General features: G+C 67.7%; 51 protein-coding genes and 1 tRNA gene (1 of these 52 running past the window's edge). 12 read left to right on the top strand and 40 right to left on the bottom strand.

Translation table 11 applies throughout. The annotated features are described in order from the left end of the window. Nucleotides 1-448 precede the first annotated feature (448 nt). Nucleotides 449-1495: a MaoC family dehydratase gene (locus tag K2Y56_RS10020; RefSeq protein ID WP_292507226.1), complete on the bottom strand. Its 1047-nt coding sequence runs from the start codon at nucleotides 1493-1495 to the stop codon at nucleotides 449-451. A gap of 45 nt (nucleotides 1496-1540) precedes the next feature. After that, on the bottom strand, nucleotides 1541-1843 hold the full coding sequence (locus tag K2Y56_RS10015; RefSeq protein ID WP_292507225.1) for a YggT family protein: 303 nt from the start codon (nucleotides 1841-1843) through the stop codon (nucleotides 1541-1543). Between the two features lie 120 nt (nucleotides 1844-1963). Between K2Y56_RS10015 and K2Y56_RS10010 the strand changes: the two genes are divergently transcribed. Continuing rightward, nucleotides 1964-2039 (top strand) — tRNA-Ala (locus K2Y56_RS10010). Between the two features lie 101 nt (nucleotides 2040-2140). Here the strand turns inward: K2Y56_RS10010 and K2Y56_RS10005 are convergent. From K2Y56_RS10005 to K2Y56_RS09995, 3 genes are read right to left on the bottom strand one after another with little or no spacing between them, the layout of a single operon-like run. Next, nucleotides 2141-3667, bottom strand: coding sequence for a tripartite tricarboxylate transporter permease (locus K2Y56_RS10005; protein WP_292507224.1), 1527 nt, complete (start codon nucleotides 3665-3667; stop codon nucleotides 2141-2143). A 30-nt stretch (nucleotides 3668-3697) separates the two neighbouring features. Beyond that, the gene (locus K2Y56_RS10000; RefSeq protein WP_292507223.1) at nucleotides 3698-4195 is read right to left on the bottom strand and encodes a tripartite tricarboxylate transporter TctB family protein; all 498 of its coding nucleotides are present in this window, start codon (nucleotides 4193-4195) and stop codon (nucleotides 3698-3700) included. 58 nt (nucleotides 4196-4253) lie between these two features. After that, nucleotides 4254-5240 carry a tripartite tricarboxylate transporter substrate binding protein gene (locus K2Y56_RS09995; RefSeq protein WP_292507222.1) on the bottom strand — a complete coding sequence of 329 codons (987 nt, stop codon included), beginning with the start codon at nucleotides 5238-5240 and terminating at the stop codon, nucleotides 4254-4256. Between the two features lie 261 nt (nucleotides 5241-5501). On the opposite strand from K2Y56_RS09995, the gene K2Y56_RS09990 reads away from it, so the two are divergent. Beyond that, a complete protein-coding gene (locus K2Y56_RS09990) occupies nucleotides 5502-6728 on the top strand; it encodes a CoA transferase (RefSeq protein ID WP_292507221.1) in 1227 nt (408 codons plus the stop codon). Here the strand turns inward: K2Y56_RS09990 and K2Y56_RS09985 are convergent. Beyond that, nucleotides 6725-9670, bottom strand: a complete 2946-nt coding sequence (locus K2Y56_RS09985; protein WP_292507220.1) for an FAD-binding and (Fe-S)-binding domain-containing protein — start codon at nucleotides 9668-9670, stop codon at nucleotides 6725-6727. The genes K2Y56_RS09990 and K2Y56_RS09985 overlap by 4 nt on opposite strands. A 225-nt stretch (nucleotides 9671-9895) precedes the next feature. Here K2Y56_RS09985 and K2Y56_RS09980 point away from each other — a divergent pair, with 225 nt between their 5' ends. After that, on the top strand, nucleotides 9896-10939 hold the full coding sequence (locus tag K2Y56_RS09980; protein ID WP_292507219.1) for a threonine aldolase family protein: 1044 nt from the start codon (nucleotides 9896-9898) through the stop codon (nucleotides 10937-10939). A 37-nt stretch (nucleotides 10940-10976) separates the two neighbouring features. Here the strand turns inward: K2Y56_RS09980 and K2Y56_RS09975 are convergent, their stop codons facing one another. The 8 genes from K2Y56_RS09975 to recQ all read right to left on the bottom strand — a co-directional run bounded on the left by K2Y56_RS09975 (nucleotide 10977) and on the right by recQ (nucleotide 20701). Continuing rightward, the gene (locus K2Y56_RS09975) at nucleotides 10977-12134 is read right to left on the bottom strand and encodes an iron-containing alcohol dehydrogenase (RefSeq protein WP_292507218.1); all 1158 of its coding nucleotides are present in this window, start codon (nucleotides 12132-12134) and stop codon (nucleotides 10977-10979) included. A gap of 121 nt (nucleotides 12135-12255) precedes the next feature. Then, complete coding sequence (locus tag K2Y56_RS09970) at nucleotides 12256-13770, bottom strand: DUF882 domain-containing protein (protein WP_292507217.1); 1515 nt, start codon at nucleotides 13768-13770, stop codon at nucleotides 12256-12258. A gap of 237 nt (nucleotides 13771-14007) precedes the next feature. Continuing rightward, nucleotides 14008-14346 (bottom strand): Grx4 family monothiol glutaredoxin, encoded by a 339-nt coding sequence (gene grxD / locus K2Y56_RS09965; protein WP_292507216.1) that lies wholly within the window; start codon nucleotides 14344-14346, stop codon nucleotides 14008-14010. Nucleotides 14347-14387: 41 nt separating this feature from the next. After that, nucleotides 14388-14882, bottom strand: a complete 495-nt coding sequence (locus K2Y56_RS09960) for a DUF29 domain-containing protein (protein ID WP_292507215.1) — start codon at nucleotides 14880-14882, stop codon at nucleotides 14388-14390. Between the two features lie 22 nt (nucleotides 14883-14904). Continuing rightward, nucleotides 14905-15141: a BolA family protein gene (locus K2Y56_RS09955; protein ID WP_292507214.1), complete on the bottom strand. Its 237-nt coding sequence runs from the start codon at nucleotides 15139-15141 to the stop codon at nucleotides 14905-14907. A gap of 18 nt (nucleotides 15142-15159) precedes the next feature. Further along, nucleotides 15160-17379 (bottom strand): phosphoribosylformylglycinamidine synthase subunit PurL, encoded by a 2220-nt coding sequence (gene purL / locus K2Y56_RS09950; protein WP_292507213.1) that lies wholly within the window; start codon nucleotides 17377-17379, stop codon nucleotides 15160-15162. 126 nt (nucleotides 17380-17505) lie between these two features. Beyond that, nucleotides 17506-18669: a hydrolase gene (locus K2Y56_RS09945; protein ID WP_292507212.1), complete on the bottom strand. Its 1164-nt coding sequence runs from the start codon at nucleotides 18667-18669 to the stop codon at nucleotides 17506-17508. 178 nt (nucleotides 18670-18847) lie between these two features. Beyond that, nucleotides 18848-20701, bottom strand: a complete 1854-nt coding sequence (gene recQ / locus K2Y56_RS09940) for a DNA helicase RecQ (RefSeq protein WP_292507211.1) — start codon at nucleotides 20699-20701, stop codon at nucleotides 18848-18850. 101 nt (nucleotides 20702-20802) lie between these two features. Here recQ and K2Y56_RS09935 point away from each other — a divergent pair, with 101 nt between their 5' ends. Both K2Y56_RS09935 and K2Y56_RS09930 read left to right on the top strand, forming a co-directional pair. Then, on the top strand, nucleotides 20803-21042 hold the full coding sequence (locus tag K2Y56_RS09935) for a type II toxin-antitoxin system VapB family antitoxin (protein WP_292507210.1): 240 nt from the start codon (nucleotides 20803-20805) through the stop codon (nucleotides 21040-21042). Further along, nucleotides 21042-21446 carry a type II toxin-antitoxin system VapC family toxin gene (locus tag K2Y56_RS09930; protein WP_292507209.1) on the top strand — a complete coding sequence of 135 codons (405 nt, stop codon included), beginning with the start codon at nucleotides 21042-21044 and terminating at the stop codon, nucleotides 21444-21446. Before K2Y56_RS09935 ends, K2Y56_RS09930 begins: the two co-directional genes overlap by 1 nt. A gap of 13 nt (nucleotides 21447-21459) precedes the next feature. Here K2Y56_RS09930 and recF read toward each other — a convergent pair whose 3' ends face one another. Then, entirely contained in the window at nucleotides 21460-22629 is a 1170-nt protein-coding gene (gene recF, locus K2Y56_RS09925) for a DNA replication/repair protein RecF (protein WP_292507277.1), read from the bottom strand. A 17-nt stretch (nucleotides 22630-22646) separates the two neighbouring features. Then, the gene (gene dnaN, locus K2Y56_RS09920; protein WP_292507208.1) at nucleotides 22647-23768 is read right to left on the bottom strand and encodes a DNA polymerase III subunit beta; all 1122 of its coding nucleotides are present in this window, start codon (nucleotides 23766-23768) and stop codon (nucleotides 22647-22649) included. A gap of 346 nt (nucleotides 23769-24114) precedes the next feature. Between dnaN and K2Y56_RS09915 the strand changes: the two genes are divergently transcribed. Beyond that, nucleotides 24115-24543, top strand: coding sequence for a phage holin family protein (locus K2Y56_RS09915; protein WP_292507207.1), 429 nt, complete (start codon nucleotides 24115-24117; stop codon nucleotides 24541-24543). Here K2Y56_RS09915 and K2Y56_RS09910 read toward each other — a convergent pair. The 16 genes from K2Y56_RS09910 to K2Y56_RS09835 all read right to left on the bottom strand — a co-directional run bounded on the left by K2Y56_RS09910 (nucleotide 24540) and on the right by K2Y56_RS09835 (nucleotide 39484). Beyond that, complete coding sequence (locus K2Y56_RS09910; RefSeq protein ID WP_292507206.1) at nucleotides 24540-24806, bottom strand: DUF2312 domain-containing protein; 267 nt, start codon at nucleotides 24804-24806, stop codon at nucleotides 24540-24542. The two genes, K2Y56_RS09915 and K2Y56_RS09910, sit on opposite strands and share 4 nt — an antisense overlap. A 36-nt stretch (nucleotides 24807-24842) precedes the next feature. Beyond that, the gene (locus K2Y56_RS09905; protein WP_292507205.1) at nucleotides 24843-25895 is read right to left on the bottom strand and encodes a low specificity L-threonine aldolase; all 1053 of its coding nucleotides are present in this window, start codon (nucleotides 25893-25895) and stop codon (nucleotides 24843-24845) included. 46 nt (nucleotides 25896-25941) lie between these two features. Continuing rightward, nucleotides 25942-26673, bottom strand: coding sequence for an MIP/aquaporin family protein (locus K2Y56_RS09900; RefSeq protein ID WP_292507204.1), 732 nt, complete (start codon nucleotides 26671-26673; stop codon nucleotides 25942-25944). Nucleotides 26674-26900: 227 nt separating this feature from the next. Then, a complete protein-coding gene (gene glpK / locus K2Y56_RS09895; protein WP_292507203.1) occupies nucleotides 26901-28406 on the bottom strand; it encodes a glycerol kinase GlpK in 1506 nt (501 codons plus the stop codon). 78 nt (nucleotides 28407-28484) lie between these two features. Then, a complete protein-coding gene (gene glpD, locus K2Y56_RS09890; RefSeq protein WP_292507202.1) occupies nucleotides 28485-29996 on the bottom strand; it encodes a glycerol-3-phosphate dehydrogenase in 1512 nt (503 codons plus the stop codon). Between the two features lie 102 nt (nucleotides 29997-30098). Then, entirely contained in the window at nucleotides 30099-30896 is a 798-nt protein-coding gene (locus tag K2Y56_RS09885; protein ID WP_292507201.1) for a DeoR family transcriptional regulator, read from the bottom strand. Nucleotides 30897-31165: 269 nt separating this feature from the next. Continuing rightward, the gene (locus K2Y56_RS09880) at nucleotides 31166-31831 is read right to left on the bottom strand and encodes an HAD family hydrolase (RefSeq protein WP_292507200.1); all 666 of its coding nucleotides are present in this window, start codon (nucleotides 31829-31831) and stop codon (nucleotides 31166-31168) included. Nucleotides 31832-31919: 88 nt separating this feature from the next. Next, on the bottom strand, nucleotides 31920-33425 hold the full coding sequence (gene dnaA, locus K2Y56_RS09875; RefSeq protein ID WP_292507276.1) for a chromosomal replication initiator protein DnaA: 1506 nt from the start codon (nucleotides 33423-33425) through the stop codon (nucleotides 31920-31922). Nucleotides 33426-33892: 467 nt separating this feature from the next. Further along, entirely contained in the window at nucleotides 33893-34159 is a 267-nt protein-coding gene (gene rpsT / locus K2Y56_RS09870; protein ID WP_292507199.1) for a 30S ribosomal protein S20, read from the bottom strand. A 194-nt stretch (nucleotides 34160-34353) separates the two neighbouring features. Then, complete coding sequence (locus tag K2Y56_RS09865; RefSeq protein ID WP_292507198.1) at nucleotides 34354-34563, bottom strand: hypothetical protein; 210 nt, start codon at nucleotides 34561-34563, stop codon at nucleotides 34354-34356. Nucleotides 34564-34808: 245 nt separating this feature from the next. After that, nucleotides 34809-36077: a bifunctional phosphopantothenoylcysteine decarboxylase/phosphopantothenate--cysteine ligase CoaBC gene (gene coaBC, locus K2Y56_RS09860; RefSeq protein WP_292507197.1), complete on the bottom strand. Its 1269-nt coding sequence runs from the start codon at nucleotides 36075-36077 to the stop codon at nucleotides 34809-34811. 30 nt (nucleotides 36078-36107) lie between these two features. Further along, entirely contained in the window at nucleotides 36108-36437 is a 330-nt protein-coding gene (locus K2Y56_RS09855; protein ID WP_292507196.1) for a type II toxin-antitoxin system RelE/ParE family toxin, read from the bottom strand. Beyond that, the gene (locus K2Y56_RS09850) at nucleotides 36434-36670 is read right to left on the bottom strand and encodes an acetyltransferase (protein ID WP_292507195.1); all 237 of its coding nucleotides are present in this window, start codon (nucleotides 36668-36670) and stop codon (nucleotides 36434-36436) included. The genes K2Y56_RS09855 and K2Y56_RS09850 overlap by 4 nt, the downstream gene beginning before the upstream one ends. 63 nt (nucleotides 36671-36733) lie before the next feature. After that, complete coding sequence (gene ubiB, locus K2Y56_RS09845) at nucleotides 36734-38290, bottom strand: 2-polyprenylphenol 6-hydroxylase (protein ID WP_292507194.1); 1557 nt, start codon at nucleotides 38288-38290, stop codon at nucleotides 36734-36736. A 37-nt stretch (nucleotides 38291-38327) separates the two neighbouring features. Then, nucleotides 38328-39101: a bifunctional demethylmenaquinone methyltransferase/2-methoxy-6-polyprenyl-1,4-benzoquinol methylase UbiE gene (gene ubiE, locus K2Y56_RS09840; protein ID WP_292507193.1), complete on the bottom strand. Its 774-nt coding sequence runs from the start codon at nucleotides 39099-39101 to the stop codon at nucleotides 38328-38330. 137 nt (nucleotides 39102-39238) lie between these two features. Beyond that, nucleotides 39239-39484 carry a hypothetical protein gene (locus tag K2Y56_RS09835; protein ID WP_292507192.1) on the bottom strand — a complete coding sequence of 82 codons (246 nt, stop codon included), beginning with the start codon at nucleotides 39482-39484 and terminating at the stop codon, nucleotides 39239-39241. A gap of 183 nt (nucleotides 39485-39667) precedes the next feature. On the opposite strand from K2Y56_RS09835, the gene mutM reads away from it, so the two are divergent. Both mutM and K2Y56_RS09825 read left to right on the top strand, forming a co-directional pair. Further along, a complete protein-coding gene (gene mutM, locus K2Y56_RS09830) occupies nucleotides 39668-40591 on the top strand; it encodes a bifunctional DNA-formamidopyrimidine glycosylase/DNA-(apurinic or apyrimidinic site) lyase (RefSeq protein WP_292507191.1) in 924 nt (307 codons plus the stop codon). A gap of 105 nt (nucleotides 40592-40696) precedes the next feature. Continuing rightward, nucleotides 40697-42124: a diguanylate cyclase gene (locus K2Y56_RS09825; protein ID WP_292507190.1), complete on the top strand. Its 1428-nt coding sequence runs from the start codon at nucleotides 40697-40699 to the stop codon at nucleotides 42122-42124. Between the two features lie 79 nt (nucleotides 42125-42203). On the opposite strand, the gene K2Y56_RS09820 is transcribed toward K2Y56_RS09825, so the two are convergent. The 8 genes from K2Y56_RS09820 to K2Y56_RS09785 all read right to left on the bottom strand — a co-directional run bounded on the left by K2Y56_RS09820 (nucleotide 42204) and on the right by K2Y56_RS09785 (nucleotide 50581). Further along, complete coding sequence (locus tag K2Y56_RS09820) at nucleotides 42204-43766, bottom strand: c-type cytochrome (protein ID WP_292507275.1); 1563 nt, start codon at nucleotides 43764-43766, stop codon at nucleotides 42204-42206. Nucleotides 43767-43817: 51 nt separating this feature from the next. After that, nucleotides 43818-44180 carry a hypothetical protein gene (locus tag K2Y56_RS09815; RefSeq protein WP_292507189.1) on the bottom strand — a complete coding sequence of 121 codons (363 nt, stop codon included), beginning with the start codon at nucleotides 44178-44180 and terminating at the stop codon, nucleotides 43818-43820. Nucleotides 44181-44190: 10 nt separating this feature from the next. Next, nucleotides 44191-44673 (bottom strand): TspO/MBR family protein, encoded by a 483-nt coding sequence (locus tag K2Y56_RS09810; RefSeq protein WP_292507188.1) that lies wholly within the window; start codon nucleotides 44671-44673, stop codon nucleotides 44191-44193. Beyond that, nucleotides 44670-45887, bottom strand: a complete 1218-nt coding sequence (locus K2Y56_RS09805) for a geranylgeranyl diphosphate reductase (protein ID WP_292507187.1) — start codon at nucleotides 45885-45887, stop codon at nucleotides 44670-44672. Before K2Y56_RS09805 ends, K2Y56_RS09810 begins: the two co-directional genes overlap by 4 nt. A gap of 5 nt (nucleotides 45888-45892) precedes the next feature. After that, nucleotides 45893-47248, bottom strand: a complete 1356-nt coding sequence (locus K2Y56_RS09800) for a BCD family MFS transporter (protein WP_292507186.1) — start codon at nucleotides 47246-47248, stop codon at nucleotides 45893-45895. Further along, a complete protein-coding gene (gene chlG, locus K2Y56_RS09795; RefSeq protein WP_292507185.1) occupies nucleotides 47245-48129 on the bottom strand; it encodes a chlorophyll synthase ChlG in 885 nt (294 codons plus the stop codon). Before chlG ends, K2Y56_RS09800 begins: the two co-directional genes overlap by 4 nt. Before the next feature lie 68 nt (nucleotides 48130-48197). Further along, nucleotides 48198-49655: a transcriptional regulator PpsR gene (gene ppsR, locus K2Y56_RS09790; protein ID WP_292507184.1), complete on the bottom strand. Its 1458-nt coding sequence runs from the start codon at nucleotides 49653-49655 to the stop codon at nucleotides 48198-48200. Nucleotides 49656-49690: 35 nt separating this feature from the next. Continuing rightward, nucleotides 49691-50581 carry a B12-binding domain-containing protein gene (locus K2Y56_RS09785; protein WP_292507183.1) on the bottom strand — a complete coding sequence of 297 codons (891 nt, stop codon included), beginning with the start codon at nucleotides 50579-50581 and terminating at the stop codon, nucleotides 49691-49693. Nucleotides 50582-50909: 328 nt separating this feature from the next. Between K2Y56_RS09785 and bchF the strand changes: the two genes are divergently transcribed. The 4 genes in view from bchF to K2Y56_RS09765 are tightly spaced (at most 4 nt apart) and all read left to right on the top strand, a layout consistent with a single transcriptional unit that may run on beyond the window. Further along, nucleotides 50910-51413: a 2-vinyl bacteriochlorophyllide hydratase gene (bchF, locus tag K2Y56_RS09780; RefSeq protein WP_292507182.1), complete on the top strand. Its 504-nt coding sequence runs from the start codon at nucleotides 50910-50912 to the stop codon at nucleotides 51411-51413. Beyond that, nucleotides 51410-52708 (top strand): ferredoxin:protochlorophyllide reductase (ATP-dependent) subunit N, encoded by a 1299-nt coding sequence (locus K2Y56_RS09775; protein WP_292507181.1) that lies wholly within the window; start codon nucleotides 51410-51412, stop codon nucleotides 52706-52708. The genes bchF and K2Y56_RS09775 overlap by 4 nt, the downstream gene beginning before the upstream one ends. A 4-nt stretch (nucleotides 52709-52712) precedes the next feature. Continuing rightward, nucleotides 52713-54350, top strand: coding sequence for a ferredoxin:protochlorophyllide reductase (ATP-dependent) subunit B (gene bchB / locus K2Y56_RS09770; protein ID WP_292507180.1), 1638 nt, complete (start codon nucleotides 52713-52715; stop codon nucleotides 54348-54350). Then, a protein-coding gene (locus K2Y56_RS09765; protein WP_292507179.1) for a magnesium chelatase subunit H crosses the window boundary here: on the top strand, nucleotides 54325-56034 show its beginning. The gene runs 2001 nt beyond the window's last position; the window shows 1710 of its 3711 coding nt (coding positions 1-1710); its start codon is at nucleotides 54325-54327; its stop codon lies beyond the right edge, outside the window. The genes bchB and K2Y56_RS09765 overlap by 26 nt, the downstream gene beginning before the upstream one ends.

Here is a 56034-nt window from a genome sequence, read left to right as displayed (position 1 = left end):
GATGCAGCCGATGAGTTTGATTCACAACGAGCGGACGAAAACGCTTCGGTGGCGGCGACGTCGAACGGCGTCGTCATCGCTTCGGTGGCAGCTGGCTTCATAACGCCGATTGCAGCTGTCGCGTTCGGCATTCCAGGGGCTGCCGGGCGAGGGGCCCTGGCGGCGGCGAGTGCGGCGTTGTCATTCCTCGTAGTCGGGATCGGCCTACACAACCTTGCGGTGCGTATTCTCGGGAGGCCGGTAGAATGAGCCGTGGAGAGATTTTCCTGCTCGCCCTGGACCCGACCATCGCCCTTGCGGCTGGGCTGATGATCTGCGGGCTGACCGCTCACGATCCACGACAAACGGCCCGAGCGGTCGAGGTCTCAAATCGCGCAAACGGGCCCGGTTATTAGGGCTGAGGCTCGGATCGTGCGTCGAGCGATCTCGGGCAGGATGGAGCATCTCGCTAGCGCGGGATGAACGCCCAATAGTCGAGATCGAGGATGACGGCCGGGTCGTAGCCATCGCCCTGCTTGTCGGGATGGTTGCCGCAGGGCTGGTTCTTGGTCGCCACCGTGCGCAGGCGCAGAGCCCCGATGTCGCTGCGACCGGGCAGTTCGGCGGTCTCCAGCACCTCGCTCCAGGCATAGACCGTATCGCCGGCAAAGAGCGGCGCGACGTGGCGGCCGGCATTGATGCCGGCGAGGGCGAAGGCGTTGGCGAGGCCGTTGAAGCTCAGGGCGCGGGCGAGCGAAATGACGTGGCCGCCATAAATCAGGCGGCGGCCGAAGCGCGTATCCTTCACCGCATGGGCGTCGAAATGGACCTTGGCGGTGTTCTGGTAGAGGCGCGTCGCGATCTGGTGCTCGGCCTCCTCGACGGTCATGCCGTCGACGTGGTCGATCTTCTCGCCGGCCACGTAGTCGGAGAAGCGATGCGGGCTCCCTGCGAGATCGAGATCGTAGGCCGAGATGTCGAGCGCGGGAAGCGCGCCTGCAAGGTCCGCCGGATCGACGACCTTGGCGAAGGTCGGCACGTATTCCTGCGCGATCTTCGCCTCGGGGTCGCGTTTGCGCACCAGGACCCAGCGGCAATAGCTCAGGACCGTCTCGCCGTCGGCGTCGGAGCCGGTCGAGCGCACATAGACCACGCCGGTCTGGCGGTTCGAGCTCTCCTTCAGCCCGATCACCTCGGAGACGGTGGAGAGCGTCTCGCCGGGATAGACCGGCCGGCGGAAGCCGCCCTCGGCATAGCCGAGATTGGCCAATGCGTTCAGCGAGATGTCCGGTACGGTCTTGCCGAACACGATGTGGAAGGTGAGGAGATCGTCAAGTGGGCTCTGCGGGTAGCCGATCGCCTTCGCGAAGGCGTCCGACGACTGAACGACGAATCGGGACCCGTAGAGCGCCGTGTAGAGCGCGACGTCGCCGCTCGTCGCCGTCCGCGGCGTGGCATGGCGGATGGTCTCGCCGAGGCGGTAATCCTCGAAGAAGCGGCCGGGATTGGTTTTCATTGGGTCGTCCTCGAGAAGATTCGGTCCGTGCAGGTGTGCCGACGATCAGCGTGTGTAGACCGTCGTTTGCACCGGCAGGAACTCGTGGAGCAGCCTGCTCGCGAACAGGAGCAGCAGCACGAGGACGATCGGCGAGAGGTCGACACCGCCGAGATTGGGCAAGATGTTGCGGATCGGCCGGAGCACCGGTTCCGTCAGCCGATAGAGCACCTCGCCGATCTGCGACACGATCGGGTTGCGCACGTTCACGACGTTGAAGGCCACCAGCCAGCTCAAGACCGCGCTGGCGATCAAGACGTAGATATAGAGCTGGATCACGGTGTCGAAGAGCCAGATGAAGGCGTTCATGCGCGAATCTGATGTCCCCGGTCCGTCCGTCCTCGGCGCGCCGACGGCGCGGTGACGGAGGAAATTTTACGGAATTGACAGGCCAAGGCGCCAAAGCATAGAACGCTCCGACCTCGGAACGGGGCTGTAGCTCAGATGGGAGAGCGCCGCAATCGCACTGCGGAGGTCAGCGGTTCGATCCCGCTCAGCTCCACCAGGCAGCCCCCGAAAACGTGCGGTTCAGCGGTGTCCGGCCGTACGGCGGCTCATCCCTCGCGGTTCTCGTCTTCAGCGGTTTTCACGGCCGGTCAGCCCGCCTCAGGATGAGGCCGGCGCCGAACGTGTCGGTGTCACCTTGCGCATGACGAGGCGGCGGCCAGCGCTGAGCGGTCCCCAGAACAGCAGCAGCAGCCCCATCACCATCAGGGTCGAGACGAGTCCGTTCGAGAAGAAGACCGAGAGGTTGCCGCCCGAGCCGAGGAGCGCCTGCCGGAAAGCGTCCTCCGCGCGGTCGCCGAGCACGATGGCAAGGACGAGTGGCGCGAGCGGATAATCGAGCTTCTTGAAGACGTAGCCGATGACACCGAAGATCAGCATCAGCCAGATGTCGAAGCGCGAGGATTCCACCGTGTAGGCGCCGATGGCGCAGACGATCAGGATGATCGGCGCCACCAGCGCGAACGGAATGCGCATGATCGCGGCGAAGACCGGCACGGTGGCGAGCACGATCAGCAGCCCTGCGATGTTGCCGAGATACATCGAGGCGATCAGGCCCCAGACGAACTCCTTGTTCTCGATGAACAGGAGCGGGCCGGGCTGGAGGCCCCAGATCATCAGGCCGCCGAGCAGCACCGCCGCGGTAGCCGAGCCCGGGATGCCGAGCGCCAGCATCGGCAGCAGCGCCGAGGTGCCGGCGGCATGGGCGGCGGTCTCGGGTGCGAGCACGCCCTCCATCTCGCCACGCCCGAAATTCTCGGGGTTCCGCGAGAAGCGCTTGGCGAGGCCGTAGCCCATGAAGGAGGCCGCGATGGCGCCGCCCGGGGTCACGCCCATCCACATCCCCACGATCGAGGAGCGGATCAGGGTCGCCCAGTAGCGCGGCAGCGAGGCCCAGGTGCGCAACACCACCTTGAGATCGATCGCCGCTTTCTTTCCTTTGAAGTGCAGTCCCTCCTCGATGGTGAGCAGAATCTCGGAGACGCCGAACAGGCCGATCACGACCACGAGGAAGTCGAAGCCCTTGATGAGCTCGCTCGATCCGAAAGTCAGGCGCAGATCGCCCGAGATGGTGTCGAGGCCGACCGCGGCGAGGAGGAACCCGATTGCCAGGGATGCGACGATCTTGGCCTTGTTCTCCTTGCCCATGCCGATGAAGGAGCAGAACGTCAGGAAGAACACGCCGAAGAACTCGGCCGGCCCGAAGCGCAGGGCGAGTTTCGCCACCAGCGGCGCCACGAAGGTGATGAGGACCACGCCCGAGAGCGCGCCGATGAAGGAGGCGGTGAAGGCCGCCGTGAGCGCCTCGCCCGCTCGTCCCTGCTGCGCCATCGGGTAGCCGTCGAAGGTGGTGGCGACGGACCACGCCTCCCCGGGGATGTTGAACAGGATCGACGTGATGGCGCCGCCGAACAGTGCCCCCCAGTAGATCGACGACAGCAGGATGATCGCCGAGGTGGGATCCATGCCGAAGGTGAGCGGCAGCAGGATCGCGACGCCGTTGGGGCCGCCGAGCCCTGGCAATACGCCGACGACGATGCCGAGCAGCACGCCGACGACCATGAACATGACGTTGGTCCAGGACAAAGCGACCTGGAAGCCCAACAGGAGCTGGTTGAGATCGTCCATGGCGGTTTCCTGAACTTATTTCTGACTGATCTAGAAGCCGAGCATCGCCTCGACCGGCCCCTTGGGCAGGGACAACCGGAACTGGATCTCGAACACCCAGAAGCAGACGACCGGCACGGCGATTACCGCGAGCAGCGTCTGCCACCACCGGAACTCGCCGAGCATCACCATGAACACGGCCATGAACAGGGCCGAGGCGGCGTAGATGCCGAGGAACTCGATGGCGAGGACATAGAGGAACAGCGGCGCGAAGACGGAGCCGACCAGGCGAAGCTGGCCGTAGGTGACGAAGACGCTGTCCTCGCGCCGGATGGCGCTCACGAAGGCGGCGATTGCGGCGATGAGCAGGATCCAACCGACCCGGGCCGGGAAGAACCCGTTCTGCGGGCCGCCGTCCCAGCCCGCCCCGCGCTCGTAGGAATCCCACAGCACCATCGCCGAGAGCGCCATCAGGATCAGGGCGACGATGATCTCCACGATCCGGCGCGACAGGCCGGCCTCGGGAGCCGTGTCAGAGGCATCCGCCATCATCAACTCGTTTGGGGAGAGAGGAGGCGGACCCGGCGGGCCGGGTCCGCGACAGGACTCAGTTGGTGCCGATGAAACCGGCCTTGCCCATCAGGTCCTTGTGCTTCTGCTCGTCGGTCGTGAGGAACTCGACGAAGGCCTGGCCCGAGCGGAAGTCGGGCACGAGGGCGTTGCGCTCGACATAGGCCTTCCAATCGGGCGTCTCGGACACCTTCCGGAAGAGCTCGACATAGAAGGCCTGCTGCTCGGGCGTGACCTTGCCCGGCATGAACATGCCGCGCAGCATCTGGTAGTTCACATCGAGCCCCTGCGACACGCAGGTCGGGACGTCGGACCATGCCATGTCGGCAGTGATCTTCTGCGTGTAGGTCAGGGGCTTGTCCGAGAACACACAGAGGGGCTTGACGGCGCCGGATCGCCAATTGGCGATCTCCTCGGCCGGGTTGTTCATGTTGGCGTCGATATGCCCGCCCGCGAGCTGGACAGAGGACGGCCCGCCGCCCTGGTAGGGGATGTAGGTGATCTTGATGCCGGCCGCCTGCTCCATCGTGACGGAGATCAGGTGGTCCTCGCGCTTCGAGCCGTTGCCGCCGGTCTTCAGAGGCGGGTTCGCAGTCTTGGCCGCTTCAACGAAGTCCTTGGCCGTCTTGTAGGGCTGGCTCGCATTCACCCAGAGCAGGAAGGCGTCCTGGGCCATCATCGCCACAGGCGTGAAGTTCTTCCAGCTCACCGGGAGCTTGGTCGCGAGCGGGGTCATGTAGATGCCGCTCGACGTGGTGATCAGCTTGTGAGGGTCGCCGGCCGATTTCTGGATGTCGAGCATCGCTTCGCCGCCGGCCGCGGCCGGCTTGTTCACGATGATGATCGGCTGCGAGACGAGATTGTTCTTCTGGATCGCGCCCTGGATCGTCCGCGCCATCTGGTCGGACGAGCCGCCGGGCGGGAACGGTACGATGATCTCGATGGGTTTCGTCGGTTCCCAGGCCTGGGCCGACGCCACCGGCAGCGCCGCGGCCAGCACGGCCGCCTTCACGAAGCGTCTCATGGGCGTCTTCCTCTGAAAGGTGCTCTTTTCGGCACCATCGTCATGCGACAGGTACGAGGCTTTGGAAGTCGTTGGCAACCGGCCGGGACGTTCGCCTCGCCGTCAACGCAAGCTTGTATGATAAATTCCACAGGTTCAAGGGACCGGACAAGCTCGACAATCGTTTTGAACCGTCAAGGGCTTAAGGCGGCGACTCTGGGACCGGGATGCGCGAGGATAAACGCGCCTCTCGCGGCAGGCCAAGAACGGACGAGGGCCAGCATGGCGCGGAGCGCATCGGAAAAACAGGGGCCTCTGCGCGGCCTCAGGGTCATCGAGCTCGCCCACATCATGGCGGGGCCGGTCTGCGGCCTGATGCTCGGCGACATGGGCGCCGAGGTGATCAAGGTCGAGAAGATCGAGGGCGGCGACGACACCCGCCGCTCGGTACCGCCCGCGATCGAGGGCGAGAGCGCCGCCTACATGATGATGAACCGGGGCAAGAGCGGCATCGCGCTGGACCTCAAGAACCCCGAAGGCGTCGTGATCCTGCGCCGGCTGCTGGCGGATGCCGACGTGCTGATCGAGAATTACCGGGCCGGCACGATGGAGCGGCTCGGGCTCGGCTACGGCACCCTCAAGCGCGAATTCCCGCAGCTCATCTATTGCGCGCTCTCGGGCTTCGGACGCAGCGGCCCCTACGCGGAGCGGCCGGGCTTCGACCTCGTGGCGCAGGGCATGAGCGGGTTGATGAGCGTGACAGGCGCTGGTCCGGGCGAGGCGCCGATGAAGTGCGGCGCGCCGGTCACCGACATCACCGCCGGGATCCTCGCGGCCATGGGCGTGCTCGCGGCCTACACCCATCGGCTGAAGACGGGGGAGGGGCAGTCGGTGGATACCTCGCTGTTCGAGGCCGGCATCACCCTGACCTATTGGCAATCGGCCATCGCCATGGCGACGGGCATGGCGCCCGGCCCGATGGGCTCGGCCCATCCGCTCAACGCCCCCTACGAGGCCTTCCGGACTGCCGATGGCTGGATCACGGTGGGCGCGGCCAACCAGACCAACTGGCTGCGCCTGCTTACGGTGCTTGGCGCCGAGGTGTTGGTCGACGATCCGCGGTTCGCCCGCAATGCCGACCGGATGGAGAACCGGGCCGCCCTCGCGGCGGCGCTCGCCCCGCATTTTCGACAGGACTCCTCCGAGGCTTTGCTCACGCGGCTGGAGGAAGGCGGCGTGCCCGCCGGTCCCGTCCTCGACGTGCTCGCGATGCACCGCGATCCGCAGGCCTTGGCCCGCGAGATGGTCGTCGAGGTCGAGCACACCCGCATCGGCGCGGTGCAGACGCTGGGCTTTCCCGTGAAGTTCTCGCACACGCCGGGCCGCGTGCACGGCCCGTCCCCGCTCCTCGGCGAGCACAGCCGCGCGATCCTGCGGGACGCAGGCTACGCTGATGCGGCGATCGACGGCTTCTTCGCGCGCGGCATCATTCGCGAGACCCTGGCCTAGGCCGCGACCAGCGCCTCATCCAAGACCCGCGCGACATGCTGCGCCTGCAAGCCCAGCCCATCGTGGATCTGATGCCGGCAGCTCGTGCCGTCGGCGACGACGAGGTCGTCCGGGCCGGCTTTCCGCAAGGCCGGGAACAGCGACAGCTCGGCCATGGCGAAGGACACGTCGATCGTGTCGCGGCCGTAGCCGAAGGCGCCGGCCATGCCGCAGCAGCTCGATTCGATGACCCGGACGTCGAGGCCGGGCACCCCCCGCAGGACGGACTCCACCGCGCCCATCGCGCCGAAGGATTTCTGGTGGCAATGGCCGTGGAGGTGGGCGACGCGCCCGCCCTGATCGGCGAGGGGCAGCGTGATCAGGCCGGCCGCAAGGTCGGCGGCCAGCAACTCCTCGAAGAGCAGGCTGCTACCAGCGAGCCGGGCGCTGTCCTCGCCGGGCAGGAGCGCTGCGAACTCGTCCCGGAAGGTGAGGAGGCACGAAGGCTCCAGCCCGACGACCCGTGCCCCGGCCCGGACGAAGGGGAGCAGGGCATCCATGGTCCGGCGCGCCTCCGCGCGCGCGCGGTCGGTCTGGCCCGAGGCGAGATAGGTCCGCCCGCAGCAGAGCGGACGGTTGCCCCGGTGCGGAAAGACCCGGTGCAGCCGGTAGCCAGCCGCGACCAGCACCCGCTCGGCTGCCTCCAAATTCTCGCGCTCGAAGGCGCGGTTGAAGGTGTCGCCGAACAGGATGATGTCGCGGAAATCGCCGGTGACGTCGGAGGGATGCGCCGCCTCCCCCTGCTCCCGCCAGGGGCGGCGCCAGGGCGGCAGGGTCCGCCGCGCCGAGAGCCCGGCCACCCGCTCCGACAGCCGCGCCAGGGCGGGAACGCGGTCGCGCAGGTTGAGGAGCGGGGCGAGCTTGGCCGCCAAGCCGGCATAGCGCGGCAGCTCGCCGACCAGGCGCTCCTTGAGGGGCAGCCCGTGGCGGGCATGGTAGTGGTGGAGGAACTCGACCTTCATCTTGGCCATGTCGACGCCCGTGGGACATTCCCGCCGGCAGGCCTTGCAGGAGACGCAGAGATCGAGGGTCCGCTTCATCTCGTGGCTGGTGAAGGCCTCGGGCCCGAGCTGGCCGGAGATCGCGAGCCGCAGCGAATTCGCGCGGCCGCGGGTGAGGTGCTGCTCCTCGCCCGTCGCCCGGTAGGATGGGCACATCGCTCCGCCCACCCGCTTCCGGCAGGTGCCGTTGTTGTTGCACATCTCCACGGCGCCGCCGAAGCCGCCCCAATCGGACCAGTCGAGGGCTGGTTTCACCGGCTCGGTGACGGCGTAGCCCGGCGCGAAGCGCATCAGCGAGCGGTCGTCCATCTTGAGCGGACGCACGATCTTGCCCGGGTTCAGGCGGTTGTCGGGGTCGAAGCCGTCCTTCACCGCCTCGAAGGCGCGGGTCAGGCGCGCGCCGAAGAGGGGCTCGACATATTCGGAGCGCGAGATGCCGTCGCCGTGCTCGCCCGAATAGGAACCCTTGAACCGGCGCACCAGGGCGGAGGCTTCCTCGGCGATGGAGCGCATCTTGGCGACGTCGCCGCCCTGCTTCATGTCGAGGATCGGGCGGACGTGCAGGCAGCCGACCGAGGCGTGGGCGTACCAGGTGCCCCGCGTGCCGTGCCGGGTGAACACGTCCGTGACCGCATCGGTGTAGTCGGCGAGGTGCTCCAGCGGCACCGCGCAATCCTCGATGAAGGAGACGGGCTTGGCGTCGCCCTTCGTCGACATCATGATGTTGAGGCATGCCTCCCTCACTTCCCAGACCGAGCGCTGCCGCGCGGGCTCGGGCACCTCGACGACGGCATTCGCAAAGCCGTGGTCGCTCATGCAGGCGTCGAGGCGCTTCAGGTCGCCCATCAGCGCGTCGCGATCCTCGCCGGCGAACTCGGTGAGCAGGAGGCAGTTCGGCTTGCCCCGGGTGATGTCGGCGAGCGTCGTGCGGAAGAGCGGGATGTCGGCACCAAGTACCAGCACGTTGTTGTCGACGAGCTCGACCGCGACCGGGTTCAGGTCGACGATCGCCTTCGTGGTCTCCATCGCGGCACGGAAGGACGGAAAGTGGCACACGCCCATGACCCGGTGTATCGGCAGGCGCGAGAGCTTGAGCGTCACGCTCGTCGTCGCGGCCAGCGTCCCTTCCGAGCCGACGAGGAGATGGGCGAGGTTCGGACGCGGCTCGATCAAGGCGTCGAGATTGTAGCCGCCGACCCGGCGCTGCACCCGCGGGTACATCGCCAGGATTTCCTCCCGCTCGGATTCCGCGAGATCCAGCATGCGGCGCGCAAGGTCCTCGGCCCGCGCCGAGCCCCGCACGCCCGAGGCGTCGTCGCCGATCAGGGCGAAACCGAACGCCTCGCCGTCATGGAACAGGGCTTCGAGGGCCAGCACGTTGTCGCTCATCTTGCCGAAGCGCAGCGAGCGGGCGCCGCAGGAATTGTTGCCGGCCATGCCGCCGATGGTGCAGCGGCTGGAGGTGGAGGGCTCCACCGGGAAGAACCAGCCGTCGGCCTTCACCCGCGCATTGAGGTGCTCGAGCACCATGCCGGGCTCCACCGTGATGGTGCCTGCTTGCGGGTCGTAGGCGAGAATGCCGTTGAAGTGGCGTGAGCAATCGACCACGAGGCCCCGCCCGATCGGTTGGCCGTTCTGTGAGGTGCCGCCGCCGCGCAGGATCACCGGCACGTCGTGTTCGGCGGCGACTTTCAGGGTCGCGACGATGTCCGCCTTGCTCTTGGGGAAGACCACGCCCGCCGGCATGATCTGGTAGATCGAGGCGTCTGTGGCGTAGCGCCCGCGCGTGAAGGCGTCGAAGCGGACCTCGCCCATCAGTGTTTCGGCGAGCCGCCTCGCGAGGCCCGCATCCTTCCGCCCCGCCGCGCGCGGGCTCGTCGCAGGCTCAGCCGTCACTGCCATCGGTCGCCGTCCTCGAAGCCTGATGCACGCGAATTGTCTTGTCGGTCGCCGTCTACGTAATACGGTATTCCAGAAGCGGGAACACGGAAGCGGCGATCGGTCCCGCCCCTCTTCGTCGTCGGTCGTCGGCAGAGTCGGGATCACCGGATGCATGGTCCAGTCGATCCGAGACGGCTAAACCGCCCCGAACCACGCCCAGTCCGGTGAGCCGAGGGACACCCCAGGATGATCGACCTCTACAGCGATACGCAGACGCGGCCGACACAAGGAATGCGCGAGGCGATGGCCCGGGCGGTCGTGGGCGACGAGCAGTCGAACGATGACCCGACGACGCGCGAGCTCTGCGCCCGCGTCGCAGCGCTGCTCGGCCAGGCCGACGGCGTGTTCATGCCATCGGGGACCATGTGCAACCTCGTCTCGATCCTGGTCCAGACGCGAGCGGGCGACGAGATCATCGTCGACGACCAGTCCCACATCTACAACACCGAGGCCGCGGGCGCCGCCGCCATCGGCGGTGTTTCAGTCGCGCCCCTGCGAACGCCCGCCGGCATCTACACGCCGGAGGCCTTCGAGGCGGCAATCCGCATGCCCGGGCGGACGGCGCCGCGTTCAGCGCTGGTCTCGGTGGAGCAGACGACGAGCTTCAGCGGCGGCTCGGTCTGGCGTCTGGAGGACATGCGCCGCATCCGCGACATCGCCCATGACCAGGGATTGATAGCGCATATCGACGGCGCCCGCCTTCTCAACGCCGTCGCCGCCACGGGCATACCGGCAGCCGAATACGCGGAAGGCTTCGACAGCGTCTGGCTCGACCTCAGCAAGGGTCTCGGCTGCCCGGTCGGCGCCGTTCTGTGCGGCTCGGAAAAGTTCATCGTCGAGGCCTGGCGCTGGAAGTACCGGCTCGGCGGCGCCATGCGCCAGTCAGGCGTACTCGCGGCGGCAGGACTCTACGCCCTCGACCATCACGTCGAACAGCTCAGCATCGACAATGCCCATATCCGCCTGCTCCACGACCGGATCGCCGACCTCCCAGGCCTCGCCTTCGATCCGACGGCGGGCCAGTCGAACATCCTGTGCTTCTCGGTCGAAGGCCTCGGGGTCACCGCGGCCGAGTTCGCCCGCGCCTGCCTCACCGAGGACATCCGCGTGCGTGCGATCGGCGGCTACCAGATCCGCGCAACGACCCATCTCGACGTCGACCGCGCCGGCGTCGAGCGGGCGGCCGACGTCATCCGCGCCAAGGCCGCGGAGGCTCGAGATACGGTATAGCGGCAAGGACGCGCTATCACTTGTGTACGACGTTGGATCACAGGGCAGCGGTATAGATCGCGAGGGCGTCGGGTTCGGTCAGAACACGCGGGTTGTTCACGAGGAGGCGCGTCTGATTCATCGCGTCGCTTGCCAGCTTCGGCAGGGCTTCAGGCCCGATGCCGACCTCACGCAGGGTGTGGGGCAGGCCGAGTCCCCGGCTGAGCTGCTCCACTCCGTCGATGAACCCCTTCGTGCGCTCTGAGGGAATTCGTCCCGCGAGTTCGGGGAACAGGTCGGCGGCGATCTCCGCATAGGCCTCTCCGACGGCCTCGCGGTTGAAGCGTAGGACATGCGGGAGGACGAGGGCGTTCGACAACCCGTGAGGGACGTGAAAGTGGCCGCCGATGGGATAGGCCAGCGCGTGCACCGCGGCGACCGGCGAGTTGGCGAAGGCCTGGCCCGCCAGAAGCGATCCGAGAAGCATCCCGCCCCGCGCCTCGCGGTCGCCGCCTGTCAGGGTTGCGGTCCTGATATTGGCTCCGAGGAGCCGAAGGGCTTGTCGGGCCAGGGCGCGCGAGATCGGATTGTTGTTCGGTGAAGCCGAGGTGTAGGCCTCGATGGCGTGGACCATCGCGTCGATGCCGGTGGCGGCGGTCACGTGGGACGGAAGGCCGAGGGTGAGGTCGGCGTCCAGCACGGCGACGTCCGGCAACAGCCAGGGCGAGACCACTCCCTTCTTCTCGGCCTCCCCGGTGGTGACGATCGCAATCGGCGTGACCTCGGACCCGGTCCCGGCCGTGGTCGGCACGAGCACGAGGGGGAGCCGCGGCCCCTTGGCCAAGCCGACGCCGTAGATGTCCCGTAGCCTCTCCCCGCTGCCCGCGGTGAGGGCCACGAGCTTGGCGACGTCCATCGGGGAGCCCCCGCCGATCGCGAGGATTCCGGTGGCTTCGTGCGTCTTCGCGAGCTCAACGGCCTCGACGACGTTGATCTCCGGCGGATCGGAATCGACGCCGTCGTAGATCGCCACATCGATGCCGGCGGCGCGCAAGCTCGCGAGGGCCGGCTCAAGGAGGCCGAGACCGCGCAAAGCCGCGTCGGTGAGGAGGAGGATGCGATTCCCGAGGGTCGTCCCGAGGATCTCGGCAATCCGGGCGCTCGCGCCCGCTTCGAAGACGATCGAGCGCGTGGTGGTGAAACTGAAACGCGACACGGCGGACCTCCGTCTTACGGAGTTGGTTCTGGCATCCCCGGCGATGTCGAGTTCATGCCGCTCGCCTTCGGGACGCCGACAGATCGCAACCTGCTACCCGGAGCAGGTCCGATCTTCGCTATCAGCGAGGCACGATCGCCTGTGTCGCCGACCCTGAGAAGCGCGCCGTTCCCGGCGTTTGGGCGCCCTGCGTCGAGAATCGCGTGGCGATTGCGTCGGCGGGCCGGCCGACGAGGCCTGCCGGCGCTCCATCGGCGCGCGGATGGGCGACGGCGAGATGAACAACGGGTGCCGACCGGTCGATCGACTGGGCCACGGCCACGGCGAAGAGCCAGCGCAATTGCGCGCGCGGGTCGGCATCGGCAGGCAGGCGGGCGGAGACGGGAAGCGGGTCGGGCTCCGGAGCGGGTGGTGGCGCCGAAGAACGCAGCGGCACGACATTAGCCATGCCGGACGTTCCAGGAGCTGTCGCACCAAGAGCTGCCGTACCAAGCGAGGCGACCTGCACCGCGGGACGCGGCGGTGGCAACGGCATCGCCAGGGCGGCAGCGACGGCGGCGAACTCGGCAGGCCGGCGCGGCGGTGCCGGCATGATGGCCTGGAGGGTATCCTTGGGTGAGGTCGGGGCAGCCGTCTCGGCGGTGAGCAGGCTTCGCGTATCGCGTCCGTCGCGGCGGAGGGAATCAGCCTTTCCGGTATCGGGGCTCGCCGCATAGGCGAGGGCGGCGCGCGTGCCGACGGCGTCCTCCGGATCCGCGCTGGCGACCATGACCGAAGCCCTGCTCCGCGCCTTCGCGGGGGACGGCGCCGCGGCTTGCGAGTCGTTCGAGCGACCGCTGCTTCCGAACAGGCCTGCGAAGAAGCCCTTCAGGCTCGGACCCTCGTCCTCGTCCGATGCGCCCGCGTACTGGGTCTGGCCGAGGACGGTGCCGCCGCGCGCCAGGATCTCGGCGCGGGCCTCCTCGTAGCGGGGAAGAGGACGGTTGTCGGTCGGCAGATGGACGGTGCGGCCGTCCGGAAACAGCCGGGCGAGCTGGTCGTGGCTCATGCGCGGCCAAGACCGGACCGAACCGACATCGAGATGGACGAAAGGCGAGCCCGCATGCGGATACCAGCCGACGCCGCCGCGCTGCATCTGCATGCCGACCGCGCGGATGCGGTCGACCGAGACGTCGGGGAGGTAGAAGTCCATCGCCTTGCCGAGCGTGTGCTGGCTGAACTCGGCGACCCCGCGCGAGCGTCGGCGCAGCATCGAGTTCGTGCCGGGCGAGCGATAGGCCGAGACCACGGTGATCGGTTCCGACGAACCGACCGAGCGGTAGGCTTCCCACACGGTATCGAACAGGCGGGGGTCCATCTTAGTCGGCTCGTCGACGCGCCAATCGCGCAGCAACCAATTCAGCTGCTCAAGAGCGGCCTTATCGTAGCGCCCGTCGCGTTTGAACGTGACGGTCGCGCTCTCCTTGGTGTGGGAATGGAAGATCGAGAGGGTACGAGTGTCGCCGTTGGCGACCGCATCCTGCGTTCCGCTCGCGCCCCCGATGAGAAGAGCGGCGATGCCGGACATCAATGCGACGGAGCGGCTGACCAGACGGCGGCGACGGACGGCGGTTGGCGCTCGGTCTCGCGTCTTCATGTGCCCGATGGTCCCCAACCTTTGCCGCACCGCGCATGGCGCCGGACATCATAGTGACCGCAAGGTTACCGGTAACCGTAAACGGACGGTTAACCGGATCCTTCGCTGAGCACCGCGGGGGAAACGGCTAAGGCTCAACAATGGCGAAATCGTGCCGGGCCGCGAGGCAGGAGAGGACAGGTCAAGAGCGCTGCCGCACGCTCCATGACGGAGACGGGCGGCAGCGATGGAGGCGCCTCACGCAGCAGTGGCCTTCACCGGCACGCCCTTCTCGGAGAGGAACTGCTGCAGCTCGCCGGACTGGAACATCTCGCGGGTGATGTCGCAGCCGCCGACGAACTCGCCCTTCACGTAGATCTGCGGGATCGTCGGCCAGTTCGAAAAGGCCTTGATACCGTCGCGGACCGCCATGTCGTCGAGGACGTTCACGCCCTTGAACGGCACTTCGAGGTAGTTGAGGATCTGGACGACCTGCCCGGAGAAGCCGCACATCGGGAATTGCGGCGTGCCCTTCATGAACACGACCACGTCCTGGGAGTCGATCTCGTTCCTGATTGTGGTGTTGACGTCGGTCATTGCTCAATCCTTGTCTGTCGTCATGGTATGTGCGGTCTCGATCAGCGTCGTGCAACCGAGGCGGCAAGCGTATGCAGAGCGCGATCGATATCGAAGCGCTCCGCGAGAAGGTCCTCAGGGTCGATCGGGCAAGCCTTGGGTAGGCCGGGAAGAAGTTGATTTCCAAAAGCGCCCAGGCCGGCTTCCGCTGCGGTGAGCGCGGTCTTCCAGATCCTGTACCAGTTCAGTCTCTGACGCATCGACGGCTCATAGGCGTTCCATGCAGTTGCCTGAAACGTCGCGATTTCCTCTCGCCAGTGCATGCTTGCCGGTGCAAGCGGAGCCGAGATGCGCTTCAGGAGGTGAGCGAGAGTCTGGATCAGCAGCCCTTCGACCGCACGGATATGAGACCGCCCCACGCTCTCGATCTCCTCGGCGACGTTTTCCCAATCGAGCATGTTGGAGAGATCGGGACGGCGCGCGAGTTCCCGCACCGCCGCCGCCTGCTGCTCGGCCCAGGTCACGATGTCGTCGTCGTAGAGGCTCGGCTGGTCCATCGGGACGCCCTGCTGATACCCGTCAATCCTGCGGGACGCCCGTGGTCAGCGCAAGGGCGTGGAGCACGCCCCCCATCCGCCCCTGGAGCGCACCGTAGACGAGCTGGTGCTGCGCCACCCGCGTCTTGCCCCTGAAGGCCGAGGAGATGACAGTGGCGGCGTAATGGTCGCCGTCGCCGGCAAGATCCTTGATCTCGATCGTCGCATCGGGCAGCGCCTCGCGGATCATCGCCTCGATCTCGCGCGCATCCATCGGCATGGGATCTCTCCTTCGGGATCAGGCGGCGGCCGGCCGGCTCGCCATGTAGTTCGGAAGCCAGCCCTCATGGGCCTCGCGCAGCTCCGCCAGCGATATGGTCTCGCCGCCCGGCAGGGTCAAACCATAGCCGCCGACGCTGCCGACGATCGCGGCCGCGATGCCGAGCTCGCCGGCACGGGCGAGAAGGTCCTGGGCCGTCGTCATGCTGGTGCTCAGGAGGTACCGCCCCTGGTCCTCGCCGAAGAGCCAGGCATGGGCCGGCAGATCCGTAGGTCCATCGCTCAGCGCGGCGCCGAGCCCCCCGGCCAAAGCCATCTCGGCGAGTGCAACGGCAAGGCCGCCATCGGAGAGGTCATGGACGCTGTCGACGCGCCCGGAGGTGATGAGCCCGCGCACGAAGTCGCCGTTGCGGCGCTCTTGCGCGAGATCGACCCGGGGAGGAGCTCCCTCCTCGCGGCCGGCGATGACCGCGAGGTAGACCGACTGCCCGAGCCAGCCTTCCGTCTCCCCGACGAGCACCAGCACGTCGCCCTCTTGCTTGAGCGCGATCGTGGCGTGGCGGGTCACATCGTCGAGAACGCCGACGCCGCCGATGGTCGGGGTCGGCAGGATGCCGATGCCGTTGGTCTCGTTGTAGAGCGAGACGTTGCCCGACACGACGGGGAAGTCGAGCGCCAGGCAGGCCTCGCCGATGCCCTTGAGACAGCCCACGAGCTGGCCCATCACCTCGGGCTTTTCAGGGTTGCCGAAATTGAGGTTGTCGGTGATGGCGAGCGGCCGACCGCCCACGGCCGTGATGTTGCGCCAAGCCTCGGCCACCGCCTGCCTGCCGCCCTCGACCGGGTCGGCCTCGCAATAGCGTGGGGTGACGTCGCAGGTCAGGGCGAGGCCCTTGGGACCGTCCTCGACCCGCACGATTGCCGCGTCGCCGCCGGGCTTCTGCACGGTATTGCCGAGAATGAAGTGGTCGTATTGTTCGTAGACCCAGCGCTTGGACGAGAGGTCCGGCGATCCGACGAGTCGCTTCAGCGCCTCGGCATGGCCCACGGTCGCCGGCACGTCGGCGGCAGGGATCACCGCCTGGTGAGTGTTGGCGATGTGCGGCCGGTCGTAGAGCGGCGCCTCGTCGCCGAGCTCCTTGATCGGCAGGTCGGCCATGACCTCGCCGTCGTGCTTGATCACGAAACGCAGGGTATCGGTCGTATGCCCGATGATCGCGAAATCGAGGCCCCACTTCACGAAGATGGCCTCGGCCTCCGCCTCCATGCCGGGCTTGAGCACCATCAGCATCCGCTCCTGGCTCTCGGAGAGCATCATTTCGTAGGCGCTCATGTTGGCTTCGCGGGCCGGCACCTTCTCGATGTGAAGCTCGACCCCGAGGTCGCCCTTTGCGCCCATCTCGACCGCCGAGCAGGTGAGGCCGGCCGCGCCCATGTCCTGGATCGCGATGACGGCACCGGACGCCATCAGCTCGAGACAGGCTTCGAGCAGTAGCTTCTCCGCGAAGGGATCGCCGACCTGGACCGTCGGGCGCTTCGATTCGGATGAGTCGTCGAACTCGGCCGAGGCCATGCTGGCGCCGTGGATGCCGTCGCGGCCGGTCTTAGAGCCGAGATAGACGATGGGATTCCCGATGCCGGTGGCCGCCGCGTAGAAGATTCCGTCGGTCCTCGCGAGGCCGACCGCCATGGCGTTGACCAGGATGTTGCCGTCATAGCGGGAATGGAACCCGACGGCCCCGCCGACCGTCGGCACGCCGAAGGAATTGCCATAGCCGCCGATGCCAGCGACCACGCCCGAGACGAGGTGGCGGGTGCGCGGATGGTCAGGCGAACCGAAGCGGAGGGCGTTCAAAGCCGCGATCGGCCGAGCCCCCATCGTGAACACGTCGCGAAGAATGCCGCCGACGCCGGTCGCCGCGCCCTGATAGGGCTCGATGAAGCTTGGGTGGTTGTGGCTCTCCATCTTGAACACGCAGGCCAGGCCGTCGCCGATATCGATGACGCCGGCATTCTCGCCGGGCCCCTGGATCACGTGCGGACCGGTGGTCGGCAACCCGCGCAGGTGCTTTCGCGAGGACTTATAGGAGCAGTGCTCGTTCCACATCGCCGAGACGATGCCGAGCTCGGTCAGCGTCGGGTCGCGGCCGATCAGGCCGTGGAAGCGCTCGTACTCCTCCGGGGTCAAGCCATGCTGCTTGATGAGCTCGGAAGTGATCGGGACAACGTTGCGGAACATGCGGCTCCCCTCGATCGGCGGCGCGCCGTGGCCTTTGGACCGATGGCAGCCTCTAGTCGCTCAACGCGGGCGCTGGCAACAATCGATCGCCGGACAAGGGGAAGACCCCTGCGGAAATCCGCCCCTTCACCAGGCGTCGACCTCCTTCTCGCGCCCCATCGGCTGCGCCTTGATGCTGCGCCAGCTCTGGATCAGCTCATGGATCGGCTCGGGACCGGTGACGAAGCTGATGTAATCGAAGGTGTGCGGGCTGTGGCTCGACATCAGCAGTTGGAAGTGCATCTGGAACAGGTTGAAGCGGCGCCGGAACAGCGTTCTCGCCTCGACGAAATCCGGCATCCGCACGTAGAGCTCGATCGGTCGGTGCGCCCTGGGCGAAGGAAGACCGGAGCCGCTCAAGGGATCGCGCTTGTAGATCGAGAGCCAGTCCCATTTCGTCCGGATGTCGAGCCAGCCGATCGCCGAAGCGGCGGCGACCCTGGCCAGGGCGGCGCGTGTCGAGGCCGCGTTGGCATCGAGGGTGATCCAGGGGATCACGCTGCCGATGGTGACGAAAGAGACCGGCGTCCCGCGTTGCCCGAAATCCGGATCGTCCATCAGCACCCTGTCGAGGGCCTCGAAGCCGAAGAAGCTCGACGAGGAATGCCCGATGACGACGATTTCGCTGAATTTGCCCTCGGCCGCCCGGATCTCACGCGCGAAGGCATCGAGGCGCGCCTCCATCTCGGGAGTCTTCCCCTTGGCATGGGCATGGGTGAAAGCGGTGTCGTCGACGAGATGGGCGACGAAGAAGGGCTTCCCGCGGGTGAGCTGCATCAGCCCGGACAGGATGACGTAGGCGGCCGCCGGAATTGCAGCGACGACGAGGGGCCTCGGGACGAGGTCGGCCGGCACGAGGAGGAGGAGGCTAGCCAGTGCGAGGCTGAGAAGGATGAGGAAGGCGTAGATGAGGTGGATGCCGGTGATGACGCGATGGAAGCGCCGAGCCTCGCGCTTGAAGGCGCGCAGGTAGCCGCTCCGCGACAACCGCCGCCACAGGGAAGCTGTCTCGATCATGCGGCGCCAGTTCGACCGTGGGAACCGGGCGCGGACGATGTCGTCCCAGCGCAGCAGCGTGTAGCGGGTCTCGACACCGGCCGATTCGAGCCGCCATTCGAGCCGCAGCCCATCTGCCGAGCGAACCGGATCGCCGACCGTGATCGGGGTGCCGCGGCGCTTGGTGGTGAGCCGCGCCTCGCGCCGGAACAAACCCCAATAGGTCTCCGGCTGGCGCGGATCGAAGCCCGGCATGTAGAAGACCTGCCGGGGCAGGGTCTTCTGGAGCGTGGGATCGGTCGGCAGATCGGTCAGCGCGGTATCCTGAGAGATGGTCGATCCGTCCGGTGGCCAAGCCCGTCGAGGTCGCAGGCTCGGACGCGGACCACGTCCCTACACGATCCCTCCACCGCCCGGCGAGTGCGAAACGGCATCACGCGGATGCAGCCGGCGCCTGAGACAGATGGTCGGCGATCGCTTCGACGAACCTTTCGCCATAGGCGTCCCGCTTGCGCTCGCCGACCCCGTGGACGGTGCGCAGGGCATAGAGATCCACCGGCTTCGTCCTCGCCATCTCGATCAGGGTCCGGTCGGGGAAGACCATGAAGGCGGCAATTCCCTCCGTGCGGGCGATGGTGGCGCGAAGGCCCCGCAGGTGCTGGAACAGCTCCTCGGTCGCGGGGTCGAGGTCGAGGGCGGCATCCTCGCGGGCAGGTCCGCGGCGGCGCTCGCGGGCTTGCGCCGGGCTTGGCTCGGGATCGGGCCGGAACTGGACGCTCTCCCGGCCGAACAGGATCGCCTCGCCCTTCTGCGTCACCGAGAGGCCGCCGAAACCGTCGCCGTTCTCGGCCACCGCCCCGGCCGCAAAGAGCTGGCGCAGCATCGTGCGCCAGGCCGGGACCGGCTTGTCGGCACCGACGCCGAACGTCTTGAGGGCGGTGTGGCCGTTGCGGCGGATCGGCTCGGATTCCTTGCCATGGACGACGTCGCAGACATAGGCCGCGCCGAAGCGCTGGCCGGTGCGAACGATCGCCGAGAGCAGCTTCTGCGCGTTGACGGTGCCGTCGACGAGGGAGACGCCGCCGCGGCAGAGGTCGCAGCGCCCGCACGGCTCGCTCGCCTCGTCGAAATAGGCGAGCAGCGATTGCCGGCGGCAGAGGGCGCCCTCGCAGAGCGCGATCATGGCCTCGAGCTTGCGCCGCTCGACCCGGCGGCGCTCGTCGGGCACGTCCTTCTCGTCGATCTGGCGGCGCTTGAGCGACATGTCGTCGAGGCCGTAGAGCGTGAGCGTATCGGCGGGCAGCCCGTCGCGGCCGGCGCGCCCGATCTCCTGGTAATAGCCTTCGACATTGCCCGGCATGTCGGCATGGCAGACGAACCGCACATCGGGCTTGTTGATGCCCATGCCGAAGGCGACGGTGGCGGTCATCACGACGCCGTCTTCCTGCAGGAAGATGTCCTGGTTCTTCATGCGTGTGCCCTGGTCGAGGCCGGCATGGTAGGGCAGGGCGTTGAAGCCGTCCTTGGCCAGGACCTCGGCGAGCTGCTCGGTGCGCTTGCGCGAGGAGCAGTAGATGATCCCGCTCTCCGAGCGGCGGTGCTTCAGGAAGCGCTCGATCTGCCGGGTCGGCTGGTCCTTCGGCGCGAAGGTGAGCCGGATATTGGGCCGATCGAAGGAATGCACGAAGGCCTTGAGCGGGCGGCCGGCGGGAAACAGCCGTTCGGTGATGTCGGCCCGTGTCGCGGTGTCGGCGGTGGCGGTGAGAGCCACGGTCTGGACGTCGCCGAGGGCGGTGCGGGCGCGGGCGAGGTCGCGGTATTCGGGCCGGAAGTCGTGGCCCCATTGCGAGACGCAATGGGCCTCGTCGACAGCGAGCCGCCGCACGCCGGCCCCGCGCAGGGCCTCGACCAGACCCTCCATCATCAGCCGCTCGGGCGAGACGAAGAGCAGGCGCAGGTCCCCGGCCCGGATCATCCGCCAGGCTTCGCGGGCCTCGGCATCTGCCACCGTGGAATTGAGCGTCGCGGCCGAGACGCCGAAGCCGCGCATCTGCTGGACTTGGTCGTGCATCAGCGCGATCAGGGGCGAGACCACAACGGTGAGCGAGGATTCCACCAGCGCGGGTAACTGGTATGTCATCGACTTGCCTGAGCCCGTCGGCATGACGGCGAATACGTCCGCGCCGTCGAGGACGGCCCCGATCACCTCGTCCTGGCCGGGGCGGAAATCATCGTAGCCGAAGGTCGTCTTGAGGGCGCGCCGGGCTTCGTCGAGGCGAGAGGTCATGCGGTGTCTTTGACCGGTGCTAATAAGGTTTTCAATCGCCGAGGAGTTGTATTGTCGCCGTGTAGACGTTATGCTGCGACTGCCTACACACGGTGAATTCCATGCCTCTGAATATCCGAAGTGAGGAAGTCAACCGCTTGGCGGAAGAGTTGGCATCGCGCGTCCGCGTCAGCAAGACGGAAGCGGTCCGACTGGCGCTCACGAACGAACTGAAGCGGCGCGAGGAGTCACTCGCCGATTTTCTCGCACGCATCAAACCGATCCAGGATCGAATCGCCAGCTATCCGGATACCGGGCTGAAAGCGGACAAGGCGTTCTACGACAGCCTCTACGAAGATTGATGTTCGTTGACGCCTCGGCCCTTGTCGCCATCCTCTTCGCCGAGCCCGGGTACCTGCCGGTCGCCGACCGCCTTCGGTTGGCGAAGGAGCCGATCACGTCGGCTTTCGCGGTCTTCGAGACCGTGATGGCTCTTTGTCGAAAGCGTGGATACACGGTGGACGACGGCGAGGCGGAAACCCGCGGATTTCTGGCAGCAGCAAACGTCGCCTGCGTCCCCATCGCTGATGACGAGGCTCGCATCGCGCTCGTCGCCCACGCTCGCTACGGAAAGGGCCGGGGCCACCCTGCGCAACTCAACATCGGCGACTGCTTCGCCTATGCCTGCGCCCGGACGCACAATGTCCCGCTTCTTTTCGTCGGCAACGACTTTTCGCGGACCGACATCGCGTCGGCCCTGGCCTGAAAGAGCCGCGAACTCAGCCGCCGACGATCTGTCCCTCGGCGACCCTGATCACATCCGCTCGCCCTTCGAGCTCGGCGAACAGGGCCGGGTCGGCACCCGTCATCCAGACCTGCCCCGGGAGGGCCTCCAGCGCCTCGAACAAACCGGCCCGCCGCCGCGGGTCGAGATGGGCGGCGACCTCGTCGAGGAGGATCACGGGGGCGATCCCGCACATCGCCCGGACGAGGCGGGCATGGGCGAGGACGAGGCCGATCAGCAGCGCCTTCTGCTCGCCGGTGGAGGCGGTGGCGGCAGGCACGTCCTTCGGCCCATGACGCACCACGAGGTCGGTGGTCTGCGGGCCGTTGAGGGTGCGGCCGGCGGCACGGTCGCGGGCGCGGCCCTGTCGCAGGGCCTGCCGGTAGCGGTCCTCCGCCTCGATCGCCGGCCAGACGGCGACGAGGTCGTCGAGATCGCCCTCCAGTCGCACACCGGCCCAGGGGAAGGGCTGGGCATCGTCGCGGCCCTCCGCGATGAGCCTGTCGAGGCGCTCGGCGGTCTCTCGGCGGGCAAGCGCCACGGCGACGCCGAGCTCGGCGAGTTCCCGTTCGATCGCGTCGAGCCAGCGTCCATCGTCCGGTCTCTCGTCGAGGAGGCGGTTGCGCGAGCGCAGGGCCCGTTCGAGAGCACCAACCCGGGCACCGTGCGCGGCATCGACGGCGAGGACCAGCCGATCGAGGAAGCGGCGGCGCTCGCCGGCCGGACCGCGAAAGAGGCCGTCCAGATCGGGCGTCAGCCAGACCACCCGCATGAATTCCGAGAAGGCGATCGGGGAGGGTACGCTGGCGCCGTCGATCCGGCACAGCCGCGCAGCACGCGCGATGAAGCCGGCGGGCTCGTAGCCGGTGCCGATCCGATGCTCGTCTCCATCGCTCGCCAGGGTCATCGAGACGGCGAAGCTGCCGGGGCCGCCGCTGCGGGCCATGCCGGCGAAATCGGCCCGGCGCAGGCCGCGCCCTGGCGAGAACAGCGAGACGGCCTCGAGCAGGTTGGTCTTGCCCGCACCGTTCTCGCCGACCAGCGCCACGAAGCGACGGGTCAACGACAGGTCGAGGTCGGCGTGGTTGCGGAAGTCGCGGCAGATCAGGCGGGTGAGACGCAGCTGCCCGCTCGGTTCGTTGCCCTGTAGCGTAGCCGGACTGATGAGAGGATCGCTCCGCGTCACACTCGCATCGGCATCAGCACGTAGAGCGCGGCGGCGCCCTCGCGGTCCTGGATCAACGTCGGCGAGCCGGCATCGGCGAGCTTGAACAGGGCGGTGTCGCCGTCGAGCTGGCTCGTGATGTCGAGGAGGTAGCGGGCGTTGAAGCCGATATCGAGGGCGCCGGCCTCGTAATCGACGTCAAGCTCCTCCGTCGCGCTGCCGGAATCGGGGTTGTTCACCGAGAGGGCGAGGCGGCCCTCCTGCACGGCGAGCTTCACGGCCCGGCCACGCTCGGACGAGATCGTCGAGACGCGGTCGACCGCCTTGGCGAACTGCTCGCGCTCGACGGTGAGGTGCTTGTCGTTGCCGGTGGGGATCACCCGCTGGTAATCGGGGAAGGTCCCGTCGATGAGCTTCGAGATCAGCACGACGCCGCCAGCGAAGCGGAAGCGGATCTTGGCCGGCGACAGGTCGATCTCGACGCTCTCGCCGCCATCCTCCACGAGCTTGATGATCTCGGCCACGGCTTTGCGCGGGACGATAATGCCCGGCATGCCGCGGCTGCCTTCCGGCGCGTCCATCTCGACGCGGGCGAGGCGGTGGCCGTCGGTGGCGACGGCACGCATCTTCAGGCTTCCATCGACGTCGAGGGTGTGGAGATAGATGCCGTTGAGGTAGTAGCGCGTCTCTTCGGTTGAGATCGCGAACTGCGTCTTCTCGATGAGGCGCTTCAGGTCGGCGGCCGAGAGCGCGAAGCTGGTACCGAGTTCGCCCGCGGCGAGATCGGGGAAGTCGCCCTCAGGCAGAGCGCCGAGGGAGAAGCGCGAGCGGCCCGAGCGGATCGTCATCTGCCCGGTCTCGCCGCTGGTCTCGAGCGAGACCTGCGCGCCGTCGGGAAGCTTGCGCACGATGTCATAGATCACGTGGGCCGGTACCGTGGTGGCGCCGGCATCGACGACGTCGGCAGGAATCGTCTCCGTCACCTCGATATCGAGATCGGTGGCCTTGAGCTGCAGGCCCTCGGCACCGCCGCGCAGGAGCACATTCGAGAGGATCGGGATCGTGTTGCGGCGTTCCACCACGCGGTGGACATGGCCGAGCGACCGAAGCAGGGCCGCACGCTCGACAGTGACTCTCATCTCGAAAACTCGTGGTCGTTGGAAAACGTCTCAAGGGAATGCCGTCGCCGACATCCGCCCGACCTAGCGCAGGCGCCATGGCGGGGTTTCAACTTGGCGAAGCGGTCGGCGGAAGGCAAGGGCGCGGGCCGCCCCTCGGGGGAGCCGTCCCGCCCGATGAGCGCTGGGGCGAAACGGGCCGAGGCGCAGAAGGTTTGGCCAGCGATGCGAGTGAGGCAAACCCTTCCTCTCAGGGCGCAACCTTAGCCCGCAGCTCAGCCCTTGCCTACCGACGCTCGGAAGAGGGTCCGGAACACCCAAGCTGCCCCTTCCGTTGTGCTTCCGGCAAAGGAGCACCGAGACGACGATGACAGCGCGGCCGCCGGATACGACCCTCGCGCTCATCGGCGAGGCTTTGCGCCTCGGCAGCCTGCATCTGCGCCAGACCCTGACGCTGGCGCGCCTCGAGACGAACGGCAATATCGGGGCGATCCTGGGCCTCGTCGCGCTCCTCGGCGCGGCGGTCCTCGCGCTGATCGTCGCCTTCTTCCTGCTGCTTGCGGCCGCCGTGAAGGCCCTGGCCGCCATCATCGGCTCCGAGGCCCTCGCGGCGGTGATCGTCGCCGCGCCCTTCGCCCTGGCTTCCCTCGTCCTGCTGGTCCTCGGCCTGCGACGGATGGCGCTGGAGAACCTGGAGCCGAAGCGCACGGAGCGGCAGATGGCGAAGGATGCGGCGGCTCTTCGGGGGCTGGGCCACGCCGGTAGCGGCGCGACCCTTCCTCCTCGTTCGAGTTAAGCCGCCTCGGCCATCGGGGAGGGCGCGTCCATGGCGCGCAGATACACGTCGAGCAGGGTTTCGTGCTCGTCGCGCTCGTCCTTGTCGAGCTTGCGCAGCTTCAGGATCTCCTTGAGGATCTTGACGTCGAGGCCCTCGCCCTTGGCCTCGGCGAAGATCTCCTTCTTGCCCTCCATCAGCCCCTTGATCTCCTCGTCGAGCTGCTCGACGCGCTCGATGATCGAGCGGATCCGATCGCCCGCGATCCCTACCGTGTCCGACATGGTGACTCCCTGCTGATTGAGAAGCGGCAAACTCGATCAATCGGGTAAGCGGGAGGTTAAGAGGCAGCCGCGCAGGTCCGCGACGAGCGCGTCGATCCGGGCCGGATCGGCATCCCAGGAGAACATGAACCGGGCGCCGCCGCCGATGAAGGTGTAGAAGCGCCAGCCTCGCGCCCGCAGGGCTTCGGCGACAGCATCCGGCAGGGCGAGGAAGACCGCGTTGGCCTCGACCGGGAACACCGGCGAGACGCCGGAAACCTCGGCCACGGCCTTGCTGAAGCGGCGGGCGCAGGCATTGGCGTGGGCGGCGTTGCGGCGCCAGGCCCCGCTCTCCAGGATGCCGGCCCAGGGTGCGGAGAGGTATCGCATCTTCGAGGCGAGCTGTCCGGCCTGCTTGCAGCGATAGCCGAAATCCTCGGCGAGCTTCGGATCGAAGAACAGGATCGCCTCGCCGGCATGCATGCCGTTCTTGGTGCCGCCGAAACAGAGGACATCGACGCCCGCCCGCCAGGTGATGTCGGCCGGCTCGCAGTTCAGGCCGATGCAGGCATTGGCAAAGCGCGCCCCGTCCATGTGAAGGCTGAGGCCGAGTTCCCGGCAGACGCCGGAAATCGCCCGGATCTCCTCCGGCGTGTAGACCTGCCCGGTCTCGGTCGGCTGGGTGATCGTCACCACCCTGGGCTTCGGAAAGTGGATGTCCCGGCGCCGGGTGGCGAGGTCGCGGATGGCATCCGGCGTCAGCTTGCCGTCCACGGTCCTGGCGGTCAGCAGTTTCGAGCCGTTGGAGAAGAATTCCGGCGCGCCGCATTCGTCGGTCTCGACATGGGCGGATTCGGCACAGATCACGCTGTGATAGGATTGGCAGAGCGAGGCCAGGGCCAGCGAGTTCGCCGCCGTGCCGTTGAAGGCGAGGAACATCTCGCATTCGGTCTCGAACAGTTTTCGGAAGGCGGCCGAGGCGCGTTCCGTCCAGGCATCCTCGCCATAGGCGGGGGCGTAGCCGGCATTGGCCTCTTCCATCGCGACCCATGCCTCGGGGCAGATGCCGGAATAGTTGTCGCTGGCAAATTGCTGGGGTTGTTTGGTCATGGGCCGGAGCATCGTGGCTTCTTCGCTGCGATGCAACGTGAGGTTCTCACATCCCGACCGCCAGCACCGCCAGGGCCGCCAGGGCCGCGCCGATCATCGGTCCGACCACCGGGATCGCGGCGTAGCCCCAATCCGACGAGCCCTTGCCGGCGATGGGAAGCACCGCATGGGCGAAGCGGGGACCTAGGTCGCGCGCCGGGTTGATCGCATAGCCGGTGGTGCCGCCGAGGGAGAGCCCTACCCCCCAGACCAGCATGCCGATGAGGTAGGGCGCGACGCCTGCAGGTATCGCGTTCGGGCTGCCGACCGCCTTCGACACGATGGCGTTGATGACGAAGATCAGCACGAAGGTGGCGATGATCTCGGATGTCCAGTTGGCCGGCGCGTTGCGGATCGCCGGCCCGGTGCAGAAGCAGGCGAGCTTGAGGTCCTTGCTCTCCGTCACCGCCCAATGCGGCAGGTAGTGCAGCCACACGATCGTCGCTCCGACGAAGGCCCCGAGCATCTGCGCGGGGATGTAGATCCAGACCTTGTGCCAATCCCCGGTGCCGACGGCGCCGGCCAGCGTCACGGCGGGATTGAGATGCGCGTCGGGGCTGCCTGTCGCGGTGGCGGTGAAGATCCCGGCGATGACCGCGAAGGCCCAGCCGGCGGTGATGGCGATCCAGCCGGCATTCTCGCCCTTGGACCTGCTGAGGAGAGCCCCCGCAACGACGCCGTCGCCGAGGATGATCAGCACCATCGTTCCGAGGAGTTCGCCGAGGAAGGGGGAGATCATGAGGCAGTTCCTGAAGGCCTGAACGGTGTCATTCCGGGGCGCCGCAGGCGAGCCCGGAATCCAGAGCCGCTGCTGGCGTCGATGGACAACGACCTGAGTTTCTGGATTCCGGGCTCCGCTTCGCGGCCCCGGAATGACGGTGTTTGAGACTTCGACTGACCATCAGGCTCAACCCGAGAAGGGTCAGGGGACCAGAGCCGAACGGTTCTTCCATCGGCAGGCGCGCCTCACTCCCGCGGCGTGGTCCAGTCGAAGGATCGCTCCACTGCCTTGGTCCAGGCGGTGAAAAGGGTGTTGCGCTGCTCGGCCGCCATGTTCGGGTGCCAGCGGTGGTCGACGCCCCAGTTCGAGATCAGGTCGTCGGGACTGTTCCAGTAGCCGGTGGCGAGGCCCGCCGCGTAGGCGGCCCCGAGCGCCGTGGTCTCGGTCACCTTGGGGCGCACCACGGGCACGTCGAGGATGTCGGCCTGGAATTGCATGAGGAGGTCGTTCCTCACCATGCCGCCATCGGTGCGCAGCTCCTTGATGTCGATCCCGGAATCCTTGGCCATGGCCTCCAGAACCTCGCGGGTTTGGTAGGCGGTGGCCTCGAGGGCCGCGCGGGCGATGTGCCCCTTGTTGGCGTAGCGCGTCAGCCCGGCGATGATGCCTCGGGCGCTCTCCCGCCAATGCGGGGCGTAAAGGCCCGAGAAGGCGGGCACGAAATAGACGTCGCCGTTGTCCGAGACGGTGCGGGCGAGGCCCTCGATGTCGCCGCTGTCGCGGATGATCCCGAGATTGTCGCGCAACCACTGCACCAGGGCGCCGGTGATGGCGATGGAGCCTTCGAGCGCATAGACCGGCGGCTTGCCGTCGAGCTTGTACCCGACCGTGGTGACGAGACCGCTTGTCGAGGGCACCGGGTCTGCGCCGGTGTTCATCAGCACGAAGCAGCCGGTGCCGTAGGTGTTCTTGGCCTCTCCCGGCTTGAAGCATGTCTGGCCGAACAGGGCTGCCTGCTGGTCGCCGAGGATGCCGGCGATGGGAACGCCGACGAAGGGCGTGCGGCTCTCCCCGTAGACCTCGCTCGACGAGACGATCTTCGGCAGCATCGTGCGCGGGATGCCGAAGGCAGAGAGCATGCCCTCGTCCCAATCGAGGGTTTTCAACGCCATCAGCTGGGTGCGGCTGGCATTGGTGACGTCGGTGACGTGGAGGCCGCCTTGCGCCCCGCCGGTGAGGTTCCAGACGAGCCAGGCATCGATATTGCCGAACAGGACGTCACCCGCTTGCGCCTTCTCACGCGCGCCCGGCACGGCATCGAGGAGCCAGGCGAGCTTGAGGCCGGAGAAGTAGCTCGCCAGCGGCAGGCCGGTGACGGCACGGAAGCGGTCCTTGCCGCCATCGCGGGCAAAGCGCGCGACGAGGCCGTCGACGCGGGTATCCTGCCAGACGAGGGCATTGTGCAGCGGCTGGCCGGTGCGGGGGTCCCAGATCAGCGTGGTCTCGCGCTGGTTGGTGATGCCGATCGAGACGAGGTCGGAGGGCTGGATCTCGGCCGATTCCATGGCCTCGCGCATGACGATCTGGGTGTTGCGCCAGATCTCTGCCGGGTCGTGCTCGACATGGCCGGGGCGCGGATAGATCTGCTCGTGCTCGCGCTGGGCGGTGGCGACGATGTTGCCGCGGCGGTCGAAGATGATGAAGCGCGAACTGGTGGTGCCTTGATCGATGGCGCCGACGTAATCGGCCATGGCTGGCTCTCCTGTCGTTGGACGTTTCCCTGAAGCCTCCCAGTCTTGATGCCGGGGCGGCCTTCCTTCGATACCGGGTCAGGCGGCGGCGGAGCGGCGCGCGAAATAAGCGGCGAGGCGGGCCTGGCCGTCTGGCGGAATCCGAAGCCCGAGCTTCGAGCGGCGCCAGAGGATGTCGTGGGCCTCCCGCACCCATTCATGCGCGATGAGGTAGTCGACCTCCGACGCGGTGAGTTCGTCGCCGAACCGTTCACCGAGATCGGCGAGGCTCCTGGCCTGTCCGAGGATGTGGTCGACGCGGGTGCCGTAGGCGCGGGCGAGGCGCCTCGCCATTGCGGGCGGCAGGAAGGGCTTGGCTGCCTGCAGATCGGCGAGGAACCGGTCGAAATCGGCGTCCCGCATGTCGCCGCCGGGCAGCGCCGCCTTGGCGGTCCAGGCCGGCTTGAGCCCCGGCCGGTACGGCGCCAGTTTCTCGATGGCATGCTCGGCGAGGCGCCGATAGGTCGTGATCTTGCCCCCGAAGACCGACAGCACCGGCAGCTTTCCGTCGCTGTCCGAGACATCGAGAACGTAGTCGCGGGTGACGGCGGAGGCGTTCTCGGCGGCGTCGTCGAAGAGGGGGCGCACGCCCGAGAAGCTCCAGACAACGTCCTGGGGGCCGATGCTTTTCGAGAACGACCTGTTGATGCAGTCGCAGAGGTAGCGGGTCTCGTCTTCCGAGATCGCTACCGGGCCGGGCTCGTTCTCGTAGGGGACGTCGGTGGTGCCGATCAGGGTGAAATCGCGCTCGTAGGGGATCGCGAAGACGATGCGCTTGTCGGGCTGCTGCAGGATATAGGCCTGGTCGCCCTCGTAGAGCTTGCGCACGACGATATGGCTGCCCTTGATCAGGCGCACCGCGGCCCGGCTGTTGATGCCGAGGGTCTGCCCGAGTGTCTCGCTGACCCAGGGGCCGGCGGCATTGACGACCATCTTGGCGCTCACGGTCTCGGTCCGGCCGCCCTGGACATCACGAATCGCAGCGACCCATGAATCGCCTTCGCGGCGGGCCGAATCCACCGCCGTGCGGGTGCGGATGACCGCGCCGCGCTCGCGCGCGTCCATGGCGTTGACGACGACGAGGCGGGAATCCTCGACCCAGCAATCCGAATAGGTGAAGCCCTTGGTCAACCGCTCCTGAAGCGGAGAACCGAGCGGTGATGTTCGCAAGCGAACGGATGTCGAGCCCGGCAGGGTGCGCAGTCGCGCCAGGTGATCGTAGAGAAAGAGGCCGAGGCGCAGCATCCAGGCCGGGCGCAGGCCCTCGTCATGGGGCAGGACGAAGCTCAGTGGCCAGATGATGTGCGGCGCCTGGGCGAGCAGGCGCTCGCGCTCGGCCAAAGCCTCGCGCACCAGCCGGAACTCGTAATATTCGAGGTAGCGCAATCCACCATGGATCAGCTTCGTAGAGGAGGACGAAGTGAATTCGGCCAGATCCCCCTTCTCGCAGAGCAGAACCTTGAGACCGCGGCCGGCCGCATCGCGCGCGATCCCGGTTCCGTTGATCCCGCCGCCGATGACGAGCATGTCGTAGGTCGTGACGTCCGCCATTGCGCTCCCACCCTCGGCTGCGCCGATGAGCAGGATATTGCGCAGAGGGCTAGTTTTCGCAAGCGAAAATCATGTGCTTTCGTTTTCGCACTGCAACCGCATTCAACCTGTCAGGGCCACTTTGCACGCCACGTTGTGTTCCTGCATGAGAGCGGCGATGCCTTCGGGAGGCGCCCGGTCGGTGAACAGAGTGTGGATCTGCGACAGGTGCCCGAGGCGGACCATCGGGCGACGACCGAACTTCGAATGATCGGCCACCAGGAAGACGTGGGCGGCGTGAGCGAGCACGGTCTGAGTGGCGCGGACTTCCTCGTAGTCGAAGTCGAGCAACGTGCCCTCGGCATCGATGCCGCTGATTCCGATAATGGCGTAGTCGACCCGGAACTGGCCGAGCGTATCGCAGGAGAGCTGGCCGAGGACCGCCCCGTCGCGGTTGCGCACGGTGCCGCCGGCGACCACAACCCGGAAGGCGGTCTGCTGCGACAGGGTCAGGGCGACGTTGAGGTTGTTGGTGATGACGCTGAGATCGTCGTGGCGCAGGAGTTCGCGCGCCACCGCCTCGGTGGTGGTGCCGATGTTGATGAAGACCGAGCAATGCGAGGGAATGGCCGTCGCCGCGAGCCGGGCGATCGCCGCCTTCTCGGCGGCATGGGTGACCTGCCGGTCGGCGTAATCGATGTTCTCGACGCTCGAAGGTAATCCGCCGCCGCCGCGGTAGCGTTCGAGCCGCCCTTCGGCGCTGAGTTCGTTGAGATCGCGCCGGATGGTCTGGACGGTGACCCCGAAGGTCGCCGCGAGAGCTTCCGCGGTAGCGTAGCCGCGCTGGCGTACGGCGGCGACGATGGCGCTGCGCCGACCCTCGACGGTCTGGATCTCTTGCTTCGGTATCGGACGGCTCACGCAAACGCTCCTTCTGATCCCGTCTCCGCTGATAAGGCCATCACGCATTCCCAACCTCATCCCGAGGTGCCGCGAACCGGCCTCGGAGGAGGGCTCCAGGAATCCACAGAGCGTATTGAAGGCCTCCTTCGAGGCCTCCGCTTCGCCGAGGCACGTCAGGATGAGGTCCAGAGTGGGAAAGGCGGGGGATCAAGAAAGAAACGATATCGAGCCGGACCATAGCCGGACCGCAAGCACAGGTCTCGGCTCTCGAAACGTCGTGAACACTGTCAGCCGGCGAGTGGCGAGCCGTCGTAGCGGCGCAGGAGATCTGCGGGATCCTGGTAGACCGCGATGCAGCCGGCCTCGCGAAGGGCATCCTCCGACCATCCGCCGCAGAGCAGCCCGATCGTCCGCAATCCCGCCTTGGCGGCGGCCTGCGCATCGTAGGGGGTATCGCCCACCACCACGGCATCCCCGGGCGACGGATTGCCGAGTCGCTCAAGGGCTGCCTCGAAGATGTCTGGATGTGGCTTGCTCTGGTCCGCGTCGTCCGACGAGGTCTCGGTGCCGACGAGATCCTCGATGCCGGCGATCCGCTTGTAGACCTGCAGCTCGTCGCCCTTGGCCGAGGAGGCGAGGGCGATCGCACGCCCATCGTCGAGCAGGCGCCGCATGAGCGCGGGGACGTCGGGAAACCCCTTGATCGCCGGCAGGTAGCGCTCCTTGAGGATCCCGGCGCGGTGCGCCTCCAAATCCTCACCCCGCGCTTCGATCTCGTCCCTCGACAGGAAGACAGGCATCAACTGGTCGCCACCCTTGCCGATCTGCGCCCGTATCGTCGCCGCGTCGAAGACATGTCCGAAATCGCGGAATGCATCCTGCCAGGCGCTGGCATGCTGGTCGTTCGAGTCGATCAGGGTGCCGTCGACGTCGAAGATCACGGCTTTCGGCATCGATAGGTCATTCCGTGCGAAAGGCCGCCCCGGGATGGGCGGCCCAGTCACGACAGAAGCGATGGAAGGAGGGCGGTGTTCCCGTGCCTCAATCCTGCAGCATGCGCTTGAGGAGTTCGACCTCCTCGGACAACACCGAATCCTCACCGATCAGCTTGTCGATCTTGCGCACGGCGTGGAGCACCGTGGTGTGGTCGCGCCCGCCGAAACGCCGACCGATCTCGGGGAGCGAGCGCAGGGTCAGCACCTTCGAAAGGTACATGGCGATCTGGCGCGGCTTGACCACGGCGGCGGTGCGCCGCTCGGACAGGATGTCGGACCGGGAGACGTTATAGCGGGAGGCCACCAGCTTCTGGATGTCCTCGATCTTGATGCGCTTCGGCTCGCGGTTCTTGACGAGGTCGCGGATCGCGGTCTCGGCCGTTTCCAGGGTCACGGCCGTGCCCGTGAGGGTGGCATGGGCGAGGAGCCGGTTGACCGCGCCTTCGAGGTCGCGGCCGTTGGCGGTGATCGATCGGGCGACGTAGGCGGCGACCGTCGGCGACACCTCGAAGCCGGGATGCGTGAGCCGCACCGCGGCGAGTCGCGCGGAGAGGATCGAGGCCCGCAGGGTCTCGTCGAGGCTGCCGATCTCCACGACGAGGCCGCCGCCGAGGCGCGAGCGCACGCGCTCGTCGAGGGCTTCGAGTTCGGTGGGAGGCCGGTCGGACGCCACCACGATCTGGCGGCCGGCATCGATCAGGGCATTGATCGTGTGGCCGAACTCAGCCTGAATCGACTTGCCCTGGATGAACTGGACGTCATCGAGGATGAGGAGGTCGATGGCGCGCAGGCGCTCCTTGAAGGCAAGGGCGTTCTGCGTCTTGAGGGCGTTCACGAAGCCGTACATGAAGCGGTCGGCGGTGAGGTAGATCACACGCTTGCCGGACTCGCGGGTGACGTGGCCGATCGCGTGGAGGAGGTGGGTCTTGCCGAGGCCCACACCGGCATGGAGGTAGAGTGGGTTGTAGAGGGCCGGCCCTCCGTCATGGCGCGCGACGCGCTCGGCGGCGGCATGCGCCAGGGCGTTGGAGCGACCGACGACGAAGCTCGAGAAAGTAAGGCGGTTGTCGAGGGGGGCGCCGCTGAGATCGCCGGCATCGGCACGGGCGGCACCCTCGGCCTCACTCGCCCCCTGCGATTCGCCGGGATGGGATGCGGGGAGCGCGGGCGAGGCCTGCAAACGGGCCAAAGGGCTCGCAGGGGCGGTCGGCTTCTGCACCGCCGGGGCGACGCGCACCGGAGCGGCGGCACCACGGACACCGACCTCGATCCGCGTCACGCTCTCGACTTCGCTGCGGAAGGTGTTGAGCACACGGTCGAGGTAATGCGATTCGATCCAGCTCTTGAGGAATCGGGTCGGCACGGTCAGCCGCGCCGTTCCGGCGGTGACCGCGTCGAGTTCGAGGCGAGCGAACCAGCTCGCGAAAACGTCCTCGCCGAGCTCGGCCCTCAGGCGGCGTTTGACCCGCACCCAAGCGGCTGCACATTCCGCCGTACTGGCACCGTTCCTGCCGATCTCGCCGTCATCCGCCGCGCTACCCTCGACCTGCATCATCACTCTCCTCGCGCAGAGGGCGGGGCACCGCCGTCGTCGCGTACGCACACTGGACGTTCGTCAAGCCCCACGAGGATATCGCGAGACCCAGATCATCGCGGGGGAGTCAAGCCCATCACCGCGCGCTTTTGCCGATCCAAGATGGCTATCAACAATAAGCTACGGTTCTCCTAACAAATCCCACTCTCGCGGGAGCAATGCGAGTCTTCGAGCGGGCTCCGACACGACGGCGAGAGTCGAGCTGCCTGGGATATCTTCGGTCGATTCGGGCAGAGCTAAATAAAGTGTGAACTTTATCGCTTTTAGCGAGACATCATTAATCTACACAGCACATCTAGACTCCGCAACGGCCTAGATTCGACTCTAGGGTTAACGCGAACCGGCTCACGAACTGGTCGTCCGAAAACGAAAAAAGCCCGGCCATCAGGCCGGGCTTCCATCGAAGCAGTCCCTGTCGGGAGGTGTCAGGCGGCGAGCGCCTTGACCCGCGCGGCGAGGCGCGAAACCTTCCGGGAGGCGTTGTTCTTATGGACGATGCCGTGCTGAGCGGCCCGCATGATCTCGGGCTCGGCCTGCCGCAGGGCAGTCAGGGCGTTTGACTGGTCGCCGGCGGCGATGGCCTCCTCGACCTTGCGGACGAAAGTGCGCATGCGGCTGCGGCGCGAGCGATTGATCGCGGTGCGCTTCGCGATCTTGCGGGTCATCTTCTTGGCCGACACGGTGTTGGCCATGGGGCATCCTCATTCAAGTGAGGCGATGCCGACAAGCCCGCAGGCTTTCAGATGTCGGTCGTCGCGCGAAGGTTGTTCGGGCAATGGCGAAGCCGACGGGCTGCGTTGGCGCGGCCTGTCGGCGAAGCGGCGTCTATAGACACGCGCTCACCATCCGTCAACGCGATCCGCTGCTTCCGCTCATCCGCGCCTGATCAGCCGCGAGTAGAGGGCCGCTCGCTCGAATGCGAGACCACGGTCGGCTGGAAATCGGCGGGAGCGAAGGCGGCGACGAGGTGCACGCCGATAATCGGCCCGAAGACCAGCGACATCATCACGAACATGATCAGAGCGACGCTGGCGTCGGGGCGTGGTCCGGCACGGCACACGCGGCCACGGCGGAATATCACGTGAGAAAGGGTCATGGGCTCACCTCGTTCGACCGGCCGCCAGGGGCCGGCGCGGGCGAGCCCGATCACATGATCAGGCGCGAAGCACGCTCTCGGCCGAAGGCGGCGCGGTCCATCGACTACTGTCGCTGGGCATGGGGTTCAGTCGTTCCTGTGGAGCCGCCGCACCGGACAAAAGTCCGGGCCGACGATGGCACCGCAATGATGCGGTGCGAGAAGTTAGTCAAGCCTTAACGCCGTGCGGGGCCGATGGTTCGTTCTCACCCGCAAATGAGGTCGCGGAAGCGGGCGACGAGCCGGCGTCCGACCTCGTCCTTGTCGAGGGTCGGCCAGGTCTCGACCGCGCCGTCGCGGGTGATGAGATGGATCGTATTGGACAGGCCGCCCATGACTCCGCCCTCGGCCGAGACGTCGTTGGCGACGAGAAGGTCGCAGCCCTTGCGGACGAGCTTGGCGCGGGCATTGTCGAGGACCGAATCGGTCTCGGCGGCGAAGCCGACGACCAGGGTTGGGCGTCTTTCGCCACGCCCTGCGATCGTAGCGAGGATATCGGGATTCTCGACGAGACCGAGGGGCGGCACCGCCGTGCCGTCCTTCTTGATCTTGGTTCCGAGCGTCGCCTCGGGACGCCAATCTCCCACCGCGGCGGCGAAAACCGCGATGTCGGCGGGTAGCGCCGCCTCGACCGCCGCCAGCATCTCTCGGGCGGTCTCGACGCGGACCACCGTCACGCCGGCCGGATCGGGGAGCGCGACGGGCCCCGAGATCAACGTCACCGTGGCACCGGCCACGGCGGCGGCGGCGGCGATGGCGTGGCCCTGCCGCCCTGACGAGCGGTTGGCGATGTAGCGGACCGGATCGATCGGCTCGTGGGTCGGCCCGGAGGTGACAAGGACGTGCTTGCCGGCAAGGGGCCTCTCGCGCAGCTTCCCGGATGCCCGGTCGGCGAGAAAGCCGAAGCCGCCAGCCTGTTGCGCTGCTCCCAGCATCGCCTCGACGGCGTCGGCGATCTCGACGGGTTCTGCAAGCCGGCCCGGGCCGAACTCCGCCTCGGCCATGGCGCCCTCGTTAGGGCCGACGACATGCACCCCGTCGGCCTGCAAGGTGGTGAGGTTTCGCTGCGTCGCCGGGTGCTGCCACATCCGCACGTTCATGGCCGGCGCGATGAGGATCGGCAGGGTGGTGGCGAGGAGCACCGTCGAGGCAAGGTCGGAGGCATCGCCCTGCGCCATCCTGGCCATCAGGTTGGCGGTGGCAGGCGCGACCACGACCGCGTCGGCATCGCGCGCGAGCTTGATATGTCCGATATCGGCCTCCTCGGCCCGATCGAACAAGTCGGTATGGGCGCGCTCCCCGGCCAGCGCCGCGGCGGCGAGCGGCGTCACGAATTCCTGAGCCCCGGCGGTGAGGAGCGGGCGCACCTGCGCCCCGCGCTCACGCAGGCGCCGGATCAGGTCGAGCGCCTTGTAGGCCGCGATACCGCCGCCGATGACGAGAAGGATGCGGCGTCCGCCGAGAGACTGGGACATGGCTCTACCACAGGCATTTGGTGAGGCGCGTCAAGGGTGGGGATCCGTCCCCCGTGGAAGCATCAGCCAACGAATGCCGGCCGGGTCTAGACGACGGGCGGTATGGCGGATGGTGGCGACGGCGACGGCTTCGGCGGCTTCATCCACACGATAGACGATCAGGTAGGGGAGGCGCGGCACGGAGAGGCGGCGCAGTCCTCGACCGACATGGCGCCCCGCCTGCGGGTGATCGAGAAGCAACCGCAAAGCCGCAGCAAGCTGATCCTGAACGTGCTGCAAGGCCTGCGGGTCGCGGGCTGCAAGGTAGGCGGCGATGCTGTCGAGGTCGGCCTCGGCCCGCGGGGAAAGGCGTAGCTTCAAGGCCGATGGCGGCGAAACGCGGCGGCGACCAGTTCGGCAGGGTCGCCCTCGGTGAACTCGCCGCGCTCGATTTGCGCCAGCCCTTCGAGGACGGAGGACAGGTGCTCCGGCTCGATGTCGAGCGGCCCGTCGTCCTGACGGGCAAGAGTGAGAATGGCCTGCGCCATGCTGTCCCGCTCGGCGGGCGGCATCTGACGGACGGCCTCGAAGGCCAGCTCCACAACGTCGGTCATGATCTCACCTCGTTCGGCATCATAGCACACCGAACGCCGTCGCCGTATTGCCGCTCGGAATTCTCACCGGAACGCCATCACCAGAGCCCCAACGGCGATCGCCCACAACGCCGCCGTCGACCAGTGGGCGCGGCGGCCCTCCTTGCGGGCGAGCCTCTGCAGCAGCAGCGCGTCCTCGCCTGCGCTCTCGTCGAGCCGCACCAGGACGCGGCGCAGGCGCTGCGCCATGTCGGGGATGTCGGCGACCACCTCGGCGAGGGTCAGCACTGCGCGTCCGGCCTGCTCGGCCTTGCCGATCGGTCCGAGGTTGCGGGCGACCCAGGCGCGCACCACCGGCTCGGCGCCGGTCCACATGTCGAGCTTCGGGTCCAAGGAGCGGGCGACGCCCTCCACTACCACCATGGTCTTCTGCAGCATCACGAGCTCGGTGCGGGTCCGCATGTCGAAGAGCGCGGTGATGTCGAAGAGAAGCGTCAGCACCTTGGCCATCGAGATCTCGTCGGCCTTGCGCTGGTGGATCGGCTCGCCGATGGCCCGGATCGCCTGCGCGAAGTCGTCGACGGAGTGGTGCGCCGGCACGTAGCCCGCCTCGAAATGCACCTGCGCCACGCGGCGGTAGTCGCGCAGGATGAAGCCGAGGAGGATCTCGGCGAGGAAGCGGCGCTCGCGCGGCCCGAGCCGGCCCATGATCCCGAAATCCACCGCCACGAGGACGCCGTCGGGATCCACGAACAGGTTTCCCGGATGCATGTCGGCGTGGAAGAAGCCGTCGCGGATCGCATGGCGCAGGAAGCTCTGGATCACCGTGCGCCCCAAAGCCGCCGGGTCGTGGCCGGCGGTGAGGATCGCGGCGCGGTCGTTGAGGCGGATGCCCTCGATCCATTCGCTGGTGAGCACGTCGCGGCCGGTGAGCTCCCATTCGGGGCGGGGCACCCGGAAATCAATGTCGTCGCGGGTGTTGTCGGCGAGCTCCGACATCGCGGCGGCTTCGAGCCGGAAATCCATCTCCATCATCACCGATCGGGCGAGGATCTCGACGACCTCGCGCGGGCGCAGGCGCTCGGCCTTGGGCGAGAGCGTGTGGACGACGCGGGCGATGAAACGCATCACCTCGAGGTCGCGCTGAAAGCCCTCGCGCACGCCCGGCCGCATGATCTTCACGGCCACCGCCCGCTGCGTCCCATCGGCATCGAGGAGATGCGCCTTGTGGACCTGGGCGATGGAGGCGGCCGCCACCGGCGCGCTGAAAGAAACGAACATCTCCCGGATCGGCTTGCCGAAGGCCGCCACGACGACCTTCTCGGCGATATCCTGCGGGAAGGGCGGCACCCGGTCCTGGAGCTGCTCAAGGTCGAGGGCCGCATCCATGCCGACGATGTCGGGCCGCGTCGCCAGGAACTGTCCGAACTTGACGTAGGACGGCCCGAGCCGTGTCAGAGCCCGCTGCAGCGGTCCAGCGCCACCGCCGAGGCCGGGCCGCTCCAGCATCCGCCCGAGACGAAGGGCGAGGCGCAGATGCGGCGGCAGCGCCTCGGCGTCGACGAAGGCGAGCCCGCCCTCGCGCGCCAGCACGAAGCCGACCCGCGCCCCGCGCGCCAGGTTGACGAGGGCGCCTAGCACCCGAGGGACGCCCGCGACCCAGCCGCTCGCAGGGCCCTCACGCGATCTTCCAGCCGGAATGGATCGCGACGATGCCCCCGGTGAGCGGGCGATGGCTGACGCGGGAGAACCCGGCGGCCTCGATCATCCCGGCGAAGCGCCCCGGCGTCGGGAACTTGCGGATCGACTCGACGAGGTAGCGGTAGGATTCCGAGTCCCCCGCCACCCGCGCCCCGAGACGCGGGATCACGTGAAAGGAATAGGCGTCGTAGATCCGGTCGAGGACCGGGAGGTCCACCTTGGAGAATTCGAGGCAGAGGAAGCGCCCGCCGGGCTTGAGCACCCGGTAGGCCTCCGCCAGGGCGACCTCGATCCGCGGCACGTTCCGGATGCCGAAGGCGATGGTGTAGGCGTCGAAGGTACCGCGCGGCAGCGGCAGCGCCTCGGCATTGGCGGTGACGAAGTCGATCCGGCCGGTGAACCGGTCGCCCGCCCGCTCGGCTCCGACGCCGAGCATCGCCTCGTTGATGTCGAGCACGGTCACGTGGGTCTCGCGCCCGCCGGCTTCGAGCACCCGAAAGGCGACGTCGGCGGTGCCGCCGGCCACGTCGAGATGGCGGAACGGCCGGTTTCGCGGCGGCCTCAGCATCGCCACGAGGTTCGACTTCCAGGCCCGGTGCAAGCCCCCGGACATCAGGTCGTTCATGACGTCGTAGCGCTTGGCCACGGAGCGGAAGACATCGTCCACCCGCGCCTGCTTCTCGGAGAGCGCGACGCGCTCGAACCCGAAATGCGTGCTCGCCTCACCGGCAGGCTTCTCGGCAGAACCCATGACGCTCCCAACCCTTCCGCGGGAGCGTCATAGCGAAAGCTCGGGCGGACCGCCATGCGCCGGATGGAGGCGGGACACGGCATGGCTTGCGTATCGCCTCTCTCCGCAAGTGCGGAGAGGATGGCGAGGCTCAGCCCTCACCGCCCACCACCACCCCGCATGCTCCTGAACCGGCACGTCCGGCCATTATCCTCATAACCTGCAGGGCAGCGGCGGACGCAGGCGCCTGCGGCGAATTTGAGGGGTGGCGGGCAGGCCCCACCGAGCTGGCGCTCCTGGAAAAGGTAGGATTTCGACGGGCTCTGCGCCGCCGCGGGCAGTGCCGTGCCGAGGGGGAGGGCGGCGGCACAGAGGAGGAGGGCTACGGTGGCGAGGCGGGTCATGAATCGTCCCTCGGACAAGGTCTAGGATGGTCAACCCGGCCGTTCGATGCAGGTTCAAGGCCGATGATCAGGGGAAGGCGTGACGCCGCACGGCCCATGCGGCCCTTCCGATCCCGGCCGCGATCCGCCATTTGAGGCTCAGCGCCCTCATCCCGTGCCGGAGACCCATCCCCCAGGAGAGCCATGCCCGAGTTGCCCGAAGTCGAGACCGTCCGCCTGGGGCTGAGCCCGGCCATGGTCGGCGCCCGCGTCTCGCGCGTCATCCTGCGGCGGCCGAATCTGCGGTTCCCGTTCCCTGAGCGTTTCGCCGAGCGCCTCGAAGGCGCGACGGTCACGGACCTCGAGCGGCGCGCCAAGTATCTCACCGCCGCCCTCGATTCCGGGGAGACCCTGATCCTGCATCTTGGTATGAGCGGGCGCTTCGACGTGAAGCTGCCCGACGGGCGCAACCTCTCGCCGGGGGATTTCTACCTCGAAGGGGCTCTCGGCACGCCAAAGCACGACCACGTCGTCCTGACGATGTCGAACGGCGCCACGGTGACCTACAACGACGCCCGCCGCTTCGGCTTCATGGACCTCGTCCCGACCCAGGACCTCGCCGCCTGCCGGCATTTCGCCGGTATGGGGATCGAGCCCCTCGGGGAGGGGCTCACCGGGGAGGCCGTGGCGCGGCTGTTCCGCCACAAGATTACGCCACTCAAGAGCGCGCTCCTCGACCAGAGGCTGATCGCGGGCCTCGGCAACATCTATGTCTGCGAGGCCCTGCACCGGGCCGGCCTGCACCCGGAACTGCCCGCGGGCAGTCTCGCCAAGCCAGACGGGGCGCCGACGCCGAAAGCCCGGCTCCTCGCGAGGACGATCCGCGACGTACTCACCGAGGCGGTGGCGGCTGGGGGGTCGACCTTGCGCGATTATGCACTGACCGACGGAAGTATCGGCGCCTTTCAGCACCGTTTCAGGGTTTACGACCGAGTAGGCCAGCCATGTACCGCCAAGAGTTGCAAAGGGATCGTGGAGCGAATCGTCCAATCCGGACGCTCGACGTTCTTCTGCGCGTCATGTCAAAGCTTTCAACCAGCATCCGGCATTCCCAGGAAATTGACGTGAATCGCGACCGGAAATGCATCAAACGTTAAAATTTGCGAGTCTAGCTTCACGCACGACCAAGACCGGCCGTCCTAACTGGCCGTCGAAACTAGGCTCGGTGCACGAATGTATCCCGTTGGTGAGAACGAATCCGCCAGGCTCGACGCGATCTGCGAGCTAGACCTGCTGGCGCTCCATCCCGATCCACGCTTCGACGTGATCTGCCGGACGGCCAAGGCTCTGTTCGACGTTCCGATCGCACTGATCTCCATCGTGGAGTCGGATCGGCAATGGTTCAAGGCAAAATGCGGGATCTCGGTGGACGGGACCTCGCGCGGCGTTTCGTTCTGCACCTACGCGATCATGGACGACACCCCGTTCATCGTCGAGGACGCCACCCGCGACCTTCGCTTCTGCGACAACCCGCTGGTCACCGGCCCGCCCGGCATCCGGTTCTATGCCGGCGCGCCGCTGATCATCGGACCCGGGCTTCGGGTCGGGACCCTCTGCATCATCGACAGCGTGCCGCGCAGCTTCGACGAGGAGCAGCGCCACCACCTCCAGGATCTCGCCCTCATGGTGGTGGCGCAGCTGCGCCAGGCCAAGATCGAGGCGGATCTGCGGGACAGCGAGGCGCGATTTCGCATCCTTGCCGACAATGCGAGCGACATGGTTATCCGCTCGGCCCTCGATACGACCCGGCGCTACGTCTCCCCGGCAGCTTTGGCCATCACCGGCTACACGCCAGAGGAACTCGTCGGGACGCGTCCGCTCGACTTCGTCCATCCGGACGATTCCGAGGCCTACGGGCGCGTGCTCGACGAGGTCTGCAAGGGCACGGTGCGACAGGCGGTGAGTCGCCAGCGCTACCGCCGCAAGGACGGTTCCTGGACCTGGGTCGAGGCGACCTTCAGCTTGACGCATGACCCGAAGACCGGCGTCGCGGACGGCTACGTTGCCGCCGTGCGCGACGTGAACGAGCGCATGGTGGCCGAGCGCCGCATCGCCCACATGGCCCGGCACGATGCGCTGACGGATCTCGCCAACCGCACCCTGTTCCAGGAGCGCCTGAGCCAGGAGATCGCGCGCGCCCGGCGCTACGGCGGGCAGTTCGCCGTGCTGTGCATGGACCTCGATCGCTTCAAGGCGGTGAACGACACCCTCGGTCACCAGGCCGGCGACAGCGTGCTCAAGACGATCGCCGAGCGCATGCGCCATCTCATCCGGACGGAGGACATCCTGGCCCGGTTCGGCGGGGACGAGTTCATGATCCTGCTGACGGGCGGGAACCAGCCCGACAGCGCCGGGACGCTGTCGCAACGTTTGATCAAGGCCGTGCGCGAGCCGATCGATATCGACGGCGTCATGGTAACCGTCGGCCTCAGCATCGGAATCTCGTTCGGACCCCAGTCCGGCCTCGATGCCGACGGCCTCTATCGTCAGGCCGACCTCGCGCTCTATCGGTCGAAGGCCGAGGGCCGGAACACCTACCGCTTCCACGACAGCTGCGAGCCGGCCGAAGACGCCGCTCCGGTTTTAGCCGAGAGCGCCTGAAGGGCAGATCTCGGCCGCCTGACGCGAAAAAGCCGTTGGCTTGGCTTGGCTTGGCGACGGTGATCGAGATTCCGCTGCTTCAGTTCGGCGTCGGGCGGATCGGAGCCGCGGCGTCGGCCCTCTTCTCGGGGTTCTTGAGCTGGCTGTAGACGATGCTGCCGAAGCTGCCGATCGCCGCGTGCCAGCCGCCCTTCTCGTAGAGCGGGCTGTTACGGCCAGCCTTGCAGAAGGCGGTGACGAGGCCGTTGACGATGTCGTCGTCCTTGGCGCCGGCCGCCGAGGCCTTCACCTTCGGCAGCAGTTCGCCGACCCGCGGGATGAACTGCTCGGGGTGCAGATCCTTCAGGGCCTCGGCGGCCCCGGCTACCTCGATCGCCTTCGCGATCTCGGGCTGGGCGATCTCCGCGCAGGGCGCGGTGCCGGAAAGCATCGTCTCGGTCTGCTTGCGCGCCGTGGCGACGATGCCGCGCTCTGTGATGACCGGCGCGCGGTTGCCCCAGGAATTGCGGATGTAGTCGGCCACGTCGGCGATCTGGGTGTCGGTCATCCCCGTGCCCACCGCCGGCATCGGCGCGTAGCCGTTCTGGGCGCTCAAGCCGCCGAGGATCACGCGCAGCACGGTCTCCGGTCCCTCGGACTGGACGGAGGTGTTCCCGGCCAAGGCCGGAATGGCACCGGGTACGCCCTGGCCGTCGGGCTTGTGGCAGGACGAACAGTAGCTGAGATAGGTCCCAGCACCCGGCGCGCCGACCTGGTCGAAAGCCTGGACGTCCTTGACCTTGTAGGCCTCCTTGGCCTTCTGCGTGCGCAGGTAGGCGACCATCGCCTTGAGGTCGGCATCGGTCATCCTGGAGAGGGATTCCTCGATGGTCTGGCGCATCGGGCCGGCGGCGACGCCGGGCTGGTTGCCGGGCGCGGAGCCGGTCTTCAGGTAGGTCACGACCTGGTCGTCGCTCCAGCCGCCGATGCCCTGGTGTCCATCGGGGGTGATGTTCGGCGCGTACCATCCGTCGATGACGCCGCCGCCGAGCTTGCCCGCGAGGCCGCTGTTACCGACGATCTTGTTTTCGTTGTGACACATGCCGCAATGGCCCAGCCCCTCGACGAGGTAGCCGCCGCGGTTGACCTCGGCGCTGGCATTCGGGTCCGGCTTGAACTCGCCCGGCGTGAAGAACGCGGTCCGCCACGTCACGAGCGCCGTGCGGATGTTGAAGGGGAACGGGATCTCGGAGGGCTTGCGCACCTCGTTCACCGGCTCGAGGGAGCGCAGATAGGCGAAGATCGCCTTGACGTCGTCGCGCGTCACCTTGGTGTACCAGGCGAAGGGGAAAGCCGGGTAGAGATAGGACCCGTCCTTGGTGATCCCCTCGTGCATGGCGCGAGCGAACTCGTCTTCGGTCCAGTTGCCGAGGCCGGTCTCCTTGTCGGGGGTCAGGTTGGGGGTGCGGATCTTGCCGATCGGCGTGTTCAGCACATAGTTGCCGGCGAACGGTTTCCCGCCGGGAGCCGTGTGGCAGGCGACGCAATCGCCGGCTGTGACGAGGTATTCGCCGCGCTTGACGAGGTCGGCGTCCCCCCCCTGAGCCACCGCCGCGGGAACGCCGCCGAAGAGGAGAAGCACACCAAAAGCCGCCGCATCCATGCGAACCATGTCGGTGTTCTCCTGCGATGCGCCGCCGGCGGCGGATCGACCTCAGCCTTGTCGGCGCAGCGGGAACGCGACGATTTTGGCAGGGGTTCCGACATCACGAAGTTGTGGTTCAGGCTGCGGCTGCGTCTCCCTGCGAGAAGTCCGGCGCAACCTAATCGCGAGCTCGCCGACATGGGCCAGAAGCGATCCGAACAGGCAGACAGCGACGATCGGCCAGCCGGAATCGGTCAGCGAAGCGCGGACGGCCAGCATCAGCGCCGCCCCGGATGCGAGGTTGCAGAGGAGCGGGAGGGGAGCCGGCCCACGCCCGGTCCGGCGGTTCCACCACAGCAGGGCTGCCGCCTCCAACACCACGAGGACGAGGATGGCGTCGATGATGAGGCCGCTTGAGAACCACTCGGCCATATCGGTCCCCTCAATGGGCGCCGAAGGGCGCGTTCATGCGAACGATCGTCAGGTTGAGGTAGGACGCGACGCTGACCCAGGCGAGATAGGGCAGGAGCAGCAGGGCCGCGATGATCGAGATCGGCACGGTGACGAGCATCAGCGCCACGATCGACAGCCATAGGAACGCGACCTCGACCAGCGCCCAATCCGGCCGGCGCATCCGGAAGAAGATCCCGCTCCAAGCGATGTTGAGCACGCCGTTGACGGCGTAGGCAACCAGAAGGGCAGAGCGCGCCTCGGCATTCGGTGCGCCGTTCCAGGCCATGAGCCCGGAGATGACCGTGAGGGTGAAGATCGTCGTCCAGACCGGCCCGAAGGCCCAATCCGGCGGTTTCCAGGATGGCAGGCGCAGCCCGCGGTACCACGGGCCCGTGGTCGTCAGCACGCCGCCGGCGACCGCCACTACGATGGCCGCGCCGACGGCGACGAGGACCGGCGTCCAGCCGCTCACGGCGACACCCAGCGGAAGAGGTGGGCGAGATCCTTGAAGAAGATCCGCGCATGGGCGGCGGGCTTCGCCCGCACCAGCTCCTTGTTCATGTAGGAATCCCAGGTGAGCTGCTGAACGTCCTTGTCCTTGCAGATGGAGACGAAGCGCTCACGAAGGCCGTCGTTGCGGTACCAGACCCACTGCATGATCCCAAGGATCAGGAAGACGCGGCCGTGAAGCTTCATGAAGCGGCGGCGTGCCTGCGCCAGGGCGCTCGCCTTGCCGGTGACGAGGAAGGCCTCCGCGGCCTCAGCCGCCAAGCGTCCCCCGAGCATGGCGTAATAGATCCCTTCACCGGAGGCGGGGGCCACGATGCCGGCGGCATCTCCGGTGAGGAGGACGTCGCGGCCGTTGTCCCATTTCTTGAGGGGTTTGAGCGGGATCGGCGCGCCCTCGCGCCGGACCGTCTCGCCGGCATCGAGACCGCTCGATTCCCTGAGAGCCCGGATCGCGCCGCGCAGCGAAAAACCCTTACGGGCGGAGCCGGTGCCGATGCTGATCGTGTCGCCGTGCGGGAAGATCCAAGCGTAGAAGTCGGGCGAGAGCTTGCCCTGATAATAGACGTCGCAGCGCGTGGCCTCGACGTCGCCGCTGCCGTCCGCCGGGCGCCGGACGATCTCGTGATAGGCGAAGACCTGCTTCATGCCGGCATGGCCGGGGATCTCGGTGCGGCCGACGGCGGAGGTGGCCCCGTCGGCGCCGATGACGAGGCGGGTGCGGACCTGGGCCGGCTGTCCGCCGACAGGCGAATAGTGAACGGTGACGAGGCCATCCGGGTCGTGGGTGATCCGCTCGAAACGGCCGGGTCGGTAATCCGCACCGGCAAGGGCGGCGCGGTTGCGCAGCCAGGGATCGAAATGCTCGCGGTCGACCATTCCGACGAACCCGTCGCCGATCGGCATGTCGACCCGCTTGTCCTTGGGCGAGATCATCCTGGCCGAGCGGATCCGGGCAACGATGAGTTCGTCGGGAATGGCGAAGTCACGGATCAGCCGCGGAGGGATCGCTCCGCCGCAGGGCTTGATCTTGCCCGGCTTGTCGAGGAGCAGGACGCGGCGCCCGGCGCGGGCGAGATCGGTGGCCGCCGTAGCGCCCGAAGGACCGCCGCCGACCACCACCACGTCGAAGGTCTCGATCGTTGACACCGGGATCTCGGATATCGCGATCTTGGACATCGGTTCTACCTCGCGGAGAGACGGGCCTCGGATGGGAAGGGTTCGCTGCGCGAGAGAGCCGCCAGGCGGGTCGGTTTCGCGTAAACGATGCGCAGCGCCAGGGCGGCGCCTACGACGAAGAGGGCGGCCTCGGCGGTGAAGACCGCGGCGTAGGCGTTGACCGCATGGGGCGTCACGAGGCGGGCGAGGTCGACCGCGACGGTGCCGAGAAAGCCCCCGGCCCCGAAGGCGACCCCCTGCGCCGCGCCCCAGACACCCATGCGGGTGCCACGCTCGGCTTCGCCGCCGGCCCCGGCAAGGCCCATCATCGAGCCGATGGCGGCCACCGCGAAGATGCCGTTGAAGAAGCCCAGGGCGAAGACGGCGGGGCGTAGGGGGAAGTCCTGGCCGACGAGGCCACCGGCCGCGATGGCCAGGAGGGCGAGGGCCGAGCCGAGGCATCCGCCCACGGTCCAGGCCTTGAGCGAGCCGAGCACCGGCCCGCCGATCCCCATCGTGACGCCGGCCACGAGCAGCATCCCGGCGAGGACCCCGCCATGCTGCAGGCCGGAGAGCTTGGTGGTCGTCCCGGGCGTCATCGCGAAGACGAGCCCGGCGAAGGGCTCGAGGATCAGCTCCTGGGCGCTGTAGGCGAGCATCGCCACGAACAGGAACACCGTGAAGCGGCGGGAGGCCGGCTCGGCCCAGACTTTGGCGAGCACCTGCAGGAACGGCTTGCGCCCGGAACGAGCCTCGGGAGAGGGGACGGGCCGCGCCTGTTCGATGCCCCGCACCGCGAGCGCCGCGACCGCGAAGGCGACCAGCGAGACCGTGCCGGATACGGCGACAAGCCGGGCGCCAGAGAACGGATCGAGGAAATGTCCGGCGAGCGGAGCTGTGACGGCGAAGCCCGCGATCATCATGATCCAGACCAGGGTCGCAGCGGCGCCGCGCCGGCGCTCGTCGACCCCGCTAGCCAGCAGAACCAGCAGGTTGGTCCCGGCGGCGCCCGCGCCCATGCCGACGCCGAGGAAGGCGAGCACGGCGAGGGCGAGACCCGCTTCCATCTGCGTCTCCATCACGAGCGTCGCCACCGCCGCGAGGAATCCACCGACCGTCAGGGCCGCCATGCCGCCGATGATCCAGGGCGTCCGGCGCCCGCCCACATCCGAGCCGTAGCCCCAGCGCGGGCGCAGGACCTGGACTGCGTAGTGAAGGGCGACGAGGGCTCCCGGCACCATGGCCGGCAGGGCGAGCTCCACCACCATGACCCGGTTCAGGGTGGAGGTGATCAGCACCACCACCGCCCCGAGGGCGGTCTGTACGAGTCCGAGCCGCGCGATGGCGGGCCAGGAGAACGAGGCAGGCGCCAATACCGTCATGCGCTTCCTCCCACGAGGGGCCGAAGGGCGAAGGCGGCCACCAGCATGCCGAGCACGTAGAGCGTGGTGCCTGTGCCGTTGTACCAGGCCGCCTTCTCGCGCGGCTGCGCCAGGAGCGTCGCCATCAGGGCGAACTGACCTGCGAGCAGAAGGGCGATGACGCCCGCATGCCAGGGTCGGTCCCAGGCGGCGAGGGCGGCGATCACGGCGATCTGCGGCAGCGCCATGACGAGGCAGGCGAAGCGGGCCGCCGCCTGGGTGCCGAGCTGCACGGGGAGGGATCGCACGCCCATGCGGCTGTCCCCTTCCACCGACTTGAAGTCATTGAGGGTCATGATGCCGTGGGCGCCCACCGAGTAGAGCAGGGCGACGAGCAGCACCCGCCGGTCGGGCATCGCGGCGGCCATCACGGCGGCCCCGGTGAACCAGGGAAGGCCCTCGTAGCAGATCGCCACCGCCGAATTGCCCCACCAGCCGTTCTGCTTCAGGCGCAGCGGCGGTGCGCTGTAGACCCAGGCGAGAACGAGGCCGAACATTGCGGCCCCGAGGATCCAGGGCCCGAGGGCGGCAGCGACCGCGAGGGACAGAACCGTCCAGGCTCCGGCGACCCAGAGGCCCCAGCGGCCCGGCATCCGCCCCGACGGGATCGGCCGGCTCGGCTCGTTGATGGCGTCGACGTGGCGGTCGTACCAATCGTTGACGGCCTGGCTCGTAGCGCAGACCAGGGGGCCGGCCAGGATGACGCCTGCGGCGATCACGGGCCATTGCCCGCTCGGCGAGGCACCGGAGGAGACGACGCCGCAGGCGAAAGCCCACATCGGCGCGAACCAGGTGATCGGCTTCAGGAGCTCGAGCAGGGCGCTGGGTGCGGGCGTTACCATGAGGCGACGCTAATTTTTTACGCGCCCATGTGTCAAGCTGGATTTACAGTGATGGACGCGGAAGACGCCTAATCCTCGTCGTCTCCGGCCTCGGCGACATCGAGATCGCCGATGCCGTAGCGACGCAATTTGGCGTAGAGGCCCTGCCGGCTCAGGCCCAGCATCTCGGCCGCGGAGGCGCGGTTGTCGCGGGTGATACGGAGCGCCGCCTCGATGCACAGGCGCTCGATGAGATCGGTCGATTCGCGCACGAGGTTCTTCATCGAGACGCGGCCGACGAGCTCGGTCATCTGCTCGACGGATCGGGGCAATTCGCGCCCCGCCATGGCTGAGGTAATCGCGCGGCGCGGCGTACCCCGGATCGTGAAGCCGAGGCAGGGATGTCCACCGCCCGCGACGGAGACCGCGGCGATCTCGACATCCTCGATCGCGCCGTAGGCCCCGCGGATGCTGGTGGCGTAATGGCGGATCGAACCGTGAAGGCCGAGCGTCGCGAACAGGGTCGCCGCCTCGCTCTCCTCCCGGCCGAGCCAACGGTCGAGGAGCTCGCCGCGGACCTGCTCCTCCGTGGCGAGTTGCACGAGATCGAGGAACGCCGTGTTGGCGGCGAGGATGTGCCGGCTCGGATCGGTGACGACGAAGCCTTCCGGCAGGTTCTGGATGACGTCGAGGGCGCTGGCGCCGCTGCGCCCCTGCGACTTGTCGACCGCGTCCATGCCACCGACCGACAGGCGCAGGAGGGCGCTGGTGGCGTTCTCCTGCCGGAACAGGGAGGCGGCGACCCGGGTCTCGCCGCGACCGTTGCCAAGGCGGGCGACGAGATCATCGGCCTGGCCGGTGGCCCGCAGGCCGGCGAACAGGGCTTCGAGGTCGCGCCCGCTGGCCCCGTCGAACAGATCGACGACGTCCTGGCCGACGATGCGCTTCTCGGACTTGCCGAGAAGGCGAGCGGCGGCCGGGTTCACCTCGGTGACGCGGCGCGTGCCGGCATCGACAACGAGGACCGGCTCGCCGGCGAGCTGGAACAGAAGACGGTAGCGCGTCTCGGCGCCGCGCAGGCGCAGGTAATCGCGCTCCAGCGCCTGCTGGGTCTCGGCGAGCTTACGCTGCAGGGCCGCCATGGCGCGCAGGTTGCGCCCGATCACGATGACCGGACCGTCGGCCTTCAGCCGCATCGCCGAATAGCGGATCGGCAGGTCGATCCCGGTGGCCGAGGGGTGATTGACCTGGCGCCAGCGCGTCACGGCGCCCGGAGCGGCATCCTTGAGCAGGGCGGCGATCTTCGGCCGGCTCTCGACCGTGACGGTGTCGACGAAGCGTTGCCCAAGCCAGGCCTCGCAGCCTTCGCCCGCAAGATCGGTGCTGCCGAAGGACGCGTCACGGATCACCCCTTCGCCGTCGATGACCAGCGAAAGGTCCGTCGCCGCGGCGACGAGAAGCCCGGCCGCCTGCTCATCGAGGGGACCGAGCGATTTATGAAGGGCCGCGAACGATGTCGTTGCGGCGGGAAGCGCCAGACTGGTCAAAGATCACCAAGGTGTGATGCCGTCAGACGGGTCTTTCAGCAGGCTCGGGCACGCAGATCAAGCAAACGCTGGGCAATGGCAATGGCCTGGCGCGCATCCCGGGCCGTCGCATCGGCGCCAACGCGGAATACATATTCCGGATGGTCGAGGAAGATCGGTCCCCCAACCATGATATGGAGATCGGGGTTCCGCGATGCGCCCCGCAATGCCTCGATCGTCTCGGCGAGCACCGGCAGAAGTGTCTCACAGGCGAGCGACAGGCCGACGACGTCGAACCACTCGGTTCGCACCAGCGAAACCGGGTCGACGCCGGAGGCTTCGGTGGCGCAGACGGTGTCCCAGCCGGCTTTGCGGAAGAATCGGTCGAGCAACGTCACACCAAAGCTGTGTGTTTCTCCCGGACAGGTGAGCAGCAGCAGGCTTCGGCCGTCCCATCCGCCGTCTTCCTCTCCGCCGAACCGGGAGGACAGACCGTAGCTGATGCGCTGCAGGCGGCCCATCGCGATGGTGAGTTCGGTGAAGTCGCAGAGGTCTTCTTCCCAGAGCAGCCCGAGATGGCGCGCGGAAGGAGCGAGAAGATCGAGGAGGAGGCTGTCCACGCTGAGGCCGCCCGCCAGAAGATGGGCGATCCGCCCGTCCGTGTCGTCGCCCTCGGGAGACAGCAGCAGATCGGCGAAGGCGGCGATCTCGTCGGGGGTCGGCGTGGCGCTCCGGGGCATCTCTGGGCTCTGCGAAGCCCGGTGGGCCAGCATCATGCGGGGAATGATCTCGGCTTCGACGACGCGGGCGAGGTCGCCGTGCCACCGGGTCGGATGTTCGACGCGGGCAAAGTGACTGGCAGCCGAACTCTCCCCAAGCTCCGTCGGGTCGCGAAGATTCGTTTCGTCGAAGAAACACCGCTCTCGATACTGCCTCAGGTCGTCCATTGGTCCCTCCCAATGTTTGCGACGTACTCCTGTCGACCTCGATCTTGGCGTCGAGCGTGGCGCCTGCCGGCACCTCTTCTCAATCAGGCGTCAGACCCAAGGGCGCGGGGAAATCCCCGCGCATCCCGTGGCGTTCGGTTAAGCCTGACTTTTCGACGATACGCCTCCTAGGCGATTTGACAACGCTGGATTTGTAACGCGTCGCCGATGCCTGTGTCCAGAGCGATTGACGTAAAGCCAGCTTGACACTCTGCCGGGTGCTTCCTAACCTCCTTCCTCAAGGCAGCCTCCTGATGAGGCGGCCGAGACAAGAGCGGGGGCGGAATCGATGGGTCCATCAAGGGACCAGGCGACACGGCCGCTCTATACGGCGGAGGAGCGCGCCCGGCGCGACGCCAGCCGGTGGACCCTCGTCCAGGGCCTCTTGGCCCCGCTTCAATTCCTCGTGTTCCTTGCAAGCCTCGCCCTCGTGCTTCGCACACTGGCGACGGGTGAAGGCGAATCGGCCGCGACCCTCTCGGTCGTGGTGAAGACCCTCCTCCTCTACGCCATCATGATCACCGGCTCGATCTGGGAGAAGGTGGTGTTCGGGCGGTACCTGTTCGCCCCGGCCTTCTACTGGGAAGACATGGTCAGCATGGCCGTGCTGGCCCTGCACACCGCCTACATCGCCGCCTTAATGTCAGGTCGCCTTGACACGAACGGGCTGATGCTCCTGGCGCTCGCGGCCTACGCAGCCTACGTCGTCAACGCCGCCCAGTTCGTCCTCAAGTTGCGTTCGGCGAGGCTCCAGGCTCCCGCCGCCATCCTCTTCGCGGAGGCGGCGCGATGAACGCCCACGCTCCGCTCACCCGGCTCGACGGCGCCTGTGCCGATCCCGCCGCCGGCGTCACGATCCGGCAGGAGCGGGGCCAGCGCGCCGTGTTCTGCGGCCTCACCGGCATCGTCTGGCTGCACCGGAAGATCCAGGACGCCTTCTTCCTCGTCGTCGGCTCGCGCACCTGCGCCCACCTCATCCAGTCGGCCGCCGGCGTCATGATCTTCGCCGAGCCGCGCTTCGCCACCGCGATCATGGACGAGCGCGATCTCGCCGGGATCGCCGACATGAACGACGAGCTCGACGCGGTGGTCGCCCGCCTGATCGATCGTCGTCCTGACATCCGCCTTCTCTTTCTCGTCGGGTCTTGCCCGTCCGAGGTGATCAAGCTCGATCTCGGCCGCGCCGCACAGCGCCTGTCGCGCAGTTTCGCGCCGAGCGTTCGGGTGCTGAGCTATTCGGGCAGCGGCATCGAGACGACTTTCACCCAGGGCGAGGATGCCTGCCTCGCGTCCCTCGTTCCGGAGATGCCGGTCTCGGCGGCCGATGCCGAGCCCTCGCTCCTCGTCGTCGGGGCACTGGCCGACGTGGTCGAGGACCAGTTCGCCCGGATCTTCGCCGCACTCGGCATCGCACCGGTCCGCTTCCTGCCGGCGCGGAAGGCCGGCGAGATGCCGCCGCTCGGACAGGGCACCCGCTACCTTCTCGCCCAGCCCTTCCTCACCGACACGGCCCGCGCCCTCGAAGAGCGCGGCGCGACTCGCCTCGCCGCCCCGTTCCCCCTCGGTTCGGAAGGCACCACGGCCTGGCTGTGGGCGGCGGCCGAATCCTTCGGCGTGTCGCGCGCGCGTTTCGAATCGGTGGTCGCACCGGGTCAGGCCCGGGCGGCGACGGCGCTCGCGCCCTACCGCCAGCGCCTCGCCGACAAGCGGGTGTTCTTCTTCCCCGATTCGCAGCTCGAGATTCCGCTCGCCCGGTTCTTGTCGCGGGAGATGGGTGCCGAGCTCATCGAGGTCGGCACCCCCTACCTCCATCGCGGCCACCTCGCCGACGAGCTCGCGCTGCTCCCGGCCGGCACCCAGATCGTCGAGGGCCAGAGCCTCGACGACCAGATGGATCGCTGCCGCGAGGCGAAGCCCGACCTGACCGTCTGCGGCCTCGGCCTCGCCAATCCGCTCGAGGCGGAGGGGCTCGCCACCAAGTGGTCGATCGAGCTGCTCTTCACCCCGATCCAGGGCTACGACCAAGCCGGCGACCTCGCCGAGCTGTTCGCCAGGCCCCTCCTGCGCCGCACCCGGCTGGAGGTCTAAGGCCATGCAGCTCACCGTCTGGACCTACGAGGGACCGCCCCATATCGGCGCCATGCGCGTCGCCACCGCCATGCGCGGCCTGCACTACGTGCTGCATGCCCCCCAGGGCGACACCTATGCGGACCTGCTCTTCACGATGATCGAGCGGCGCGATGCGCGCCCGCCGGTCACCTATACGACCTTCCAGGCCCGCGACCTCGGCTCGGACACCGCCGCGATCTTCAAGGACGCGGTCGCTGCGGCCTACGAGCGGTTCAAGCCGCAGGCAATGATCGTCGGCGCTTCCTGCACGGCCGAACTCATTCAGGACGATCCGGGCGGCCTCGCCAAGGCTCTCGCCCTGCCGATCCCGGTGATCCCGCTCGAATTGCCGGCCTATCAGAAGAAAGAGAACTGGGGCGCCTCGGAAACCTTCTACCGGCTGGTGCGGGCGCTGTCTGGACCGCCGCCCGCGGCAGGTATCGAGCGCGAGAGCGCGGACGGTCGGCGCCCCCTTTGTAACATCCTCGGACCGACGGCCCTGGGCTTCCGCCACCGCGACGACCTCGTCGAGATCCGGAGCCTGCTCGAGCGGCTCGGAATCGACGTCAACGTGGTGGCGCCCCTCGGCGCCTCGCCGTCCGATCTCGGACGCCTGCCGGATGCCGACTTCAACGTCGTGCTCTATCCGGAGACCGCCAAGGCCGCCGCGCAGTACCTTCAGAAGACCTTCGGCCAGCCGATGGTCGAGACGGTGCCAATCGGGGTGCAGGCGACGGTTCGGTTCGTCGAGGAGGTGGCGCGGATCGCCGGAATCGATCCGGCGCCGGTGCTGGCCGGCGCTCCGTCGCGGCTGCCCTGGTACTCGCGCTCGGTCGATTCGACCTACCTCACCGGCAAGCGCATCTTCGTCTTCGGCGATGCCACCCATGCGATCGCCATGGCCCGGGTCGCCGCTACCGAACTCGGCTTCAAGGTCGTCGGACTAGGGACTTACTCCCGCGAGTTCGCACGCGAGGTGAGGGCGGAGGCCGCGCTTCACGGCATCGAGGCGACGGTCACGGACGACTACCTCGACGTCGAGGCGGCGATCCAGGCGGCGCAGCCCGAACTCGTCCTCGGCACGCAGATGGAGCGCCATATCGCCAAGCGCCTCGGCGTGCCCTGCGCGGTGATCTCCGCCCCGATCCACGTCCAGGACTTCCCGGCCCGGCACTCGCCGCAGATGGGTTTCGAGGGCGCCAACGTCCTGTTCGATACCCTGGTCCATCCCCTGATGATGGGGCTCGAAGAGCACCTCATCGGCATGTTCCGGGAGGATTCCGAGTTCCACGCCGACGCCGCGCCCTCGCATCTCGGGCGGCACGGCGGAGCTCCGGCCGCAGCTCCCGCGCAGGACGGGCCGGCCCTCGCCGCGCCCTCCATCGAGGTCGGACCGGCCAGTACGGCGCCCGCGCCGCAGAACACCAACACGCCGCAGACACACCAGGACCCCGTCGTCGTCTTCCTGTGGGACGCCGCCGCCGAAAAGGAACTCAAGAAGATCCCGTTCTTCGTGCGCGGCAAGGCCCGCGCGAACACCGAGCGCTTCGCCCGCGAGCGCGCACTCTCCCTCATCACCGTCGAGACATTGTACGATGCCAAAGCGCATTTCGGCCGCTGAGCGCCCGACGCTCCGCATCGTCATCGTGACGATGGACAACCATATGGCGAGTGCCCTCGAGCGCGCCCGCCAGCGCCTTCGCGCCGAGCTCCCCGGCCTCTGCCTCGACTTCCACGCCGCCGCGGAGTGGGACACCAATGCCGGGGCCCTCGCCGAGTGCAAGGCCGACATCGCCCGCGCCGATATCGTGCTCTCGACCATGCTGTTCATGGACGAGCATGTCCGGGCGATCCTGCCGGCGCTCCTCGACCGACGTCCGCATTGCGACGCGATGATCGGCTGCCTCTCGGCCGGCGATGTTGTGAAGACGACCCGACTGAACCGCCTCAATATGGACGGCTCGAAGCGGGGCGCCCTCGACTTCCTGAAGAAGCTGCGCGGCAAGCCCGGCGCCCAGAGCAACGGCGCCCGCCAGATGGCGATGATCCGCAAGCTGCCGAAGATCCTGCGCTTCATCCCCGGCGCGGCGCAGGACGTGCGGGCCTATTTCCTCACCCTGCAATACTGGCTCTCGGGCTCGGACGAGAACATCGCCAACCTCGTGCGCTTCCTCGTCAGTCGCTACGCCGCCGGCCCGCGCCTCGCCTGGCGCGAGATCGCCGCGGCCCCGGCACCGCTGAGCTATCCCGAGACCGGCCTCTACCATCCCCGCATGGCCGACCGCATCGGCGAGAACACCGCCAAGCTGCCGCTGCCGGCAGGACCCGCGAAGGGGCGGGTCGGCCTCCTGGTGATGCGCTCCTACGTGCTGGCCGGAAACACCGCTCACTATGACGGCGTCATCGCCTGCCTTGAGGCCCGTGGCCTCGCCGTCGTCCCGGCCTTCGCCTGCGGGCTCGACAACCGGTCCGCGGTGGATGCCTTCTTCCGCCGCGACGGGCGCCCGGCGGTGGACGCCATCGTCTCGCTCACCGGGTTCTCCCTCGTCGGCGGCCCCGCCTATAACGACGCCGCGGCGGCCGAGAAGGTTCTGGCCGAGCTCGACGTTCCCTACCTCGCCGCCCACGCACTCGAGTTCCAGACCCTGGAGCAGTGGGAAGGCTCCGACCGCGGCCTCTCGCCGGTCGAAGCCACCATGATGGTGGCGATCCCCGAGCTCGACGGCGCCACCGCGCCGATGGTCTATGGCGGCCGCTCCTCACGCTCCCTCGGCGACAGCGCCCGCGACATGCGCGTCCATCCGGAACGGGCCGACATGCTCGCCGCCCGTGTCGAGCGCCTGGTCTCGCTGCGCCGGAAGGACAGAGCCGAGCGCAAGGTCGCGATCGTTCTCTTCGGCTTCCCGCCGAATGCCGGCAGCATCGGCACCGCGGCGTTCCTGTCGGTTTATCAATCGCTCCACAACACCCTCAAGGCCATGAAGGCGGAGGGCTATTCGGTCGAGGTTCCGGCCACGGTCGACGACCTGCGCAACGCCGTGCTCGCCGGGAACTCCGCCCGGTACGGGATGCCGGCCAACGTCCATCACCGCATCGCCGCCGACGACCATGTCCGGCGCGAGCGCCACCTCGCCGAGATCGAGGCGCAATGGGGTCCGGCCCCGGGCCGCCAGAACAGCAACGGGTCGAGCCTGTTCGTGCTCGGAGCCCAGCTCGGCAACGTCTTCGTCGGCGTGCAGCCGGGCTTCGGCTACGAGGGCGACCCGATGCGGCTCCTGTTCGAGCGGGGCTTTGCCCCGACTCAC

The organism is Methylobacterium sp. (assembly GCF_019745455.1).
Lineage (GTDB): Bacteria > Pseudomonadota > Alphaproteobacteria > Rhizobiales > Beijerinckiaceae > Methylobacterium.
The sequence above is the reverse complement of the archived record's forward strand: the minus strand, read 5'-3'. Positions and strand labels throughout refer to the sequence as shown.

Bases quoted from the DNA above. Each gene is read 5' to 3' on its own strand.
- K2Y56_RS10020 (WP_292507226.1), bottom strand. From the start codon at position 1,495: ATGAAAACCAATCCCGGCCGCTTCTTCGAGGATTACCGCCTCGGCGAG.
- K2Y56_RS10015 (WP_292507225.1), bottom strand. From the start codon at position 1,843: ATGAACGCCTTCATCTGGCTCTTCGACACCGTGATCCAGCTCTATATC.
- K2Y56_RS10005 (WP_292507224.1), bottom strand. From the start codon at position 3,667: ATGGACGATCTCAACCAGCTCCTGTTGGGCTTCCAGGTCGCTTTGTCC.
- K2Y56_RS10000 (WP_292507223.1), bottom strand. From the start codon at position 4,195: ATGGCGGATGCCTCTGACACGGCTCCCGAGGCCGGCCTGTCGCGCCGG.
- K2Y56_RS09995 (WP_292507222.1), bottom strand. From the start codon at position 5,240: ATGAGACGCTTCGTGAAGGCGGCCGTGCTGGCCGCGGCGCTGCCGGTG.
- K2Y56_RS09990 (WP_292507221.1), top strand. From the start codon at position 5,502: ATGGCGCGGAGCGCATCGGAAAAACAGGGGCCTCTGCGCGGCCTCAGG.
- K2Y56_RS09985 (WP_292507220.1), bottom strand. From the start codon at position 9,670: ATGGCAGTGACGGCTGAGCCTGCGACGAGCCCGCGCGCGGCGGGGCGG.
- K2Y56_RS09980 (WP_292507219.1), top strand. From the start codon at position 9,896: ATGATCGACCTCTACAGCGATACGCAGACGCGGCCGACACAAGGAATG.
- K2Y56_RS09970 (WP_292507217.1), bottom strand. From the start codon at position 13,770: ATGAAGACGCGAGACCGAGCGCCAACCGCCGTCCGTCGCCGCCGTCTG.
- grxD (WP_292507216.1), bottom strand. From the start codon at position 14,346: ATGACCGACGTCAACACCACAATCAGGAACGAGATCGACTCCCAGGAC.
- K2Y56_RS09960 (WP_292507215.1), bottom strand. From the start codon at position 14,882: ATGGACCAGCCGAGCCTCTACGACGACGACATCGTGACCTGGGCCGAG.
- K2Y56_RS09955 (WP_292507214.1), bottom strand. From the start codon at position 15,141: ATGCCGATGGATGCGCGCGAGATCGAGGCGATGATCCGCGAGGCGCTG.
- purL (WP_292507213.1), bottom strand. From the start codon at position 17,379: ATGTTCCGCAACGTTGTCCCGATCACTTCCGAGCTCATCAAGCAGCAT.
- K2Y56_RS09945 (WP_292507212.1), bottom strand. From the start codon at position 18,669: ATGCCGGGCTTCGATCCGCGCCAGCCGGAGACCTATTGGGGTTTGTTC.
- recQ (WP_292507211.1), bottom strand. From the start codon at position 20,701: ATGACCTCTCGCCTCGACGAAGCCCGGCGCGCCCTCAAGACGACCTTC.
- K2Y56_RS09935 (WP_292507210.1), top strand. From the start codon at position 20,803: ATGCCTCTGAATATCCGAAGTGAGGAAGTCAACCGCTTGGCGGAAGAG.
- K2Y56_RS09930 (WP_292507209.1), top strand. From the start codon at position 21,042: ATGTTCGTTGACGCCTCGGCCCTTGTCGCCATCCTCTTCGCCGAGCCC.
- dnaN (WP_292507208.1), bottom strand. From the start codon at position 23,768: ATGAGAGTCACTGTCGAGCGTGCGGCCCTGCTTCGGTCGCTCGGCCAT.
- K2Y56_RS09915 (WP_292507207.1), top strand. From the start codon at position 24,115: ATGACAGCGCGGCCGCCGGATACGACCCTCGCGCTCATCGGCGAGGCT.
- K2Y56_RS09910 (WP_292507206.1), bottom strand. From the start codon at position 24,806: ATGTCGGACACGGTAGGGATCGCGGGCGATCGGATCCGCTCGATCATC.
- K2Y56_RS09905 (WP_292507205.1), bottom strand. From the start codon at position 25,895: ATGACCAAACAACCCCAGCAATTTGCCAGCGACAACTATTCCGGCATC.
- K2Y56_RS09900 (WP_292507204.1), bottom strand. From the start codon at position 26,673: ATGATCTCCCCCTTCCTCGGCGAACTCCTCGGAACGATGGTGCTGATC.
- glpK (WP_292507203.1), bottom strand. From the start codon at position 28,406: ATGGCCGATTACGTCGGCGCCATCGATCAAGGCACCACCAGTTCGCGC.
- glpD (WP_292507202.1), bottom strand. From the start codon at position 29,996: ATGGCGGACGTCACGACCTACGACATGCTCGTCATCGGCGGCGGGATC.
- K2Y56_RS09880 (WP_292507200.1), bottom strand. From the start codon at position 31,831: ATGCCGAAAGCCGTGATCTTCGACGTCGACGGCACCCTGATCGACTCG.
- dnaA (WP_292507276.1), bottom strand. From the start codon at position 33,425: ATGCAGGTCGAGGGTAGCGCGGCGGATGACGGCGAGATCGGCAGGAAC.
- rpsT (WP_292507199.1), bottom strand. From the start codon at position 34,159: ATGGCCAACACCGTGTCGGCCAAGAAGATGACCCGCAAGATCGCGAAG.
- K2Y56_RS09865 (WP_292507198.1), bottom strand. From the start codon at position 34,563: ATGACCCTTTCTCACGTGATATTCCGCCGTGGCCGCGTGTGCCGTGCC.
- coaBC (WP_292507197.1), bottom strand. From the start codon at position 36,077: ATGTCCCAGTCTCTCGGCGGACGCCGCATCCTTCTCGTCATCGGCGGC.
- K2Y56_RS09850 (WP_292507195.1), bottom strand. From the start codon at position 36,670: ATGACCGACGTTGTGGAGCTGGCCTTCGAGGCCGTCCGTCAGATGCCG.
- ubiE (WP_292507193.1), bottom strand. From the start codon at position 39,101: ATGGGTTCTGCCGAGAAGCCTGCCGGTGAGGCGAGCACGCATTTCGGG.
- K2Y56_RS09835 (WP_292507192.1), bottom strand. From the start codon at position 39,484: ATGACCCGCCTCGCCACCGTAGCCCTCCTCCTCTGTGCCGCCGCCCTC.
- mutM (WP_292507191.1), top strand. From the start codon at position 39,668: ATGCCCGAGTTGCCCGAAGTCGAGACCGTCCGCCTGGGGCTGAGCCCG.
- K2Y56_RS09825 (WP_292507190.1), top strand. From the start codon at position 40,697: ATGTATCCCGTTGGTGAGAACGAATCCGCCAGGCTCGACGCGATCTGC.
- K2Y56_RS09820 (WP_292507275.1), bottom strand. From the start codon at position 43,766: ATGGATGCGGCGGCTTTTGGTGTGCTTCTCCTCTTCGGCGGCGTTCCC.
- K2Y56_RS09815 (WP_292507189.1), bottom strand. From the start codon at position 44,180: ATGGCCGAGTGGTTCTCAAGCGGCCTCATCATCGACGCCATCCTCGTC.
- K2Y56_RS09805 (WP_292507187.1), bottom strand. From the start codon at position 45,887: ATGTCCAAGATCGCGATATCCGAGATCCCGGTGTCAACGATCGAGACC.
- K2Y56_RS09800 (WP_292507186.1), bottom strand. From the start codon at position 47,248: ATGACGGTATTGGCGCCTGCCTCGTTCTCCTGGCCCGCCATCGCGCGG.
- chlG (WP_292507185.1), bottom strand. From the start codon at position 48,129: ATGGTAACGCCCGCACCCAGCGCCCTGCTCGAGCTCCTGAAGCCGATC.
- K2Y56_RS09785 (WP_292507183.1), bottom strand. From the start codon at position 50,581: ATGGACGACCTGAGGCAGTATCGAGAGCGGTGTTTCTTCGACGAAACG.
- bchF (WP_292507182.1), top strand. From the start codon at position 50,910: ATGGGTCCATCAAGGGACCAGGCGACACGGCCGCTCTATACGGCGGAG.
- K2Y56_RS09775 (WP_292507181.1), top strand. From the start codon at position 51,410: ATGAACGCCCACGCTCCGCTCACCCGGCTCGACGGCGCCTGTGCCGAT.
- bchB (WP_292507180.1), top strand. From the start codon at position 52,713: ATGCAGCTCACCGTCTGGACCTACGAGGGACCGCCCCATATCGGCGCC.